This window comes from Cellulomonas sp. EB106-03-03-XG116 (assembly GCF_058792015.1).
The window spans coordinates 1-57671 of sequence record NZ_JBYTEP010000022.1; the positions used below are offsets into that span (position 1 = coordinate 1).

Annotated in this window: 49 protein-coding genes (1 of these 49 running past the window's edge); 32 read left to right on the plus strand and 17 right to left on the minus strand. The window is 75.1% G+C overall.

Features of this window, described 5'->3' with window-relative positions; all coding sequences use genetic code 11:
* Window positions 1-115 precede the first annotated feature (115 nt).
* Both AC3WUG_RS10145 and AC3WUG_RS10150 read right to left on the minus strand, forming a co-directional pair.
* Window positions 116-1087: a phosphotransferase family protein gene (locus AC3WUG_RS10145; RefSeq protein ID WP_492327535.1), complete on the minus strand. Its 972-nt coding sequence runs from the start codon at window positions 1085-1087 to the stop codon at window positions 116-118.
* Window positions 1088-1162: 75 nt separating this feature from the next.
* Window positions 1163-1981 (minus strand): hypothetical protein, encoded by an 819-nt coding sequence (locus tag AC3WUG_RS10150; RefSeq protein ID WP_492327536.1) that lies wholly within the window; start codon window positions 1979-1981, stop codon window positions 1163-1165.
* Window positions 1982-2156: 175 nt separating this feature from the next.
* On the opposite strand from AC3WUG_RS10150, the gene AC3WUG_RS10155 reads away from it, so the two are divergent.
* The 3 genes from AC3WUG_RS10155 (at window position 2157) to AC3WUG_RS10165 (ending at window position 4854) form a co-directional block, all read left to right on the plus strand.
* Window positions 2157-3374 (plus strand): amidohydrolase family protein, encoded by a 1218-nt coding sequence (locus tag AC3WUG_RS10155; RefSeq protein ID WP_492327537.1) that lies wholly within the window; start codon window positions 2157-2159, stop codon window positions 3372-3374.
* Between the two features lie 14 nt (window positions 3375-3388).
* Window positions 3389-3934 carry a GNAT family N-acetyltransferase gene (locus tag AC3WUG_RS10160; RefSeq protein WP_492327538.1) on the plus strand — a complete coding sequence of 182 codons (546 nt, stop codon included), beginning with the start codon at window positions 3389-3391 and terminating at the stop codon, window positions 3932-3934.
* Between the two features lie 65 nt (window positions 3935-3999).
* Complete coding sequence (locus AC3WUG_RS10165; protein ID WP_492327539.1) at window positions 4000-4854, plus strand: NAD-dependent epimerase/dehydratase family protein; 855 nt, start codon at window positions 4000-4002, stop codon at window positions 4852-4854.
* Window positions 4855-4980: 126 nt separating this feature from the next.
* Here AC3WUG_RS10165 and AC3WUG_RS10170 read toward each other — a convergent pair whose 3' ends face one another.
* A complete protein-coding gene (locus AC3WUG_RS10170; protein ID WP_492327540.1) occupies window positions 4981-6960 on the minus strand; it encodes a M48 family metalloprotease in 1980 nt (659 codons plus the stop codon).
* A gap of 94 nt (window positions 6961-7054) precedes the next feature.
* On the opposite strand from AC3WUG_RS10170, the gene AC3WUG_RS10175 reads away from it, so the two are divergent.
* The gene (locus AC3WUG_RS10175; protein WP_492327541.1) at window positions 7055-7537 is read left to right on the plus strand and encodes an NUDIX hydrolase; all 483 of its coding nucleotides are present in this window, start codon (window positions 7055-7057) and stop codon (window positions 7535-7537) included.
* 79 nt (window positions 7538-7616) lie between these two features.
* Here the strand turns inward: AC3WUG_RS10175 and AC3WUG_RS10180 are convergent, their stop codons facing one another.
* Entirely contained in the window at window positions 7617-8561 is a 945-nt protein-coding gene (locus tag AC3WUG_RS10180; protein WP_492327542.1) for a glycosyltransferase family 2 protein, read from the minus strand.
* An 82-nt stretch (window positions 8562-8643) separates the two neighbouring features.
* Window positions 8644-9681, minus strand: a complete 1038-nt coding sequence (locus tag AC3WUG_RS10185; protein WP_492327543.1) for a GGDEF domain-containing protein — start codon at window positions 9679-9681, stop codon at window positions 8644-8646.
* A gap of 69 nt (window positions 9682-9750) precedes the next feature.
* Between AC3WUG_RS10185 and AC3WUG_RS10190 the strand changes: the two genes are divergently transcribed.
* From AC3WUG_RS10190 to AC3WUG_RS10205, 4 genes are all read left to right on the plus strand, one after another.
* Window positions 9751-10755 (plus strand): DMT family transporter, encoded by a 1005-nt coding sequence (locus AC3WUG_RS10190; RefSeq protein WP_492327544.1) that lies wholly within the window; start codon window positions 9751-9753, stop codon window positions 10753-10755.
* On the plus strand, window positions 10715-11281 hold the full coding sequence (locus AC3WUG_RS10195) for a GNAT family N-acetyltransferase (RefSeq protein ID WP_492327581.1): 567 nt from the start codon (window positions 10715-10717) through the stop codon (window positions 11279-11281). The genes AC3WUG_RS10190 and AC3WUG_RS10195 overlap by 41 nt, the downstream gene beginning before the upstream one ends.
* A gap of 120 nt (window positions 11282-11401) precedes the next feature.
* A complete protein-coding gene (locus tag AC3WUG_RS10200; RefSeq protein WP_492327545.1) occupies window positions 11402-12040 on the plus strand; it encodes a CYTH domain-containing protein in 639 nt (212 codons plus the stop codon).
* Between the two features lie 115 nt (window positions 12041-12155).
* On the plus strand, window positions 12156-13067 hold the full coding sequence (locus AC3WUG_RS10205) for a VOC family protein (protein WP_492327546.1): 912 nt from the start codon (window positions 12156-12158) through the stop codon (window positions 13065-13067).
* Window positions 13068-13175: 108 nt separating this feature from the next.
* Here AC3WUG_RS10205 and AC3WUG_RS10210 read toward each other — a convergent pair whose 3' ends face one another.
* Window positions 13176-14231 carry a glutathione S-transferase family protein gene (locus AC3WUG_RS10210; protein WP_492327547.1) on the minus strand — a complete coding sequence of 352 codons (1056 nt, stop codon included), beginning with the start codon at window positions 14229-14231 and terminating at the stop codon, window positions 13176-13178.
* A gap of 127 nt (window positions 14232-14358) precedes the next feature.
* Here AC3WUG_RS10210 and AC3WUG_RS10215 point away from each other — a divergent pair, with 127 nt between their 5' ends.
* On the plus strand, window positions 14359-16188 hold the full coding sequence (locus tag AC3WUG_RS10215) for a hypothetical protein (protein WP_492327548.1): 1830 nt from the start codon (window positions 14359-14361) through the stop codon (window positions 16186-16188).
* Between the two features lie 37 nt (window positions 16189-16225).
* Here AC3WUG_RS10215 and AC3WUG_RS10220 read toward each other — a convergent pair whose 3' ends face one another.
* The 4 genes from AC3WUG_RS10220 to AC3WUG_RS10235 form a co-directional block, all read right to left on the minus strand.
* Complete coding sequence (locus AC3WUG_RS10220; RefSeq protein ID WP_492327549.1) at window positions 16226-17425, minus strand: hydroxymethylglutaryl-CoA synthase; 1200 nt, start codon at window positions 17423-17425, stop codon at window positions 16226-16228.
* A gap of 214 nt (window positions 17426-17639) precedes the next feature.
* The gene (locus AC3WUG_RS10225; protein ID WP_492327550.1) at window positions 17640-18167 is read right to left on the minus strand and encodes a hypothetical protein; all 528 of its coding nucleotides are present in this window, start codon (window positions 18165-18167) and stop codon (window positions 17640-17642) included.
* Between the two features lie 22 nt (window positions 18168-18189).
* A complete protein-coding gene (locus AC3WUG_RS10230) occupies window positions 18190-19236 on the minus strand; it encodes a hydroxymethylglutaryl-CoA reductase (RefSeq protein WP_492327551.1) in 1047 nt (348 codons plus the stop codon).
* Window positions 19237-19320: 84 nt separating this feature from the next.
* A complete protein-coding gene (locus tag AC3WUG_RS10235; protein WP_492327552.1) occupies window positions 19321-21681 on the minus strand; it encodes a protein kinase domain-containing protein in 2361 nt (786 codons plus the stop codon).
* A gap of 181 nt (window positions 21682-21862) precedes the next feature.
* On the opposite strand from AC3WUG_RS10235, the gene AC3WUG_RS10240 reads away from it, so the two are divergent.
* The 8 genes from AC3WUG_RS10240 to holA all read left to right on the plus strand — a co-directional run bounded on the left by AC3WUG_RS10240 (window position 21863) and on the right by holA (window position 32983).
* On the plus strand, window positions 21863-22639 hold the full coding sequence (locus tag AC3WUG_RS10240) for an LLM class F420-dependent oxidoreductase (RefSeq protein ID WP_492327553.1): 777 nt from the start codon (window positions 21863-21865) through the stop codon (window positions 22637-22639).
* Window positions 22640-22769: 130 nt separating this feature from the next.
* Window positions 22770-23504, plus strand: a complete 735-nt coding sequence (locus AC3WUG_RS10245) for a metal-dependent transcriptional regulator (protein ID WP_492327554.1) — start codon at window positions 22770-22772, stop codon at window positions 23502-23504.
* Window positions 23505-23660: 156 nt separating this feature from the next.
* Entirely contained in the window at window positions 23661-24893 is a 1233-nt protein-coding gene (locus tag AC3WUG_RS10250; protein ID WP_492327555.1) for an MFS transporter, read from the plus strand.
* A 52-nt stretch (window positions 24894-24945) separates the two neighbouring features.
* Window positions 24946-27909, plus strand: a complete 2964-nt coding sequence (gene leuS, locus AC3WUG_RS10255; RefSeq protein WP_492327556.1) for a leucine--tRNA ligase — start codon at window positions 24946-24948, stop codon at window positions 27907-27909.
* Window positions 27910-28088: 179 nt separating this feature from the next.
* Entirely contained in the window at window positions 28089-29114 is a 1026-nt protein-coding gene (locus AC3WUG_RS10260) for a DegV family protein (RefSeq protein ID WP_492327557.1), read from the plus strand.
* A gap of 155 nt (window positions 29115-29269) precedes the next feature.
* Window positions 29270-30172: a ComEA family DNA-binding protein gene (locus AC3WUG_RS10265; protein WP_492327558.1), complete on the plus strand. Its 903-nt coding sequence runs from the start codon at window positions 29270-29272 to the stop codon at window positions 30170-30172.
* A complete protein-coding gene (locus AC3WUG_RS10270) occupies window positions 30169-31941 on the plus strand; it encodes a ComEC/Rec2 family competence protein (protein WP_492327559.1) in 1773 nt (590 codons plus the stop codon). Before AC3WUG_RS10265 ends, AC3WUG_RS10270 begins: the two co-directional genes overlap by 4 nt.
* A 4-nt stretch (window positions 31942-31945) precedes the next feature.
* Window positions 31946-32983, plus strand: coding sequence for a DNA polymerase III subunit delta (gene holA / locus AC3WUG_RS10275; protein WP_492327560.1), 1038 nt, complete (start codon window positions 31946-31948; stop codon window positions 32981-32983).
* A 106-nt stretch (window positions 32984-33089) separates the two neighbouring features.
* Here holA and AC3WUG_RS10280 read toward each other — a convergent pair whose 3' ends face one another.
* Complete coding sequence (locus AC3WUG_RS10280) at window positions 33090-33842, minus strand: EAL domain-containing protein (RefSeq protein WP_492327561.1); 753 nt, start codon at window positions 33840-33842, stop codon at window positions 33090-33092.
* A 209-nt stretch (window positions 33843-34051) separates the two neighbouring features.
* Between AC3WUG_RS10280 and AC3WUG_RS10285 the strand changes: the two genes are divergently transcribed.
* Together AC3WUG_RS10285 and AC3WUG_RS10290 are read left to right on the plus strand one after the other, a co-directional pair.
* Window positions 34052-34189, plus strand: a complete 138-nt coding sequence (locus AC3WUG_RS10285; RefSeq protein ID WP_168217006.1) for a hypothetical protein — start codon at window positions 34052-34054, stop codon at window positions 34187-34189.
* 122 nt (window positions 34190-34311) lie between these two features.
* Window positions 34312-35643, plus strand: a complete 1332-nt coding sequence (locus tag AC3WUG_RS10290; protein WP_492327562.1) for a helix-turn-helix domain-containing protein — start codon at window positions 34312-34314, stop codon at window positions 35641-35643.
* Window positions 35644-35894: 251 nt separating this feature from the next.
* On the opposite strand, the gene rpsT is transcribed toward AC3WUG_RS10290, so the two are convergent.
* Entirely contained in the window at window positions 35895-36155 is a 261-nt protein-coding gene (gene rpsT / locus AC3WUG_RS10295) for a 30S ribosomal protein S20 (protein ID WP_492327563.1), read from the minus strand.
* Between the two features lie 771 nt (window positions 36156-36926).
* Here rpsT and AC3WUG_RS10300 point away from each other — a divergent pair.
* The gene (locus tag AC3WUG_RS10300) at window positions 36927-37268 is read left to right on the plus strand and encodes a hypothetical protein (protein ID WP_492327564.1); all 342 of its coding nucleotides are present in this window, start codon (window positions 36927-36929) and stop codon (window positions 37266-37268) included.
* Between the two features lie 125 nt (window positions 37269-37393).
* On the opposite strand, the gene AC3WUG_RS10305 is transcribed toward AC3WUG_RS10300, so the two are convergent.
* A complete protein-coding gene (locus AC3WUG_RS10305) occupies window positions 37394-38254 on the minus strand; it encodes a maleylpyruvate isomerase N-terminal domain-containing protein (protein WP_492327565.1) in 861 nt (286 codons plus the stop codon).
* A 43-nt stretch (window positions 38255-38297) separates the two neighbouring features.
* Here AC3WUG_RS10305 and lepA point away from each other — a divergent pair, with 43 nt between their 5' ends.
* Together lepA and hemW are read left to right on the plus strand one after the other, a co-directional pair.
* Window positions 38298-40178 (plus strand): translation elongation factor 4, encoded by a 1881-nt coding sequence (gene lepA / locus AC3WUG_RS10310; RefSeq protein WP_492327566.1) that lies wholly within the window; start codon window positions 38298-38300, stop codon window positions 40176-40178.
* On the plus strand, window positions 40175-41419 hold the full coding sequence (gene hemW, locus AC3WUG_RS10315) for a radical SAM family heme chaperone HemW (RefSeq protein ID WP_492327567.1): 1245 nt from the start codon (window positions 40175-40177) through the stop codon (window positions 41417-41419). The genes lepA and hemW overlap by 4 nt, the downstream gene beginning before the upstream one ends.
* A gap of 90 nt (window positions 41420-41509) precedes the next feature.
* Here hemW and AC3WUG_RS10320 read toward each other — a convergent pair whose 3' ends face one another.
* Complete coding sequence (locus AC3WUG_RS10320) at window positions 41510-41959, minus strand: DUF4870 domain-containing protein (RefSeq protein WP_492327568.1); 450 nt, start codon at window positions 41957-41959, stop codon at window positions 41510-41512.
* Between the two features lie 161 nt (window positions 41960-42120).
* Between AC3WUG_RS10320 and AC3WUG_RS10325 the strand changes: the two genes are divergently transcribed.
* On the plus strand, window positions 42121-43089 hold the full coding sequence (locus tag AC3WUG_RS10325; protein WP_492327569.1) for a hypothetical protein: 969 nt from the start codon (window positions 42121-42123) through the stop codon (window positions 43087-43089).
* 19 nt (window positions 43090-43108) lie between these two features.
* Here the strand turns inward: AC3WUG_RS10325 and AC3WUG_RS10330 are convergent, their stop codons facing one another.
* Window positions 43109-43960: a DUF3097 domain-containing protein gene (locus AC3WUG_RS10330; RefSeq protein WP_431837812.1), complete on the minus strand. Its 852-nt coding sequence runs from the start codon at window positions 43958-43960 to the stop codon at window positions 43109-43111.
* A 49-nt stretch (window positions 43961-44009) separates the two neighbouring features.
* On the opposite strand from AC3WUG_RS10330, the gene AC3WUG_RS10335 reads away from it, so the two are divergent.
* The 7 genes from AC3WUG_RS10335 (at window position 44010) to AC3WUG_RS10365 (ending at window position 52908) form a co-directional block, all read left to right on the plus strand.
* Complete coding sequence (locus AC3WUG_RS10335; protein ID WP_492327570.1) at window positions 44010-45512, plus strand: MFS transporter; 1503 nt, start codon at window positions 44010-44012, stop codon at window positions 45510-45512.
* A gap of 55 nt (window positions 45513-45567) precedes the next feature.
* Entirely contained in the window at window positions 45568-46599 is a 1032-nt protein-coding gene (hrcA, locus tag AC3WUG_RS10340) for a heat-inducible transcriptional repressor HrcA (protein ID WP_492327571.1), read from the plus strand.
* A gap of 94 nt (window positions 46600-46693) precedes the next feature.
* The gene (gene dnaJ / locus AC3WUG_RS10345) at window positions 46694-47827 is read left to right on the plus strand and encodes a molecular chaperone DnaJ (protein ID WP_492327572.1); all 1134 of its coding nucleotides are present in this window, start codon (window positions 46694-46696) and stop codon (window positions 47825-47827) included.
* Window positions 47828-47829: 2 nt separating this feature from the next.
* Window positions 47830-48597, plus strand: a complete 768-nt coding sequence (locus AC3WUG_RS10350) for a 16S rRNA (uracil(1498)-N(3))-methyltransferase (RefSeq protein ID WP_492327573.1) — start codon at window positions 47830-47832, stop codon at window positions 48595-48597.
* 105 nt (window positions 48598-48702) lie between these two features.
* Window positions 48703-51363 carry a sodium-translocating pyrophosphatase gene (locus AC3WUG_RS10355; protein ID WP_492327574.1) on the plus strand — a complete coding sequence of 887 codons (2661 nt, stop codon included), beginning with the start codon at window positions 48703-48705 and terminating at the stop codon, window positions 51361-51363.
* Window positions 51360-52436 (plus strand): glycosyltransferase family 1 protein, encoded by a 1077-nt coding sequence (locus AC3WUG_RS10360; protein WP_492327575.1) that lies wholly within the window; start codon window positions 51360-51362, stop codon window positions 52434-52436. The genes AC3WUG_RS10355 and AC3WUG_RS10360 overlap by 4 nt, the downstream gene beginning before the upstream one ends.
* 115 nt (window positions 52437-52551) lie before the next feature.
* Window positions 52552-52908: a hypothetical protein gene (locus AC3WUG_RS10365; RefSeq protein ID WP_492327576.1), complete on the plus strand. Its 357-nt coding sequence runs from the start codon at window positions 52552-52554 to the stop codon at window positions 52906-52908.
* Window positions 52909-53024: 116 nt separating this feature from the next.
* Here the strand turns inward: AC3WUG_RS10365 and pgi are convergent, their stop codons facing one another.
* Together pgi and AC3WUG_RS10375 are read right to left on the minus strand one after the other, a co-directional pair.
* Entirely contained in the window at window positions 53025-54707 is a 1683-nt protein-coding gene (gene pgi / locus AC3WUG_RS10370; RefSeq protein WP_492327577.1) for a glucose-6-phosphate isomerase, read from the minus strand.
* An 88-nt stretch (window positions 54708-54795) separates the two neighbouring features.
* On the minus strand, window positions 54796-55842 hold the full coding sequence (locus AC3WUG_RS10375; protein WP_492327578.1) for an LLM class flavin-dependent oxidoreductase: 1047 nt from the start codon (window positions 55840-55842) through the stop codon (window positions 54796-54798).
* 153 nt (window positions 55843-55995) lie between these two features.
* Here AC3WUG_RS10375 and AC3WUG_RS10380 point away from each other — a divergent pair, with 153 nt between their 5' ends.
* Entirely contained in the window at window positions 55996-57183 is a 1188-nt protein-coding gene (locus AC3WUG_RS10380) for an ROK family transcriptional regulator (RefSeq protein WP_492327579.1), read from the plus strand.
* Between the two features lie 103 nt (window positions 57184-57286).
* Window positions 57287-57671 carry the 5' end (the start) of an extracellular solute-binding protein gene (locus AC3WUG_RS10385; protein ID WP_492327580.1) on the plus strand. The gene runs 911 nt beyond the window's last position, so only the first 385 of its 1296 coding nucleotides appear in the window; the start codon lies at window positions 57287-57289; its stop codon lies beyond the right edge, outside the window.

The following is a 57671-nucleotide window of genomic DNA, read 5'->3' on the forward strand; positions in this document are numbered from 1 at the left end:
TGTCGTCGTCCCATCCACCGACGGTCCCGTGCCCCGCGCTGGTCGGCAACCGCTGGACCGGCCGGGGGGACGCACCGGGGGGGGGGGGGGGGGGCCCCCCCCCCCCCCCGCCCCGTCACACCCCGAGCTCGTCCAGCGCCCGGGCCAGCGAGCGGCGGTTCGCCGCGTCGTAGCCCGCGACCCAGTCGCCCTGGTACCCCCGGATCGGGGCCTCGATCGTCATCACCAGGCCGAGCCACATCCGGGCGAGCAGCAGCCGGGCGGCGGCGCCGGACGAGGTCACGTCCCGGTCGCCGACCAGGGCGGCGGGCAGCCCGTCCCACATCGGGTCGGCCCCGACGAGGTCCAGCAGCGGGTCGCCCCACAGCGCGCGCTCCGGGTCGATCACGCCGAGCAGCGCCCCGGTCGCGGGGTCGACGAACAGGTTGCCGGGCCAGAGGTCGGTGTGCACGAGCCGCGGCACGGTCACCTCGTCGAGCGCCCCGGCGTGCGCGGCGAGCGCCGCGCGCACCCGGTCGGCCGGGATGCCGGGGACGGCGCCGCGCTCGGCGTCCGCGAGCAGCGCCCCGACCACCGCGGTGAACGCCGCGCGCCAGGTCGTCGCCTGGAGCAGCGGCTGGTGCGGGTAGCCGAACCGCTCGCCGGTCACCGTGCCGATCCGGCCCAGGAGCGCCCCGAGGTCGGCCTGGGCGCGCGCGGCCCGCGGGTCCTCCGCCGGGGCACCGAAGCCGGCGGCCGCCCACGGGACGCCCTCGAGGTGCGCGGCGACGACGACGTCGCCCGGCACGACCTCGCGGCTGAAGTCGGTGTGCAGCAGGGCGGGCATGAGCAGGTCGGGACGGTCGGCCGCGAGCGCGTACACCGCGGCCTCGGTGCGGATCAGGTCGCGCTCGTGGGTGAGCAGGCCGGGGGAGTCCGCGGGCGCCGTCTTCACGACGACCCGCCCGCCGCCGGCGAGCCCGACGCGGTAGGTGGTGGCGAACTGGCCGCCCTCGAGGTGCTCCGCCGTCGCGAGCGTGCCCACCGGTGCCACGAGGGCGCGCAGGGCGTCGGCGGTCAGGGTCCGGGGCGTGGCGTCGTCGGGCACGGGAGGCAGCGTAGAGGGTGTGCGGGGCCCCGGGCCGGGACCCGGGGCCGTCGCCCGGCGCCGGGGCCCCGGTCGTCAGCCGCCGAGCCCGGCGCGGTCGACCTTGCGGTGGAACCGCATGCCCGCGATCCCGCCCAGCACCGCGCCCGCGAGACTGACCACGGCGACGACCAGCAGCGCGACGACGCCGCCGGTGGTCAGGTCGCCCTCGCCGACCGGGATGCGCGGGAAGCTGTCCAGCCGCCCGAGCACGTCGTACTGGTCGCCGGCCACGAGGGCCGCGACGGCGACGACGATCGCGATGACGACCGCCCACAGCCAGACCGCGAGCCCCTGCTTGGCGCCGTCGAACCGCGCCATCCGGCCCGCGACGTACCCGCCGCAGTAGTACGCCACGAACAGGACGACCGCGAGCACCACGGCGCCGACGACCCCGATGGTGGTGGGGTCGGACGCCGCCTGGTCCGCGGCCTCGCCCACGGAGGTGTCGTTGGCCACGCCCACCGCGGCGCCCGCCGCCGCGGCGACGGCGGTGAGCAGCACGGCCGTGCCGGTGGCGGTCAGCCAGCCGAAGAACGCCGAGCCGACCTTGATGCCGCCGTACTCCTCCTTCTCGCGCGCGACCACGGCCCGGCGGTCGTGGGCCCGGGCCTCGGCGAGGGCGGGCGCGTCCGCGGCGCGGTCGCCGTCCGGGGCCGCGGCGACGTGGGCGCCCTCGCCGTGGTGGGCGGGCGCGCGGTCGGCGGGGTGGTCGGCGGGAGGTGCGACCGGGTGGTCCGCGGCGTTGTCGGCGCGGCTGTCGACGGGGCGGTCGGCGGGGCGGTCGGCCGGGCGGTCCGGGGGAGGGGCGACCGGGCGGTCGGGCGTCGTGCGGGGGTCCTCGGAGGTGCTCATGGGGGGTGCTCCTCGTCTCGGCGTCGCCCGGCGGTCGCGGGTCGACGGTGCTGGCCGGGCCGGCGCGGAGCCGCACCGGTCCCGGTGCGGGCAAGGTAGGTCGGTCCGGGGGCGGGCGCGACCGCAGCGGACCGGCGCGGTCGGGGCGACGGCGCGGCGGTGGCACGATGGCGCGGTGGCACACGACGACGCGACGCTGATCATCCGGGACGTGCGGCCGTGGGGCGGTGAGCCGTCGGACGTGGGGATCGCGGGGGACCGGATCGCCTGGGTCCGGCCGTCCGGCGCCGTCGAGGCGGCCCCGGGCGCCGAGGTCGTCGAGGGGCGCGGGCTGCTCGCGCTGCCCGGCCTGGTGAACACGCACGCGCACGCCGACAAGAGCTGGTGGGGCCTGCCCTGGCAGTCGTACGGCGGCGAGGGCGGCACCCAGGGCCGGATCGCCCACGAGCGCGCCCGCCGCGACGAGCTCGGCATCCCGAGCGCCCCCGTCGCCGAGCGCGTGCTGCGCGAGTACCTGCGGACCGGCACGACCCGCGTCCGGACGCACGTGGACGTCGACCTGGGCGTGGGCCTGCGCGGCATCGAGGCGGTCCGCGAGGCGGCCGCGGCGCTGGACGGCGCGGTCGAGCTGACGGTCGTGGCGTTCCCGCAGGACGGCGTGCTGCGGCGCCCGGGCGTCCTGGAGCTGCTGGACCGGGCTGCCGCCGCGGGGGCGGAGCACGTCGGCGGCCTGGACCCGGCGCTGATCGACCGCGACCCGGTGGGGCAGCTCGACGGGCTGTTCCGGATCGCCGCGGAGCACGGCTGCGGGCTCGACATCCACCTGCACGAGCCCGGCGACCTCGGCGCGTTCGAGATCGAGCTGATCCTCGACCGCGTCGAGCGGGACGGGATCGCGCCGGGGAAGGTCAACGTCGCGCACGGGTTCGCGGTCGTGGACGTCGACCCGGCGCGGCGCCGCGACCTGCTGGACCGCATGGGCGCGCTGGGCGTGACGATGACGACGGTCGCGCCGGTGCGGATGCGCCAGCTGCCGCTCGCCGAGCTGGACGCGGCCGGCGTGCGGTTCGGGTTCGGCACCGACGGCATCCGCGACCTGTGGAGCCCGTACGGCGACGGCGACCTGCTCGGCATCGCCTGGCAGTACGCGCGCGCCGGCGGCGTGGTGCGCGACGAGGACCTGGTCCGGGTGGTCGGGATCGCGACGCGCGACGGCGCCGCGTTCGTCACGGACGAGGTGCACGACCTGGTGCCCGGGGCCCGCGCGGACGTGGTGCTGCTCGACGCGGAGAACCCGATGGACGCCCTGGTGCGGCGGGTGCCGCGCGCGGCGGTCGTCGCGGGCGGCCGGGTGGTCGACCTGGCGGCGCTCGCGGCCCGCCCGTGGGAGTGACGGCAGGCGGCCCGGTGGACCCGACGACCGCGGAGCTGCGCCCCTGGACCCCGGCCGACGCGGGCGCGCTGCGCGCCGCCGTGGCCGCCGACCCCGACCTCGTGCGGCAGACCGGCGGCGCCGACCTGGCGACGGACGCCGCCGCGGCCGAGCACATCCGCCACCACCTGGCGCCGCGCGGGCCGCGGTCGTACGCGTTCGCGGTGGCGGTGGACGGGCTCGTCGTGGGCAACGTCGGGATCGGCGCGGTCGACGACGTGCACGGGACGGCGTGGCTGTCGTACTGGCTGGCGGCGGGGGCCCGCGGCCGGGGGCTCGCGACCGCGGCGCTGGTCGGCGCGTCCGCGTGGGCGGTGCGCGAGCTCGGGACGTTCCGGCTCGAGCTCGGGCACCGCGTCAACAACCCCGCGTCCTGCCGGGTCGCGACGCGCGCCGGGTACCCCGCGGAGGGCGTCGAGCGGGCGAAGCTCCGGTACGGGGACGAGCGGTTCGACGTGGAGACGCACGCGCGGCTGGCGACGGACCCGGCGCCGGGGGTCGTCGGGCTGCCGGTGCGGTGACCGGCGCGCGCCGCGGGCACGGCCCCGCGGTGGACGGCGCGGCCGGGCCGGGCGAGGATGCCGCCATGACCGAGACCGTCGCCGTGACCGGCGCGCTGGGCAAGGTGGGCCGCGCGGTGGTGCAGGACCTGCTCGCGCACGGGTACCGGGTGCAGGCGTCCGACGCCCAGGGCCCCTTCGGGGAGCGCGCCGGGCTGGGGGTGGACGTGCTCCGCGCCGAGCTCACCGACTACGGGCAGGCCGTCGAGGCGCTCGCGGGCTGCTCCGCGGTGGTGCACCTGGCCAACATCCCGCAGCCGGGCATGGAGTCGCCGCCCGACACCTTCAACCGCAACATGGCCGCCAACGCCAACGTGTTCCTCGCCGCCCAGCGGCTCGGGCTGCGCAAGGTCGCGTGGGCGTCGAGCGAGACGACGCTCGGCCTGCCGTTCGACGTGCCGCCGCGGTACGCCCCGGTCGACGAGGCGCACTTCCCGCACCCGACGACGACCTACGCGCTGTCGAAGGTGCTGAGCGAGGACCTCGCCGCGCAGGTCTCCGAGTGGTCCGGCATCCCGTTCGTCGGGCTCCGGCTGTCGAACGTGTTCCCCGCCGAGGCGTACGCGGCGGTGCCGTCGTACCAGGACGACCCGGCGAAGCGCCGGTGGAACCTCTGGGGGTACATCGACGCGCGGGACGCGGCGACCGCCTTCCGGCTGGCGCTCGAGGTGGAGACGACCGGCTCGCAGAACGTCATCATCGCCGCGGCCGACACGATCATGGACACCCCGTCCGCCGACCTGCTGGCCGCCGAGTTCCCGGGCGTGCCCGTGCGCAGGGAGCTCGGGACGCACGAGACGCTGCTGGCGATCGACGGGGCGCGGGCGCTGCTCGGCTTCGAGCCGCAGCACTCCTGGCGCGACGAGGTCCCGCGGGGCTGACCGGGGCGGCCTCGCGGGCCGTCGCGGCAGCGGCGACGTCGGCCGCTTCGGTGGTTCACGCCGAGTTCGGTGCCCGCAGGGACCGAACTCGGCCGGGAGCACCGAACGGGCGGGCGTGCCGCGGGGTCAGGCGCGGGCCGGGGTCGTCGCGCGGGCGCGGCGGAGGGCCAGGACCGCCGCGGCGAGCACGGCCTCGGAGTTGTCCGCGAGCTTGTCCGCGCCGTACCGGCCCTTGAGCCGCACGGTGCCGCCGCGCTTCAGCACGAGCGTCGCCCGCAGCGGGACCTTGCCCCGGACCTTCGCCGTCGCGACCTCCTCGAACGGCAGGTAGCGGTACCGGGCGGCGAGCTCGCCGACGGACGCGCCCTCGACGAGCGCGGCGAGCCGCTTGCGGCCCGAGCCCCGGCGCGGCGCCGGGACCAGGACCAGCCCCTCGTCGAGCACCAGCACGTCGTGCCGGGCGCCGTCGACGGACACCGACGCGACGCCGGCGAGCAGCGAGGCCCCGAGCGCGTCGGCCTGCGCGGACTCCTGGCCCGCGCGATCCACGTCGACGCGGAGCGCCGCGAGGTGCCGGCGCGCGTCGGCGACGGTGGCCGGGTCGGCGGCGAGCACCGCGAGCGGGCGCGGGTCGATCGGCTCGCCGGCCGGGTCGACCAGGCGCGGGCCGCCGGCCCAGGGCTGCTCCCAACGGGCGATGCCGGCCTGCACGGCGGCGGAGCGCACGACGACCTCGAGCGCGTCCACCAGCGAGCCGGCGTCGTCGGCGACCGGGTCGGTCCCGGGGGCGGGCTGCGCGGCGGCGGCCGAGCCGACCGGGCCGGGGGCGGCGGGCGAGCCGACGGGGCCCGGGGCGGCCTGCGGACCGACCGGGCCCGGCGCGGCCGGCGCCAGGCCGAGCTCGAGCGCCAGCTCCGGGCCGCGCCCCTGCGCGACGAGGCCGAGGACCGTCGCGAGCGTCGCGCGCGGCAGCCCCGCGAGCCGCGCCGCCGCCCGGTACACGCCGTCGGCGACGCGCTGCCGGTTCCGCGTCGTGGCCGCCGCGCCGAGCGCGGGCCAGTCGAGCCGCGTCCGGTCCTCGAACCGCAGCGAGCCCTCGGCGACCATCGCGGCCGCGTCCGGGAAGCCCGGGACCAGCAGGGTGGCGCGGCGGGTGTCCCGCGCGCGGTGCGCGTCGGGCATCCGGTCCATCGCGGCGATCCGGGCGGCGTGCGAGGGGTGGCTGTCCCACCGGGACTGCGTCGCGTCCGGGTCCTGGCGGCGCAGGTCCGCGAGCTCGTCGGTCCGGGCGCGCAGCAGCGCGTCGAAGCCGCCGAAGAACGCCGGCGCGGCGGGGGCGAGCCCGACCTCGAACGCGGGTGCGACGTAGACCCCGGTGTAGTGCGACCAGGCGGCCGAGACGACCCCGACCTCGCGCAGCGCCTGCTGGGCGACGGCCCGCCCGGCGACCGCGACGCTGATCTCGTCGGCCTCGAGCTCCTGGCGGCGGCTGACGGCGGCCGACACCAGCATGTACAGCCAGGCGTAGCCCACCAGCAGCCACCCGACGATCGAGCCGGTCGTGGCCTGCACCGTCGCCATCACCACGGCGCGCCCGCGGTAGGCGAGCGGGCCGAGCCGGGTGTGGTTCCGCGAGTAGTGGCCGAGCTCGTGGGCGAGCACCGAGCGCAGCATCGCGACGTCGAGCCCCTGCAGCAGCGGCACGCCGAGGTACATCCGGCGCCGGCCGCCGACGAGGCCGAGCAGCCGGGCCTCCTCGGACACCGCGGCGTTCACCTCAGGCACGAGGCGGATCTCGTCCGGGGCGCGGGTGTGCGCCGCGGCGGCGAGCTCGCGCACGACGGTCCACAGCTCGGGCGCGGACTGCGGCGGCACCTCGACGCCGTGCGGCGGGGCGGCCTCGGCGCGGGCGACCTTCCACAGCGCGGAGACGATCCCGAAGGCGAGCAGCAGGGCGAAGACCGCGAGGTACGTCGCGCCGCGGACGTGGTCGGTGCTGAAGGCGAGGACGCTGAGCCAGCCCAGGAGCACGGCGAGGCCGACCGCCACGACGTAGAAGCCGGCGAGCATGACCAGGGACAGCGCGGCGCGCAGAGAGGTGACCATCGGCGCCGGACGCTAGCACCGGCCCCTTCCCGCGCGCCCGGTGAGATCGCCGCGTCCACCCAGGTGGCGGCCCCGGGCGCCTAGCATCGGGGGCGTGCCGACCCCCGACTTCGTCCTCGACCTCCGCGCCCGCATCGGGCACGACCTGCTCTGGCTGCCCGGGGTGAGCGCCGTCGTGGTGCGCCCCGGCGGCGACGGCCGCGACGAGGTGCTGCTGGTCCGCCGGGCCGACGACGGCGCCTGGACGCCGGTCACCGGGATCATCGACCCGGGCGAGGAGCCGGCCGTCGCGGGTGCCCGCGAGGTGCTCGAGGAGACCGAGGTGGTGGCGGTGGCCGAGCGGCTGACCTGGGTGCACACCCTGCCGCCGATGCAGTACGCCAACGGCGACCGGTCCCAGTACCTCGACCTGACGTTCCGGTTCCGCTGGGTGTCGGGCGAGCCGGGGCCGGGCGACGGCGAGAACACCGAGGCGCGGTGGTTCCCGGTGGACGCGATGCCGGCGATGTCGCAGGAGATGGCGGCGCGGATCGCGTCCGCGCTGGCGCCGGAGGGTCCGACCCGCTTCGTGGTCTGACGCCCGGGCTCCTGGTCGCCACCTGATCCGCCCGCTGCCACCCGAGCGATCGGGCGGCAGCGCGAGGATCGGGCGGGTATCAGGCCGGGACGCGGCGGCGGGTCGCGCGGCGCAGGGCCAGCAGCTCGCGGTGGAACGCGACCCGGCGGCGCAGGCGCAGCAGCTCCTCGTCGACGGCGCCCGTGCGCGCGAGCGCGCCGCGCAGCCGCCGACCGGTCAGCAGCGCCCACGTCGCCACCAGCTTCGCCGCCGACTCCGCCGCGGCCGGGCGCGTCCCCAGCAGGTGGTGCGCCAGGTAGGCCTCGCCACGCCCGCGCCCGGTGGCCTGCCGCGCGAGCCGCGCCGGGTCGAGCCGCGCGGGCTCGGGGTGGTGCTCGACGGTCGCGCCGGCGACGGCGCCCTGCCGGAAGCCCGCGGCGAGCACGTCGAGCCGGAACACGGTGTCCTCGGCGCCGGGGTAGCGCGCGGTGCCCAGCGACTCGTCGAACGGGACCGCGTCGAGCACCGCGCGGGTGGTGCCGATGCTGGCGGCGGCGAACTCCCGGCCGACGGCGGGCGGCTCGGGCACGACGGCGAAGTACGCGGACGCCAGCGCGGGGCTCAGCCAGGGCCGGTCGAGGTGCGGCGCGAGGGCGACGGCCCCGCCGACCAGGTCGGCCTCCCCGCGGCGCAGCGGCTCGGCCATCCGCCGGACCCAGTGCGGCGGGACGTGCACGTCGTCGTCGGTGAACAGCACGACCGGCGCGGCGGCCGCGGCCACCCCCGCGTTCCGCGCGCGGGCGATGCCGGGGCGCGGCTCGGCGACCACGCGCAGCCGGGGGTCGCGGCGGGCGGCGTCGGCGAGCAGGTCCGGGGTCGCGTCGGTCGAGCCGTTGTCCACGACGACGACCTCCGCCGGCAGGTCGGTCCGCGCGGCCTCGTCGAGCGCCGCCCCCAGGTGCTCCAGCGTCGGGCGCAGCCGGCCGGCGCCGTCGCGGGTGCAGACGACGACGGTCACCTCGGGCGTGCCGGATCCGGCCCCCATGCGCGCTCCGCTCGGTCCGTGCCTCGGGCGGTCGGCCCCCACCCCGGTGCAGTATGCGACCGGCGGGGCCGTCGGGGGAAGGTCAGCGGCCCTGGCGGGGGAGCGGGTCGGGGTGCGGTCCCGGGCGCGCGTCGGGGTGCGCGCCGGGGTGCGCGCCCGGCGCCGGCGTCGCGGGCGGACGCCCGACGTGCCGGTCCCGCTTGGCCCCGTACAGCGCCACGTCGGCGCGGGCGAGCAGGTCGCGCACCGTGTCGTCGGGACGGGCGTCGGCGATCCCCGCGCTCCACGGCGTCGCGCAGCGGGTGCGCGCGTCGGCGACCCAGCGCCGCGCCGCCGCGGCGTCGAGGCCCGGCAGCACGACCACGAACTCGTCGCCCCCGACCCGGCCGACCACCGCGCGGCCGGCCGCCGGACCGCGCCAGGAGGCGACGAGCTCCACCAGCACGTCGTCGCCCGCGAGGTGCCCGCGGGTGTCGTTCACGGCCTTGAAGTCGTCGACGTCGGCCGACACGACGGCCAGCGGCACGCCCGCCCGGCGGGCCTCGCGCAGCCGGGTCTCCAGGCGCTCCAGCAGGGCCGCCCGGGTCAGCGCCCCCGTGAGGTCGTCGGTGGTCGCGTGCCGGCGGAGCCAGTGCGTGACGTTCCCGAGCAGCGACGTGCTGGCGACCGTCATGATGACGACGACCAGCCAGGTCAGCGCGTGGAACGGCGCGGGCGCCAGCACCATCCCGACGGTCACGGCCGCGATCGCCTCGGCGACCAGCAGCGCGGCGACCCGGGTGCGGAACGCGTACGCGGCGTACTGAGCGGCCGACATCACGCCGATGGACAGCACGACCAGGCCCTCGGCGGTCCGGCAGGACGTGAGCAGCAGGCCCGCGCCGAGCAGGGCCACCGCGAGCGCGCCGGGCATCGTCCAGCGGCGCGCCGGCACCACCAGCACGCCGACCGCCAGCGCACCGAGCAGCCCGGCCGCGGCGAACCACAGGCCCACCGGCGACTGCGGGCTCAGCGGGAACAGCCCGCCGCCGAGGACCAGCACGGCCATGAGCCCCAGGGCGCAGGCCAGGTGGCCCCGGGTCGCGTAGAGCCGGGGTGCCCGCGCGTCGGACCTGCCCATGCCGAGGGTGTCGGCACGCGCACCCCCGGAGATGACCGGGCGCGCGGGTGAGCCGCGTATCCTCCGCGGGTGCTTCTCCCCGCCCGCACCGGACCCGTGCTCGCCCTCGTCGGGGCCACGCTGTTCTGGGCCGGGAACTACGTGCTGGGCGCGGTCGCCGTGCGGGAGATGACGCCGGTGAGCCTGACCGCGCTGCGCTGGGCGCTCGCGGCCGTGCCGCTCGCCGTGATCGCGCAGGTCGTGGAGCGGCCGGACTGGCGCGCGGTGCTGCGGACCTGGCCGCGGCAGGTCGTCCTCGCGCTGCTCGGCATGGTCGGGTACGCGCTGTTCGTCTACACCGCCCTGCAGCACACCTCGTCGGTGAACGCGTCGCTGGTCAACGCGCTCAACCCGGCGCTGATCGCGCTGCTCGGCGCCGTGGTGGTGCGCCGGGCGCCGTCGCGGCGCGCCGTGGCCGGGATGCTGGTCGGGCTGGTCGGCGTGCTGGTGGTGCTCACCGGCGGCCCGCTCGGCGCGCTGACCTCGCTGGAGCTCAACGTCGGCGACCTGCTCATGGTCGGGGCGATCGTGGTGTGGAGCGTGTACACGATCGGCGGGCGCGGGCTGGCGGGGGTGCCGCCCATCGCGTCGACCGCCGTGCAGGCCGCGATCGCCGCCGTCGTGATGGCCCCGTTCGCCGCGACCGGGCACGTGCACTGGCCGTCGGGGCGGGACGCGACCGTCGCGCTGGTCGTCATCGCGGTGCTGCCGTCGGTGGGGTCGTACCTGCTCTGGAACCTCGCGCTGCGCCGGGTCCCGCCCGCCGAGGCCGGGTCGTACCTCAACCTGATCACGGTGTTCACGGTGCTGATCAGCGCGGCCACGGGGTACGCGCTCGGCGCGGCGCAGGTCGTCGGCGGGGTGCTGGTGCTCGGCGGGGTGCTGCTGGTCCGGGAGCGCGCGCCGCGGGCCGCGTCTCCCACCGCGTCGGACCCGGCCGGTAGGGTCGCTGGCCATGCGGGTGAGACCGTTCGCCACGTGCGACCTGCCGGGGATGTACCGCGTGTGCCTGCTGACGGGCGACGCGGGGACTGACGCCACGCCCGTGTACCGGGACCCCGACCTGCTCGGGCACGTGTACGCGGGCCCGTACCCGGTCGCGGACCCGTCGCTGACCTGGGTGGTCACCGACGACGACGGCGTCGTCGGCTACGTCGTCGGCACGGCCGACTCCCAGGCCTTCGCGCGCTGGCAGGAGGAGGCGTGGTGGCCGGCCCTGCGGGAGCGGTACCCGCGGAGACCCGAGGTCGCCGGCTACCGGGACCACGAGCTGCTCGGCACCGTCCACGACGGCGCCCGGTACGACCCCGCGGTCACCGACCGGTTCCCGGCGCACCTGCACATCGACCTGCTGCCGCGCGCCCAGGGCCGCGGCCTCGGGCGGACGCTGATCGAGACGCTGGCCGGGGCGCTGCGCGAGCGCGGCGTGCGCGGGCTGCACCTCGGGGTGGCCGAGCAGAACGCCGGCGCGATCGCGTTCTACGACCGTGTGGGCTTCCGCCAGGTCGAGGCGCACGCGTGGGGTCGGACGCTCGGGATGGACCTCGGCGCGGCGGCCTGACGCCACCCCGCGCGCCGCGTCCGCGCCCGGTTCCGCCGCCCGGGCGGGCGGGTCGCGTACCGTGACCCGCAGCGGACCAGCGGCGGGACCCCCGCCGGGTGCCGGCGCGAGGAGGGCGTGGTGAGCGACACCGGGTACGGCGACTTCGAGTTCGAGCGCCGGTTCTTCGTGCGGACGCCGCCCATGGAGCTGCTGTCCGAGCCCGACCCGGTGCTCATCGTGCAGTCGTACTTCCTCGCCCAGGACGGCTACGCGCTCCGGCTCCGGGTGCAGGCCTCCGGCCTGCGGCTGCCGCTCGGCCCCGACGCCGACCCGCTGGACGTGCTCGAGGAGGTCGGCGACCGGTTCGACTTCTGCGCCGTCACGCTCAAGGGCCCGATGAACGTCGGCACCCGGTACGAGGCGGAGCGGGAGATCGACGTCCTCGTCGGCACCGAGATGATCCGCCGCGGCGGCCACCGGATCGTGAAGAACCGGTACTCCGTGTGGCTGGGTGCGGACGGCTGGGTGGTGGACGTCTTCGGCGGCCCGAACGCCCCGCTCGTGATCGCCGAGTGCGAGCGCTCGGGCCCGGTGACCGACCTGCAGATCCCGGCGTTCTGCGAGTCCGAGGTCACCGACGACGCCCGGTTCGCGAACGACGGCCTGGCGCGGGTGCCGTACCGCGGCTGGGCGGGGGACTACGAGGCGGAGCTGCGCGAGCGCGGGCCGCGGTTCCTCACCGACTTCGGCCGCAACGACCTGCAGCGCCGGGGCTGACGCCGGGCTGACGGCGCGCGCCCCGCGCGACCGGCGCCCGGTCGTGCGGCTCCGGCGCGCCCGGACGCCGACGTGTGTCTCGACAACCGTTGAAGCCTCAACTATTGTTCTGCGCATGACCACCGCCGACCCCCGCCCCGCCCTCGACCGCCTCGCCGCCGACACCGCCATGGGCCCCGTGACCCTGCTGGTCGGCGACCTCGACCTGCAGCTGCGGTACTACCGCGACGTGCTCGGCCTGCAGGTCGTCGAGCGCCCGGACGAGCGCATCGAGGGCGCCGGCCGCCCCGACGTCGTCGTCCTCGGGCGGGGGACCCAGCCGCTGATGGTGCTCCGGCACACGCCCGACCTGCCGCCGACCAGCCGCGGCCAGGCCGGCCTGTTCCACACCGCGATCCTGTTCGACACGCAGGAGGCGCTGGCCGCGACGCTCGCGTCCGTCGCCGCGCGGGCGCCGCGCACCTACGTCGGCAGCGCCGACCACCTGGTGTCCGAGGCGTTCTACCTGACCGACCCGGAGGGCAACGGCGTCGAGCTGTACTGGGACCGCTCGCGCGACCTGTGGGGCTACGACGAGAACGGCCGGGTCCTCATGGACTCGCTGCGGCTCGACCCGAACGAGTTCATCCAGGGCCACGTCACCGACGCCGCGCTGGCCGCCCCGGCCGGGAAGCCGGTCGTCGGGCACGTGCACCTGCAGGTCGGCGACGTCGCCGGGGCGCGCGCGTTCTACGTCGACGCCCTGGGCTTCGACGTGATGGCCGAGTGGCACGGCGCGCTGTTCGTCTCCGCGGGCGGGTACCACCACCACATGGCGATGAACACGTGGAACTCCGCCGGCGCCGGCCCGCGGGCGAGCAGCCTGGGCCTGGGCGAGGTCACCCTGGTGGTGCCCGGGACCGACGACGTGGGCGCGCTGCGCGAGCGCCTCGCGGCGCACGGTGTCGCGGTGCGCGACGACGGCGCGACGGTGACGTTCGACGACCCGTGGCGCAACGTGGTCCGGGTGCGCCCGGTCGCGGCGTAGGCGCGGCCCGGCGTTCAGCCGAGGTCGAGCGTTTCCGTCGAGGTCGAGGGTTTCCGGCGGGCCCGGCGGGCGAAACCCTCGACCTCGCGCGGCGCGGCGGCGCCGGGGTCAGCCCGCCATCGACTCCGCGGTGTGGGCCGGGTCCACCTGCTCGCCCGACCGAACCGGGCCCGGCGGGGTGCCGTCGCCGAACGGGCGGCCGCCCAGCGACCCCCGGCCGTGCTCGGTCAGCCAGCCGCGCAGGTCCGGGCCGGCGGGGACGATCTGCGTCGGGTTGATGTCCTCGTGGACCACGTAGTAGTGCCGCTTGATGTGGTCGAAGTCGATCGTGTCGCCGAACCCCGGGGTCTGGAACAGGTCCCGCGCGTACGCCCAGAGCACCGGCATCTCGGTCAGCTTCGAGCGGTTGCACTTGAAGTGCCCGTGGTAGACCGCGTCGAACCGGACCAGCGTGGTGAACAGCCTGACGTCGGCCTCGGTGATGGTGTCGCCGACCAGGTACCGCTGGGTCGACAGCCGCTCCGACAGCCAGTCCAGGCGCGAGAACAGCCGGCGGTATGCGCGCTCGTACGCCTCCTGCGACCCGGCGAACCCGCAGCGGTACACGCCGTTGTTCACATCGGTGAACACCCTCCGCGCGACCTGGTCGATCTCGTCCCGCAGGTGCTCGGGGTACAGGTCGGGCGCGCCCGCGCGGTGGTACGCCGTCCACTCGGTCGACAGGTCGAGGGTCAGCTGCGCGTAGTCGTTCGTGACGACCGCCCCCGACGGCACGTCCACGATCGCCGGGACCGTGATGCCCTTCGGGTAGTCCGGGAACCGCCGGAAGTACGCGTCCTGGATCCGCGGGATGCCGAGCACCGGGTCCACGCCGCCCGGGTCCAGGTCGAAGGTCCAGGAGCGGGCGTCGTGCGTCGGGCCGCAGACGCCCATCGAGATCGCGTCCTCGAGGCCGAGCAGCCGGCGCACGATGATGGCCCGGTTCGCCCACGGGCACGCCCGCGACACCACGAGCCGGTACCGGCCGGGCTCGACCGGGTAGCCGTCCCGGCCGTCGGCGGTGATCCGCGTGGTGATGTAGCTCTGGTCGCGGACGAACTCCTCGCCGCTGGTGACGTACGCACCGGCGGTGCTGAACTCCTGCTGCGTGGGCTCGGGGGTCATGCCCCGATCATCCCCGACCCGGCGCGCCCGCGCCGCCCCGCGGGCCGTCGGGCGGCGGCGGCCTCGCCGGGCGTCGGTGGGCCTGCCTACAGTGGCGGGGTCCCCGTGTCCCCGGCCCCGGAGAGCTGTGCCTGCCGCACCCGCCCGCCCGACCCGTCCGCACCGGCCCCGGCCGTTCCGCGCCTGGCGCCCCGTCGCCGCGCTCGCCGCCCTCGGCCTGCTCGCCGCCTGCACCGGCGGGGGGACCGACGGCGCCACCCCCGACCCGACGCCGTCGGCCGTGACGCTGCGGTCGGCCGTGGCGCTGCCGGACGCCCCGACCACGGTCGTCCCCGACGGGACCGCGGCCGGGACGGCGCTCGCGGTGAGCGCCGCGCTGTTCGCCGAGGCGCCCGTGGCGGTGCTGGTCGCGGACGAGGCCCCGGCGGTAGTCGCCCCCGCCGCCACCGCGGCCGTCGCGCTCGGCTCGCCGGTGCTCGTCGCCGGCGCGGGCGTGGCCGACGAGCTCGACCGCCTCGGCACCACGGACGTGGTCGTGGTCGACGACGACGCGGACGGGCGCGCCGCGCTGGCCGCCGACCTCCCGGACGGGCTGCGGACCTACGGCGTCGACGCCGGGGACCCCGCGCTGGCCGACCTCGGGCTGGCCACGGGGGAGGAGCAGGAGGTGGACGCCGCCGGTCTCGTGGCGGCCGTCGCGCGGCTCGCCGGACCGGAGCCGGCGCTGCTGCGGGGCGCCGCGCGACCCGACGACGGCGCCGCCCCGACGGCGTCGCCCGACCCCGGGCCGACCGACGCGGGGCCCACGACGGACCGCGCCGCGTCCGACGCCGCCGACGCCGCCACGCCGGAGCAGGACGCCGTGCTCGGCCTGCCCACCACGACGATCGAGCCGCCCGCGGCCGCCGACGCCGCCGCCCTGCTCGTGGACACGCACGCCGCGCCCCCGGGCACCGCCGTCGCCGCCGCGACCGCCCGGGCCGCGGGCCTGCCGGTCGTCGACGTCCCGGGCGCGGACCCGCGCGCCACCTCCGCCGCCGTCCAGGCGCTCACCGGCGTGGACACCGTGGTCGCGGTCGGGTCGTCGTTCGGCGACGCCGCCCGCCTCGGTCCCCGCGTCGCCAGCGCCTCGACGGGCGTCGAGCTGCCGGGCGGTGGCCAGCTGGTGTTCCCGGACCCCGCGTCCGCGCCCGGCGTGGACGGCAAGCGCTACGTCGCGCTGTACGGCACGCCCGGCACCGCCGCGCTCGGCGTGCTGGGGGAGCAGGACGTCCCGGCGACCATCGCCCGCGCCGAGCAGACCGCCGCCCCGTACCGGTCGCTCACCTCCGACACCGTGGTGCCGACGCTCGAGGTCATCGCGACCATCGCGTCGGCCGCGCCGGAGCCGGACGGCTCGTACTCGCGCGCGCGGTCGGTCGACGAGCTGCGGCCGATCGTCGAGGCCGCGCAGGCTGCGGGGCAGGCGGTCGTCATCGACCTGCAGCCGGGCCGCACCGACTTCCTCACGCAGGCGCAGCAGTACGCCGAGCTGCTGGCGTACCCGCACGTCGGCCTCGCGCTCGACCCCGAGTGGCGGCTCGCGCCCGACCAGGTGCACCTGCGCCAGATCGGGTCCGTGGGCATCGACGAGGTCAACGCCACCGCCGACTGGCTCGCGACCTACACCCGCGACCGGCAGCTGCCGCAGAAGATGTTCCTGCTGCACCAGTTCTCGCTCCGGATGATCACCGACCGCGAGCGGCTGCACACCGGGCACGACGAGCTGGCCATGATCATCCACGCCGACGGCCAGGGGTCGCAGCCCGCGAAGGCCGGCACCTGGGCGACGCTGCACCAGGGCGCGCCGGACGTGCACTGGGGCTGGAAGAACTTCTACGACGAGGACACGCCGATGCTGGACCCGGCGCAGACCTACGCGGTGCAGCCGGTCCCGGACCTGGTGACGTACCAGTAGGCGCGGGCGCCGCCCCGGACGGGGCGGCGTCGCGTCGTCAGGCGACCGCGGTCGCCGCGGCCTCCGTGCGCTCGTACAGCCGCTGGTGCCCCGTGATCGCCGCGAGCCGGAACGGGCCGCGGGTCAGGCGCTCGACGTCGTGGTCCCCGCCGTCGACCGGGTTCACCGGGGCGACGATCCGCAGGTACTCGGCGTGCGACACCTCGTCGCGCTCGTCGAGCAGCCGGCGGTGCGCGGCGGCGCGCAGGTGCGCGCGGTAGCCGGGCTGGACCACGCCGGTGAAGAGCTCGCCGACGGCGCCGGAGCCGTAGGAGAAGAACCCGATGCGCGAGCCGCCCAGGTCGTCCGCCGCGTGGTCGAGCAGCGACGCCAGGCCGATGTACATCGACGCGGTGTAGGAGTTCCCGATCTCGCGGTTGTACCGGAGCGTGTCGGCGATCTGCGCGTCCATCACCTCGGCGTCGCGCGGGGCGCCGGCCAGGCGGGTCAGGTGCGCGTGCGCCTTCACCGCCATCTTGGTGAACGGCTGGTGGTAGACGAACGCGTCGATCTCGCCGAACTCGGCGCCGCCCTGGGCGCGGAAGTCCTGCCACGCGCCGGTCAGGGAGTCGGTGTACGCGCGGAGCGACAGCCGGCCGTCGACGACCGCGGTGGTCCGGTAGTTCGGGCGCCAGAAGTCCATGACGTCGGTCGTGTGCAGGCCCGAGACCGGCTCGATCGCGACCAGGCGCGGGTTCGCGGTGACCAGCATCGCGACGGCGCCGCAGCCCTGGGTCGGCTCGCCGGAGGACCCCACGTCGTAGCGGGCCACGTCGGAGCAGATGACGAGCACCTTCTGCTCCGGGTTCCGGGCCACGAGAGCCAGCGCCATCTGCAGCGCGGAGGTGCCGGAGTAGCAGGCCTGCTTGAGCTCCACGACGCGCGCGGCGGGGTTCAGGCCGAGCAGGTGGTGCACGTAGACGCCGGCGGACTTCGACTGGTCGATGCCGCTCTCGGTCGCGAGCAGGACGGTGCGGATCGCGGCCCGCTCCTCGTCGGGGAGGCCCTCCACGAGGGGGAGCGCGGCCGCGGCGGCCAGCGTCACGACGTCCTCGTCGGGGGCGCACACGCTCATCCGGTCCTGGCCGAGGCCCACCGTGTACTTCGCCGGCTCGACGCCGTGCACGGGCGCCAGGTTCGCCAGGTCGAGGTACCGGCCCGCGGTCGCGAAGGCCAGGTCGTCGATGCCGAGCTGCATGTCGGGGTGGGATCCTCTCCGGCTGGACGTCGTCCGCGGGCGGGTGACCCGGCGTCCGGCGGGCCCCTGACGCGGCCCGCCGTCGTCGGCGGTCACGCTGGGCCCGGACGACTGTAGCCCTGCGTGCGAGCACCGACCAGCGAGCGCCGGGACTCTTCACCTGCTCCACACGGAACGCGTGGGGTGCCCGGATTCTTCCGGTTCGTGAACATGGTCACATGGCGGGCGGTGCGAGGCGCGGCATCCCGCTGATGACGCGCGCGGGGGCGGCTCCCGCGGGGCCGCGGCGGACGACGACGAGCGCGTGACCGTCGCGCCGCGCCGCACGGGCCGTGAGGTCACCCATCCGGGCCAGCGCGCCGGGGACGCGCGAGCCGTCGGCCACCAGCGCGTCGGGGACGTGCTCGACGGTGTCCGGGAGCGCGGCGTCGTCCCTCGCGAAGCCCTCGCGGGACCAGTCGCCGAGCGTCGCCCGCGCGTGGCTCAGCCAGGCCCGCAGGGCCGCGACGGCGCGGGCGGGGTCGTCGGCGGGGTCGTCCGCGTCGAGCACCGCCGACTCGACGACGAGGTCGGGCAGCGACTCGGGCCCGGGGTCGGCGGCCCACCGCGACAGCACGCCGGTCGGGGCGTCGGCCGTGCCGGTGCGGGTGACCTCGAGGCAGTGCAGCGGCTCGTCGTCCAGCACGGGGGTGTACGCGAGCCGGGCCCAGGGGGCGCCCTCGTCGTCGGTGCTGCTGGTCATCGCCGGCCTCCCGCCGTCCGGGTCAGCCCTTCGCCGGCGCGCCGCGCTCCAGCGTGAGGTGCGCGGCCATCAGCTCGCCCGGGTTGGTCTGCGCCGCCATCAGCGACAGCTCGCCGCACAGCACCGTCGCCGCGCACAGCACCGCGAGCCGGCGGGCGTTGTCGCCGGGCTCGCGCTCCTCGCGGCAGCCGAGCCGGACCAGGTTCTCCTCGACGAAGTCGAGCCCCTTGCCGTTGCCGACCGTGCCGACGATCAGGTTCGGCAGCGTGCAGGAGAAGTACAGGTCGCCGTCGCGGACCTCGGCGTGGGTCAGGCCCTGGGAGCCCTCGACGATGTTCGCCGCGTCCTGGCCCGTCGCCAGGTAGAACGCCAGCAGCATGTTGGCGTAGTGCGCATTCGCCGACCGCAGGCCGCCCGCGAGCATCGTGCCGATCAGGTTCTTGCGGATGTTCAGCTGGACGACCGCCTCGGGCGTCGTGTGCAGGAACCGCTCGACGTGCCGGCGGGGGAGCACGATCTCGGTGACGACGTTCTTGCCGCGCCCGAGGATGCCGTTGACCGCCGTCGCCTTCTTGTCGGAGCAGAAGTTGCCGGAGATCGAGCCGTACCGGACGCCCGGGACGGTCGCGAGGACGTGGTCCATCAGCTTGTCGGCCGCGTTGGTCACCATGTTGTGGCCCGACGCGTCGCCGGTGGTCAGCTCGAACCGCACGAACAGCAGGTTCGCGGCGATCTGGACGTGCAGGTCGATGAGCCGCGCGAACCGGCTGCTCGTCGCGACGACGGCCGCCAGCTCCTCGCGCCGGGACGACAGGTGCTGCCAGGCGGCGAGCGCGGCCTCGGCGTCGTCGGCCTCCAGGAGCACGGAGCGGGACATCCGCTCGTCGACCAGCGTGGCCTTGATCCCGCCCTCGACCATCGTCGAGAGCCGGGCGCCGCGGCGGACCGACGGCCACAGCGGCGACTCGTAGGTCGCGAGCGGCACCTCGGTCTCGCCGGACATCACGTTGCCGCTGATCCGCAGGGGTCCGACCCAGCGCAGGGGGATCGGCGCGACGGCGTCGAGCACTGTGTACCTCCGATGTCCGGCGCCCGGACGGCGCGCCAAGACTCTAGGCCTAGGTGGCGCGGAGTTCACAAGCAGCTCGTGCTGTCATCCGAACTGAAAGTTGCCGACGGTGTCATCCAGTGCTGCAGATACCGACTCGAACCGTGCCCAGATTCCTTTCGTTGACACTGAAGCCCGGATGTAGACAGACTTGGACGAGGTGTCCTTTTCTGACACTTTCCACCCGCCGGATTTCAAACGCGCCAGCGATCGTTGCACCCGTTCGGGCATGAATTTTACGAGGCTCGACCGATCCTCGACGCCCGTCGCGTCCCAGCGCAGGAGGAGCTCGACCTTATCGCTGTCGATCTTGCCGCGAACCTCGACACGAATCCCGCTCATGCTAACGTACTCGATCGTCTCGTGGTCTTCGTCCCATCGCGAACCGCGGATCCTTGCACAGCGCGCGACGATTTCATCCGCGACCAGATCCGCATCTTCGATGGACTCGGGCGCCGCCTGCGCGATGGACAGGCGCTCCAGTTCCGCGCCAATGCGGTCGACTGGCCAGCGTGCGGGCTGCGCTTCGCGCGTGGCGCCACGGATGATGCGCGCAACACGGGTAGGTAGCGAAGTCCAGGCTGCGCCTCGCGGAATAGTAACGGCTCGCAAAATCCTATCTTCGAAGTCCTCGAATCGCTCCGCATGCATTTCTGGCTCCTGGCCAGAGCAAAGAAATAGCAGGGTCATCCCGATGCCAAATGAGTCAACCGCGGCGTTCCGCGTGGACACTTTCAACGTGGGGTTGAGTTGCTCCGGTGCTAGGTAGCCAAGGGAACTCCCTGCGGCAAGAACGGACCGCTGCCGTGCGCCGTCAAAGGTTGAAAGATCGAAGTCGAGGACGACGACCTCCCAATCCTCGCGCCTTCCCCATCCGCCTCTGAGCATGATATTAGCCGGCCGGACATCTCTATGAAGTACACGTTCGGGCAGCGAGTGCGCGCGTGAGATGATCGAGACGAGCGAGCTACCGACCCAGAGGATGTCAGCCCAGTCATCGAGTAGTTGGGAGTCCTTCGCAATTCCGAGGTCCGGGCCTTCTACCCATTCCATTGCCACGAAAGCCGGTATCTCAGAGGCGTCGTGAAAGGTAACCATCCCGGGAACGCCACGCTCGCCCAAGATGCGCATCGCGTGCACTCCGCGCCGGAACGACTTCATGAGTTCGGCATTGGTCCGATTCTCGGCCAGGAGAACCTTGATTGCGATTTGGCTCCCGTCAGGAGTGAGTGCGCGATACACTTGTCCAAACGCGCCGCTCTTTACCGCCTCGATCAGCGTGTTTCCCATTAGTTTGTGATCGCGGCTGTTCGTGTACCAGGCGCCGTGAATCGCCTGGTCGTACTCGATCACGAACTCGTCGTAGAGCCTGTCGGCTCCATCCATGGCAAGAAGCTGCTTTGCACGCGAGTTCAACGCGTAGCGAACGTCTTCGAGTGGTTGTGTCATGAGTTCAGCCACGGGAGGGAGCGCGGTGGCGGGGACCGCGGTGTCGGAGATAACGTGAGGGGCAGTTGGTTCCGGAGCGATCGCTCTCCCCAAATCTTGCAAGATGTCGTCGACAATCTTGTGACCGTGGGTGCTGTCGTAGGGCAGTGTGCGGATCCCTACTCTCTCCGCCCAAGTTCGAACTTTCGGGTCTGTGCGGTCGGTGATCCAGTAGTGCGTCTGCCCCAGGATGTCGTCGGAGGTTAGCGTGGCAAGCGGGCCGCCGATTGCGACGTCTTCCGCGCTGATACCGATAAAGAGAACGGTAAAAGAAGTGAACAGCGCTCGCATAAATTCCCTGTAACTGCTGGTGTGCAGGCGGGCGAGTTCGGTTTGTGTGAAAACCCACGTCCCCGGGTCGTCGGTGTTGCCGTGAAGGTTTATCAAGAACGGGTGCCCGCTGTACAGAACGCGTCGCAGCCTGGGTGCGGATGCCCCCGTCATCGATTTGAGTTCGCGTCCAGGGAACGCCTTGGAAAACCCCATAGACGCAAATGGGTCGAGATTGGGTGTAACGACTCCGGCTATGGGGCCTCTCCACAGCGCGGAGTACGTCGCAGGGGCTTCGGCGCCATCAGGCAGGGCGAGCGCGGTGGAGATCGTGGCCGTGTAGGTGGCGTCACCGAGCTCCTGCTTCAGCAACTGGAATGCGGCCCAAGGTGAAAGGTTTCCCGAGGCGGCGTCCGCGATGGCCGACAGGCGGTCAGACTCGGCTCTGGTTCCGGCCTGGGAGGCGAGGATCCTCACCTCGGCAACCAGTCGACCGCGGAGTGCGTTCCAAGTCGGGAGGCCAGCGGGTGCGCTGAGGCCCGCTCCGACAACCGCGACGAGTGGTGGTGTGCCGACCCCTGCTGTCTTCCGCAAGTCCTGGTATGCGGGGAGGACTTCCATCTGCTTAAGCGAGATCGGTGTCGGCACGTTGTCTACCCTCGAGTCGGGATCCGGCGATGGGACTTTAGGGAGGTTTCGGCCGCCGTGGAGGTGCTTCCGGCCTTCTTCACCCTGCTGGCCCAGTGGGGGTGTCTGAGCCGCCGTGCTGGACCCTGCGCAACCCATCGCTCGTTCTCTGTGCCCGCCCGCGCGGACGTACGGTCTCCTCATGACGCGACCGCTCCGCATCGGAGTCCAGATCCAGCCCCAGCACGCCGACTACGCGCAGATCCGGGACGCGGTGCGCCGCGCCGAGGACCTCGGCGTGGACGTGATCTTCAACTGGGACCACTTCTTCCCGCTCTACGGCGACCCGGACGGCAAGCACTTCGAGTGCTGGACCATGCTCGGCGCCTGGGCCGAGCAGACCAGCCGGGTGCAGATCGGCGCCCTGGTGACCTGCAACTCGTACCGGAACCCCGAGCTGCTGGCCGACATGGCCCGCACCGTCGACCACATCAGCGGCGGCCGCCTGATCCTGGGCGTCGGCGCCGGCTGGTTCGAGAAGGACTACGACCAGTTCGGCTACGAGTTCGGCACCCCGGGCACCCGGATCGCCGAGCTGGCGTCGGCGCTGCCGCGGATCAAGGCCCGCCTCGCCGCCGGCAACCCGGCGCCGACCCGCGACATCCCGATCCTCATCGGCGGCGGCGGCGAGCGGAAGACGCTCCGGGTCGTCGCCGAGCACGCCGACGTGTGGCACTCGTTCGGGGACCTGGACACGCTGACCCGCAAGAGCGCGATCCTCGACGAGCACGGCGAGGCCGTCGGCCGGGACACCGCGGCGCTGGTCGAGCGCAGCGTCGGGGTCAGCGCGCCGCCGGCCGAGGTGGCGGCGCCGCTGGTCGAGGCGGGCGTGACGCTGTTCACCGTCGGCGTCGGCGGCCCGGACTACGACCTGTCCCTGGTCGAGCAGTGGGTGGCCTGGCGCGACGCCCAGGGCTGACGGCGGCCGCCGAGGTCGTCGGTCCCGCCCGAGGTCGTCGGTTCCGCACCCCCTGCGGTGGACGAGACCGACGACCTGGGCGGGCGCGACTCGCGTGGGGTGGTCGGCGCGGGGCCCTAACCTTGTCCGCGTGAGCGAGACCAGCGACCTGACCCCCGTGGCCCAGGACTACCTCAAGGTGGTCTGGACCGCGCGCGAGTGGTCGTCGGCCCCCGTGACCACCAAGATGCTCGCCGGGCGGCTGGGCGTCGGCGCCTCGACCGTGTCGGAGACGGTGCGGCGGCTCGCCGACCAGGGCCTCGTGGAGCACGCGCCGTACGCCGCGATCACGCTCACCGAGGAGGGCGTCCGGCACGCGGTGCAGGTGGTCCGCCGGCACCGGCTGATCGAGACGTTCCTGGTCAGCGAGCTCGGCTACGCCTGGGACGAGGTGCACGACGAGGCGGAGGTGCTGGAGCACGCCGTGTCGGACCTCATGGTCGAGCGGATCGACGCCCGACTCGGCCACCCGACGCGCGACCCGCACGGCGACCCGATCCCCGCGCCCGACGGCACCGTGCCGACGCCCGCCGCGGACATGCTCTGGGAGCTCACCTCGGGGTCGGGCCGGATCGCCCGGATCTCCGACGCCGACCCCGGCCTGCTGCGCTACCTCGCCTCGGTGGGCGTGGTGCTGGACGCCCGGGTCGAGGTCGTCGAGCGCCGCGACTTCGCCGGGATGATCGCGGTGCGGGTGCTGCCTGTCGCCGGCGGGTCGGTCGCGGACGCGGCGGCCGAGGCCGTGGGCGCCGCCGCCGAGGCGCGACCGGTCGAGCTCGGCGAGGTCGCCGCGCGGGCGATCTGGGTGCTGCTCGACACCCCCTGACGCGCGCGGTCGCCACCCGGGACGGACCCGACCGGCCGGTAGGCTGGCGGCACCGGACTCCTCGCCGACGCGGTCTGCCGGGACGGGCCGCCGCACCCGGCGCTCTTGCCGCCGGGTTCCACGCGGTCCACCGACGACGACCGCGGGGAGCCGCACATGCACACGAGCACGCCGGGCACCGGGCCCGCCGTCGACACCGACGTGGTCCTGGACCCGAGCCTGGTCCGCCGCCGCGCGCGGCTGCCGCTGCTGGCGCTCGCGCTCGGCGGGTTCTCGATCGGCACCACCGAGTTCGCGACGATGGGCCTGCTGCCGCTCATCGCGGAGAACCTCGACGCCACGATCCCCGAGGCCGGCCACGCGATCACCGCGTACGCGCTCGGCGTGGTCGTCGGCGCCCCGCTGCTGACGACGATCGCCGCCCGGATGGACCGCCGGAAGCTGCTCCTGCTGCTCATGGCCGCGTTCACCGTCGGGAACGTGCTGTCGGCGCTCGCGCCGTCGCTCGGCTGGCTGGTGGCGGCGCGGTTCGTCGCGGGCCTGCCGCACGGCGCGTTCTTCGGCGTCGGCGCCGTGATGGGCGCGCACGTCGCCGGGCCCGGCCGCCGCGGTCAGGCGGTCGCCACGATGATGGCCGGCCTGACGATCGCCAACGTCGTCGGCGTGCCGCTGTCGACGGTGCTGGGGCAGGTGTTCGGCTGGCGGGTCGCGTTCGTCGCCGTGGGCGTCCTCGGCGCGCTGACGCTGCTGGCGCTGCTCCGGTTCCTGCCGGGGCTGCCGGTGCGGGACGGCGCGACGGTGCGGGCGGAGCTCGGCGCACTGCGCAACGGCCGGCTCTGGGTGGCGTGCGCGGCGGGCTCGATCGGGTTCGGCGGCATGTTCGCCGTGTACTCCTACGTCTCGCCCCTGCTGACCGAGGTCACCGGGCTGGCCGAGGCCTCGGTGCCGATCGTGCTCGCGCTGTTCGGCGTCGGCATGACGATCGGCACCCTGCTCGGCGGGCGGCTGGCCGACCGGTCGGTGGCGCGGACGGTGCTGCTCGGCTTCGCGTCGACGATCGTCGCGCTCGTGCTGATCGCGGTCCTCGCGCAGTGGGTGGTCCCCGGCGTGCTGGCGATCGTGCTGCTGGGCGTCACGACGCAGGTGCTCGGGCTGTCGCTGCAGGCGTGGCTCATGGACCTGTCGCCGTCCGCGCCGTCGCTCGGCGCCGCGCTGTGCCACTCCGCGCTGAACGCCGGGAACGCGTTCGGGGCCTGGGTCGGGGGGCTCGTGATCGCGGGCGGGCTCGGCTACGTCGCGCCGGCCTGGGTCGGGGCGGGGCTGACCGTGATCGGCCTCGTCATCTCGGGGGTCGTGCTGGGCGGGGCAGCGCGGCGGCGCACCGCCTGACGCGCTCCGGCGCCGGTCCGACGGCGGCTCCGCGCGTCGATAGACTTCCCCGGTGACGTCGCCCGCCAGCACCCAGCCCGATCCCGCCTCCGCCCCGGCCACCGCCGGCGGCCAGCACGTGCCGTTCCGGTACACCGCCGAGCTCGCCCAGCAGATCGAGCTCCGGTGGCAGGACGAGTGGGTCGAGCGCGGCACGTTCTTCGCGGCGAACCCGGCCGGCAGCGCGCTGACCGACGGCGACGGCGCGCCGGCCCCCGCGGGCGCCCGGCCGTTCTTCGTGATGGACATGTTCCCGTACCCCTCGGGCGCGGGCCTGCACGTCGGGCACCCGCTGGGCTACATCGCGACCGACGTCGTCGCGCGGTTCCGCCGGATGCAGGGCGACAACGTGCTGCACGCCCTGGGATACGACGCGTTCGGCCTGCCCGCCGAGCAGTACGCCGTGCAGACGGGCCAGCACCCGCGCGCCACCACCGAGGCGAACATCGAGATCATGGCGCGGCAGCTGCGCCGGCTCGGCGTCGGGCACGACCCGCGCCGGTCGTTCGCGACGATCGACCCGGGCTACGTGCGCTGGACGCAGTGGATCTTCCTGCAGATCTTCGAGTCCTGGTACGACGAGGACGCGGTGCGCCCCGACGGCGGCACGGGCGCGGCCCGGCCGGTGTCGACGCTGGTCGAGGCGTACGAGTCCGGCGCGCGCGAGGTCCCGGAGGGCATCGACGGGGTGCCTGCGGGCGCGGCGTGGTCCGACCTGGACGCCGTGCAGCGCCGCCGCGTCGTCGACGCCCAGCGCCTGGCCTACGTCTCCGAGACGCCGGTCAACTGGTGCCCGGGCCTGGGGACCGTGCTGGCCAACGAGGAGGTCACCTCCGACGGCCGGTCCGAGCGCGGCAACTTCCCGGTGTTCCAGCGCACGCTGCGGCAGTGGAACATGCGGATCACCGCGTACGCGGACCGCCTGGCCGACGACCTGTCGCTCATCGACTGGCCGGAGAAGGTCACCGCGATGCAGCGGAACTGGATCGGCCGCTCCGAGGGCGCGCACGTCGACTTCGAGGTCACCGACGCCGACGAGCCGCTGACCGTCTTCACCACCCGCCCCGACACGCTGTTCGGCGCGACCTACGTCGTGCTGGCGCCGGAGCACCCGCTGGTCGACGCGATCGTCGCCGACTCCGAGCCGGCGTGGGACGAGGACGTGCCGGAGGCGTGGCGCGGGGGTGCGGCGAGCCCGGCCGAGGCCGTCGCCGCCTACCGCCGCGAGGCCGCCGCCAAGACCGCCGTCGAGCGGCAGGCCGACGCCGGCCGCAAGACCGGCGTGTTCACCGGCGGCTACGCCCTCAACCCGGTGAACGGCGCCCAGCTGCCCGTGTTCATCGCCGACTACGTCCTCATGGGCTACGGCACCGGCGCGATCATGGCCGTGCCCGGCGGCGACACCCGCGACTTCGCGTTCGCCGAGGCGTTCGGGCTGCCCGTCGTGCACACCGTGCAGCCGCCCGAGGGCCACGAGGGCGCCTGGACCGGCGACGGCGCGATCATCAACTCGTCGAACGACGAGATCAGCCTGGACGGCCTGTCCGTCGCGGACGCCAAGACGCGGATCGTCGACTGGCTGGCCGAGCGCGGCGCCGGCTCGCGCACCACGACCTACCGGCTGCGCGACTGGCTGTTCAGCCGCCAGCGCTACTGGGGCGAGCCGTTCCCGATCGTCTACGACGAGAACGACCTGCCGATCGCCATCCCCGAGCAGTCGCTGCCCGTCGACCTGCCGGACGTGCCGGACTACGCCCCGCGCACCTTCGACCCCGACGACGCCGACTCCTCGCCCGAGGCGCCGCTGAGCCGCAACGACGACTGGGTGCACGTGACGCTCGACCTGGGCGACGGCCCGAAGGTCTACCGCCGCGACACCAACACCATGCCGAACTGGGCCGGGTCGTGCTGGTACTACCTGCACTACCTGGACCCGACCCACGCGACCGACCAGGTCGTCGACCCCGCGCTCGAGCAGTACTGGATGGGCCCGGGCCACAACCCCGGCGACACCCACGGCGCGGGCGGCGTCGACCTGTACGTCGGCGGCGTCGAGCACGCCGTGCTGCACCTGCTGTACGCCCGGTTCTGGCACAAGGTGCTCTACGACCTGGGCCACGTCAGCAGCCGCGAGCCGTTCTACAAGCTGTTCAACCAGGGCTACATCCAGGCGTACGCCTACACCGACGTGCGCGGCGTGTACGTCCCCGCCGCCGAGGTGGTCGAGGACGAGTCGGTGGAGTCCGGCTTCACCTGGAACGGCGAGGAGGTGTTCCGCGAGTACGGCAAGATCGGCAAGTCGCTGAAGAACGCCGTCTCCCCGGACGAGATGTACGCCGAGTACGGCGCGGACACCCTGCGCGTCTACGAGATGTCGATGGGCCCGCTCGACCTGTCCCGCCCGTGGGAGACCCGGGCCGTCGTCGGCGCCCAGCGGTTCCTGCAGCGCGTGTGGCGCAACGTCGTCTCCGAGGAGACCGGCGAGGTCACCGTGGTGGATGACGAGCCAACGGTCGAGACGCTGCGCGTCCTGCACCGCACCATCGCCGAGGTCGGCGAGGACATGCAGGGCATGCGGATCAACACCGCGATCGCCAAGCTGATCGTCCTCAACAACCACCTGACGTCGCTGCCCGCGGTGCCGCGGTCCGTCGCCGAGCAGCTCGTGCTGATGACCGCGCCCGTCGCGCCGCACCTGGCCGAGGAGCTGTGGTCCCGGCTGGGCCACGAGCGGTCGCTCGCGCACGAGCCGTTCCCGGCCGTCGACCCGCAGTACCTGGTGCAGGACTCCGTGACCTGCGTGTTCCAGGTGCAGGGCAAGGTCCGCGGGCGCGCCGAGGTCGCACCCGACGCCGACGAGGCCACGCTGCGCGAGCTCGCGCTGGCCGACCCGGGCGTCCAGCGGGCGATGGCCGGGCGCGACGTGCGCACGGTGATCGTGCGGGCGCCGAAGCTCGTCAACGTGGTGCCGGCCTGACGGTGCCGGCGGGCGTCGGCGCGTCGTCGGCCGGGCGCAGGGCGGGCGAGCCTCGGTCGACCGGCCACGGGGCGGGCGGTGCTCCGTCGGCCGCGCGCGGCGCGGGCGAGCCCCCGTCGACCGCGCGCGGCGCGGGGGCGGGGGGCGGTGCCGCGTGCGACGGTCTGCGGATCGCGGTCGTGCCGCCCGCGTGGGCCGAGCGCGTCGCGCGCCGGCTGCGGCGGGGGTCGCGCGCGGCCGACCCCGCGCCGGCGACGCCCCCGCCGCCGCGCGTCGTCGTGGTGACCGACTCGACGTCCTGCCTCACCGCGGCCGACGCCGCGGCGTGGGGGATCGACGTCGTCCCGCTCGACGTCGCCGCCGACGGCGAGCGGTTCCGGGACGGCTTCGACCTCACCCCGGACGGCCTCGTCGCCGCGCTCGAGTCCGGCCGCCGGGTCACCACGTCGCAGCCGCCGCCCGCCGCGTTCGCCGCCGCCTACGAGGCCGCCGCCGCGCGCGGCGCTGCCGAGGTCGTCTCGGTGCACCTGTCCGGCGAGCTGTCCGGGACCGTGCGCGCCGCCGGGCTCGCCGCGCAGCTCGCCCCGCTGCCGGTGCACGTCGTCGACTCGCGGAGCGCGGGGCTCGGGCTCGGGTTCGCGGCGCTGGCCGCCGCGGAGGCCGCGCGCGGCACGGTCTGGGGACCGGCCGACGGCGCCTCCGTGGCCGGGACCGCCGAGCAGGTCGGGCGGTCGACCGCCGCGTGGTTCGTCGTGGACTCGCTCGACCACCTGCGGCGGGGCGGGCGGCTGTCCGCCGCGGCCGCCGCCTTCGGGACCGTGCTCGGGCTGCGCCCCGTGCTGACGCTGCGGGACGGGCGGATCGAGGTCGCCGAGCGCGTGCGGACCCGGCGCGCGGCGCGGGACCGGCTGCACGCGCTGGCCGTCGGGGAGGTGGCGCGGCGGGTGTCGGTAGGGACGGGCGGGGCGGGCGCCGCTGCTGCGGCGGGGGCCGCCGGGAGCGCGACCGGGGACCTCTCGGAAGCGACGGACCGCGCCGTGCGGGTCGGGGTGCAGCACCTCGGGCGGCCCGAGGCGGCCGAGGAGGTCGCCGCGCGGCTGCGCGCGGCCCTCGGGGTGGACGAGGTCCTGGTGCGCGAGGTGGGCGCCGTGCTGGGCGGCCACCTCGGCGTCGGGGCGCTGGCGGTGACCGTCACCGAGCGGTGAGCGGCGCCGGGAGCGACCCTGGGACGTCGCGGACGGGGACCGTGACCCGGCGCGAGGGGGCGTCGAGTCCTCCACAGGACCCGCGGTGGTGCGTCGTCCCCAGGTGGCGCCGGCTGTGCGCGCCCGCGGCAGGCGGACCGCCCTAGCGTCCCGGCATGACCTGGTACGACGGCGGTCCGGCGCCCGACCCGCGGCACGACGGCGCGCCCCGCGCTGCGCGGGACGCCGAGCCGGTGCGGGACGTGTCGCCCCGGGGGGTGCCGGAGGACCTCGCGACGGCGCACGGGCCGGCGGCCGTGGGGCGGGACCGGCTGCGTGCCGCGGCGCGCGCCGCCACGCCGGCCGTCCCGGTGGACGACATCGGGCTCGGGCCCACGGACGAGGAGGCCGAGCCCGGACCGGAGGAGAGGCTGGGGCTCGCGGGCCTCGTCCGGTGGCGGCTGGCGCCACGGACCGCCGCGATCGCGCTCGGTGCGCTGCTGCTGGTCGGCGGCGCCGTGGCGCTGCGGTCCTCGGCGCAGCCGTCCGCGGACCCGGTCGCAGTCGAGGAGCCCGCGGTCACGGCCACGGCGGCGGCGGTCGAGACCGCATCCGCACCCGGCGAGGAGGCGACGGTCTGGCTGCACGTCGTCGGGCAGGTGGTCTCCCCGGGAGTCGTGGCGCTGCCGGCGGGATCCCGCGTGGCGGACGCGGTCGCCGCGGCGGGGGGCGCGCTGCCCGACGCCGACCTCGCCGGGCTCAACCTGGCGGCCGTCGTCCAGGACGGCGCGCAGATCCGGGTGCCGGCGCCGGGGGAGGAGCCGGCCGTCGACGCCACCGGCACGGGCGACGACGCTGCGGCCGCGGGCGGTGCCGGAGGCGCGGGCGGCACCGTCGACGTCAACACCGCCGGGAGCGCCGAGCTCCAGGGGCTGCCCGGGATCGGACCGGTGCTCGCCGACCGCATCGTCGCGTGGCGCGAGGCCAACGGCCCGTTCGCGAGCGTGGACGCCCTGCTCGACGTGTCCGGGATCGGGCCCGCGGTGCTCGGCCAGATCCGGGAGCTGGTGCGGGTGTGAGCGCGGACGAGGCGGTCGACGTGCGGCTCGTCCCCGCGGCGCTGGCGGTGTGGGCCACGGCGGCGGTGGTCGTCACCGGGTCGCCCGGGGCGCTCGCGGCAGGCGCGGCGGTGGCCGGGATCGCGGCCGTGGTCGTGCTCGCCCGGGCGGCGCGGCGTGCGCCGGTCGCGCCCCCGCGGCGGATCCCGGTGCGGCTCGCCGGCCGGGCGCAGGCGGGGCTGGCGCTCGGGGCGGTCTCGGTCCTGCTGCTGACGACCGCGCTGCAGGTGCGGTCGCGGGAGGCCGGCGACGTGCGCGGGCTCGCGGAGGAGCGGGTGCGGGTGCGGGTCGTGGGGACCGTCCGCACGACGCCCCAGGCGCCCGGCGGCGCGAGCGGCACGCGGGTCGTGCGGTTCCTGCTGGCCGCGACGTCGGTGGAGGTCCTCGGCCCGGGCGGCGGTGTCCAGGGCGCGGCGGGAGGCGCGGGGCAGGGGCCGGTGGGTGCGGCGCACGGGGCGGGAGCCGCCCGGGCGACCGGTGCCGCGGTGGAGGTGTACGCGCCGGCCGCGGCCGCAGACCTCGCCTACGGCACGGAGGTGGCTGTCGAGGGGCGGCTGTCCCCGGTCCCGGACCCTGCGCGGCGTGCGGTCGCCCGTGTCGGCGCGGACGACGATCCGACGGTGCGCGCGCCCCCGCCGGCCCTGCTCCGGGCCGCCGACCGGCTGCGGACGGGCCTCGTGTCCACGGCGGCCGGGGTCCCGGGCGACGCCGGTCGGCTGCTGCCCGCCGTCGCGGTCGGCGACACCCGCGGCGTGGGCGACCTCGACGAGGCGATGCGGGTGTCCGGGCTCGCGCACATCACCGCGGTGTCCGGGGCTCACTTCTCGATCCTCGGGGCGGTGGTGCTGGCCGTGCTCACGCGCTGCGGGGTCCCGCGGCGGTGGCGCGGGCTGCCGCTCGTGGTGGTGCTCGGCGGGTTCGTCGCGGTGGTGCAGCCGGGGGCGAGCGTCGTGCGCGCGGCGGTGATGGGCGCCGTCGGGGTCCTCGGCCTCGTGGCGGGGCGGCCGTCGCGGTCGGTGCCCGCGCTGGCGGCCGCGGTGCTCGTGCTGCTCGTCGCCGACCCCTGGCTGGCCCGGGACGTCGGGTTCGTGCTGTCCGTGGTCGCGACCGCGGGCATCGCGTTGCTCGCCGGCCCGCTGGCGCGCCGCTGGTCGGCCCCGCGCGACGGGGCCGGCGGGGCGTCCGCGTCCGGCCGCGGCTCGCGCGTGCGGGACGGCCGCCGTCGGCGCACGCGAGACGCCCGCCGCCCGCGCACACGAGAGGCACGCCGCCCTCGCACGCGAGAGGCTCGCCGACGGCGCACGCGGGACGCCCGCCGCCCGCGCACCCGCGACGACCCCCGCCCCGCGGCGGGCCCGGTGGCCACCGCGCTCGCGGTGCCCGTCGCCGCCCAGGCCGCGTGCGCGCCCGTGCTGCTCGTGCTCACCCCGGCGGTGCCGGTCTACAGCGTGCTCGCCAACGTCGCCGCGGCCCCCGCCGTCGCCCCGGCCACCGTCGGCGGGCTGGTCGCGGCGGTCCTCGGTCCCTGGTGGCCCGCGGCTGCCGCGGGCTGCGTGCAGGTGGCCGGCGCGGCGTGCTGGTGGATCGCGGCGGTCGCCCGCACGACGGCGGGGCTGCCCGGCGCCCAGGTCGCCTGGGCCGCCGGCCCGCTCGGCCAGGTCCTCCTCGCCTGCGCGTGCGGGGCCGCGGTCGTCCTGGTGCTCCGGTGTCGGCGCGTCGTGGGACCCTAGGCGGGTGCCTGCCTCCACCTCCGCCGCGCGCCGACCCGCACGGGGCGGCGGCCGCGGGTCGTCCGCCCCCGCCGGCCTCGCCTGGGACGAGGTGGGGCTCGCCCCGGTCGTCCTGGTGACCGGGCCGGAGGAGCTGCTGGCGGAGCGGGCCGTGGACCGGCTGATCGGCCTCGCCCGGGAGCGGGACGCGCAGATCGAGGTCACGCGGGTCGACGGCGTCGCGTACGGGACGGGTGAGCTCATGCTCGCCACCAGCCCGTCGCTGTTCGCCGAGGACCGCGTCGTGGTGGTCGAGAACGTCGAGAAGGCGACCGACGACCTGATCCTCGAGGCGACCGCCTACGTCTCCGCGCCGCAGGAGGACGTGGTGCTCGTGCTCCGGCACGGCGGCGGCCAGCGCGGCAAGCGGCTGCTCGACGCCGTCCGGGCGGCGGGCCACCCCGTCGCCGTGTGCGAGACGATCAAGCGCGACGCGGACAAGGCCTCGTTCGTCACGCAGGAGCTGCGCCGCGCCGGCCGCCGGATGGAGGCCCGCGCGGTCCGCTCGCTCGTCGACGCGGTGGGCAGCGACCTGCGTGAGCTCGCCGCCGCGTGCTCCCAGCTCGTGGCGGACACCACGGGCGTGATCAGCGTCGAGGTGGTCGAGCGGTACTACGGCGGCCGGATCGAGGCGACCGGGTTCCGGGTGGCCGACGCCGCGGTGGACGGGAACGCGGGGGAGGCGGTCGCGCTGCTGCGGCACGCGTTCGCCACGGGCGTCGACCCGGTCCCGCTGGTCGCCGCGCTCGCGGCCCGGCTGCGGGTGCTCGCCAAGGTGTCGGCCGTGCGCGGCCGCGGGCCGGGCGCCGAGCGCGACCTCGGTCTGGCGCCCTGGCAGGTCGACCGGTCCCGCAAGGAGCTGTCCCGGTGGACCCCCGAGGCGCTGGCGGCGGCGATCACCGCCGTGGCGCAGGCGGACGCCGAGGTCAAGGGTGCGAGCCGCGACCCGCGGTTCGCCGTGGAGCGCGCGGTGCTGCGGATCGCAGCGGTCGTCCGCCGCTGACCGGCCCGCGGACCGACGCAGGCACCCGCCCGTGTGAGGCGCCGCCCGCGCCGAGGCGCGCGCGTCACCGCTCACGGCACCGTCGCCGCCGCGGGGTCGGCGCGGGTCAGATGTAGTGCTGCCCCAGCGTGTTCCCGGGCCGCAGCAGCGGCGCCGAGGACCGGTCGACCAGCAGGCTGCGCTCCAGCAGGTTGCCCTGGTAGAGGTCGAAGCCGAGCCGCCGGCCGGCCTTGAGCTCGGCGCTGGTCTCGACGAACTCGGCGACGAGCAGGGCGCCGTGCGACCGCGCCAGGTCGACGACCGGCTCGCCCTCGAGGTCGAGGTCCCGGGCGTCGATCTTGACGAAGTCGGCCTGGGGGAGGAGCGCGCGCTGGTCCTGCCGGGACACGAACCCGGCCATCGCGATCCGGAAGCCCTGCTCCCGGAGCCGGCGGACGCCCCGCAGGACGTCGCCGTCGATGCGGGTGGTGCCGGTGATCTCGACGACGAGGCGGTCCGGGCGGTTCGGCAGGTGCAGCTCACCGGTGAGGAACGCCCGCGGGCAGCGCGCGAACAGCCAGCGCCCGTGGCCGACCTCGTCGACGTCCGCACGCCCGAACGTGGCGCGGAGCACGGCGCTGGTGGCACGCTCGTGCTGCAGCTCGCTCCACGCGCCCGCGTCCGCCGAGGTGGCGCCGGGTGCCCGGAAGCCGAGCTCGTACCCGAAGGGGTGCAGGCGAGGAGAGAAGATCCCCTGCCGACCCACGACCACGCGCTCCGTCGCGACGTGCCGGTCCCACTCCCGGCGCAGCACGTCCGGGATCGCGGCGTCGATCTCGTCCGCGAGCCGCCGCTCCACGTCGCCCTGTCCCCTGGTCATGCCATCCATGACACCACAGTCAGCGCGATATGACACGGGTCCGGGCCCCCGACAGGGGGTGATATCGCGCGAACACGCGCCAAAGTGACGTCGGATTCACCCGATTGGGCGGAAGTACGGCAGAACCCCTCAGGAGGTGGTGCGAAGCGCCTCGCATCAGTCATGCTCGTCGTGACAGAGAGTCAACGTTCTGTGACAGGAGACCCCCCATGCGCACCTCGCTGAAGGCCATCGCCACCGCCGCTCTCGCCCTCACCCTCACGCTCGGCGCCTCGGGCGCTGCCAACGCCGCCGGCGGCTTCACCATCCAGAGCGGCGCGACGGGCTGCTGCCGGATCGTGGTCTGAGCCCGTTCGGCGCCTCGCGGCTGATGCAGCCGGCCACCGGGGCGCGGTGCGTGCCGTGCGCGGGGCGTGGCGGATGGGTGACAGGCTCGCCGTCACGAGGCGTCATAGGTACAGTGACACCCATGACGACCATTGCTGACCGCGTCCGCCAGGCGCGGTTGGCCGCTGGGCTCTCCCAGACGGCCCTCGCAGGAGACGCGCTCTCACCGAGCTACATCTCCCTGATCGAGTCCGGTCGGCGCGAGCCGACCGACGCGGCGCTCGGCGTCATCGCCGAGCGGCTCGGGTCCACGGTCGAGTATCTCAAGCACGGCGACGAGGGACCGGCCGAGGCGCGCGCCAAGCTCGCGCTCGACTACGCCCGCCTCGACCTGGTGTCGGGGGAGGCCTCGTCGGCCCGCGACCGGATCCTCGCCCTCGACCTCGAGCCGGTGACCCGGCAGGTCCGGGTCGACGCGCTGCTCGCGCTCGCGCAGGCGCACGAGATGCTCGGCGACCTCGAGTCCGCCGTCGGCGTCCTCGAGCCGCTGCTCACGCAGGCGCGCGCCGAGCAGCACCACCTCGACGCCGCGGCGGCGGCGACGGCCCTCGTCGCCTCCTACGTGGAGTCCGGCGACCTCGGCCGCTCGATCGAGGTCGGCGACCGCCAGTTGGTCGAGCTCGAGGAGGCCGGCCTCACCGGCACCGACGAGCACCTGCGGCTCGGCTCGACGACCCTCTGGGCCTACGTCGAGCGCGGCGACCTGCTGTACGCGACGCACCGGGCGTCCGAGCTGATCCGCCAGGCGGAGTCGCTCGGCACACCGCGCGGGCGCGGGTCGGTGTACTGGAACGCGGCGCTCGTCGCGGAGCAGCGGCACGACTACGCCCTGGCGAAGCGCTACACCGAGCGCGCGCTCGCCCTGCTGGGCGAGGGCGAGGTCAGCCGCGACATCCCGCGTCTGCGGCTCAACTACGCGTGGCTCCTGCTCCGCGGCGACCCCGCCGAGCCGGCGACGGCCCTCGAGCAGCTCGACCGCGCCGCTCCGGAGCTCCAGGTCTCCGGCTCCGAGGTGGAGATGGCGCGCCTCGACGTCGAGCGGTCCCGCGCGCACCTCATGCAGGGCGACCCGGTCGCGGCCGAGATGTACGGCCGCGCGGCGCTCGACCGGCTCGGCGACCAGCCCCGGCTCGACGGCGCCGCCGCGCAGCTCGCGATCGGCGACGCGCTGCACGCTCGCGGCGAGGTCGAGGCGGCGTCCCGGGCGTACCGCTGGGCGGCCGACATGCTCGGCATGATGTCCGCGTCGCGGCAGTCCGCCGCGGTGTGGCGCGAGCTCGGCGACCGGTTCCTGGGCCACGGCGACGTGACCGGCGCTGCCCAGGCGTTCGACCGCGCGCTGCGGGAGGCGGGCTTCCGGCCCGCCGTGCCCGCGGTGCTGTGGGAGGCGTGGAGCGCGGTGGCTCAGGACTGAGCGACCGCGTTCCCCACGGTCGGGCCTCGGCCCGACCGCACAGAGGGCGTCACCCCGCAGGGGGGGTGACGCCCTCGGCGCATCCCGGGCCACGGCCCGCCGCGCCGAGCGGGCAGTAGATGTCCCCTCGTCGGCCGATGTGGGGACATGTACTGCCCGCTCGGCGACAGCGGCACGGGCGTGCAGCAGAGGACGACGAAGGGCGCCACCCCGTGGAGAGGGTGGCGCCCTTCGTGAAGGCTACGGTCGCGTCAGAGCGCGTTGACCGACTTCGCCAGCGCCGACTTCTTGTTGGCGGCCTGGTTGGCGTGGATGACGCCCTTCGAGACGGCCTTGTCGAGCTTCTTCGACGCGGCGACCAGAGCGGTGCTCGCGGCGTCCTTGTCGCCACCGGCGACGGCCTCGCGCACGCGGCGCACGAACGTCTTGAGCTCGGACTTGACAGCCTTGTTGCGCAGGCGCGCCTTCTCGTTGGTGCGGATGCGCTTGATCTGGGACTTGATGTTGGCCACGGTGTGGACTCTCTTCGTGTGTTCGCCGGAGCGAGAGGAACAAGGTCGTAGAGGGCGCGTCCGGCGCCGGGACTGGGGCGTGGGGACACCCGCGGAGAGGAACCGGACTTGTGCCCGCCGACCCGGGCGGACACGCGACTGACAAGCCTACCAGGCGAGCGGCCGCCGGACGAAGCCCGGGCGCGTGATCCGCGCCTCCGAGGTCGGCGGCTCCCGCGCCTGGGGCGCGCGGGCCGAAAGCCCTCCTCGTCACCGCTCGTCCCACCCTAGGGTGCCGACCATGAGCAGCGACGCCGTGGCCGTGAACCGGCGCAGCTGGGACGCCGTGGTCCCCGCCCACCTCGCCGCCTACGGTGCCGACGCCTTCGTGGCCGAGGACGGCCGGATCACCTCGGTCGTCCGCGACGACCTCGCCGCGCTCGCGCCGCACCTGCCGGGCGGGTCGCCGGCCGGGCTCGACCTGGTGCACCTCCAGTGCCACATCGGGCTCGACACGCTGTCCTGGGCGCGGCTCGGGGCACGGGTGACGGGGATCGACCTGTCGGGCGCCTCGACGGCCGCGGCGCGGGAGCTCGCGGGGCAGGCCGGACTGACGGCGACCTCCTGGAGAGCGACGTCGCGCACGCCCTCGACGCCTGCACCGACCGGTTCGACGTCGTCTACACCGGGATCGGCGCGCTCTGCTGGCTGCCCGACCTCGACGCCTGGGCACGGACCGTCGCGGGGCTGCTCCGACCGGGTGGGACGTTGTACGTCCGCGAGGCGCACCCGGTGCTCTACGCCCTCGACACAGGGCGGACGGACGGCGCCCTCGTGCTGACGCAGCCGTACTTCGGCGGCGCGCCGCGGCACCACCGGCACGCGTCGACGTACGCCGGCGGAGCCGTGCCGGAGGACGCGCGGGACACCTACGAGTGGCAGCACGGGCTGGCCGAGGTCGTGCGGGCGCTGCTCGGTGCCGGGCTGCGGCTCGTCGAGATCGCGGAGCACCGGACGATCCCGTGGCGCGCGCTGCCGGGGATGGTGCCGACCGGCGACGGCAGCTGGGCGCTCCCGGAGGGCGGCGACCGCCTCCCGCTGACGTTCGCCCTGACGGCCACGAAGCCGGCCTGACGCCCGCGGCCGGCGGGCGAGGCGCGTGAGGTCGTCACTCGTCGGTGAGGTCGTCACTCGTTTCCGCCGACCTCACCGACGAGTGACGACCTCACCGGGTCGCGCCGGGCGCGCAAGCGGTGGCGTCAGGGGGTGAGCGGGGCCGCCAGGGCCGCGTCCAGGGCGGCGCGGTCGCCCCTGACCGTCAGCGCGGGGTCGTCCGCACGGGTGCGGCCCCAGAGGAGCAGGGCCAGCGTGCGGGCCGGGCCCGCGACGGTCACCGGCGCGCCGTCGGGCGCCGACGAGGCGGTCGCCTCGCCCGCCGCCTCGCCCGCCGCCCCGCCTGCCCTCCCTGGCCTCGCACCCGCCGGGCCCGGCTGCCCGTCCGCCGGCGCGCCCAGCAGCCACGACCGCCCCGCGTCCTCGGCGACCAGCCCCACGGGCCGGTCGAGCGCCGCCATCCGCCCCAGCCGCACCTGCCGCGGCGTCATCACCGTCACCACCTCGTCGACCGCGTCGGCCCACAGCACCGGGTCGGCCACGGGGTGCGGGGCGCCGGCGGCCGCGGCGAGGTCGTGCAGGTGCACCAGCGTCTCGTGCAGCTGCCGGCGGTGCCAGAACGCGGCCGGCCCGGGCCCGACGAGGGTGAACGCGGGCGCGTCCGGGCCGAGCGACCGGAGGGTGTCCTGCAGCACGTCGGCCTGCTCCCGGTAGAACGCCCGGAGCGCGTCGGGCTCGCGGGGCTCGACCGGGTCGGCGCCGTCGTCGTCCTCGCGCCGCGCCATCGCCGCGGCCCACCGGTGGACGCCGCCGAGGTGCAGGGAGAGGTCGGTCACGGTCCAGGGGGCGCACCCCGGCACCGGCGCGGCCGGGTCGGCCTCGGCGAGCAGGGCGGCGAAGGCGTCCTGCGCCGCGGCGAGGGCGTCGAGCAGGGTGGTCCCGGCGGCGAGGTCGGCGCCCGCGGCGGGGCGCGCACCGGCCGCGGCTCGGGTCTCGGGCGCGGGCATGGGACCATGGTGGCAGTCCGACCCTGCGAAACCGAGGGAGCACGTGTCCCCGATCCCGAGCGCCGAGCAGTCCCGGCGCATCACCCCCGCGGCGACCCCGCCCGAGCTGCTGCGCAACTTCTGCATCATCGCGCACATCGACCACGGCAAGTCGACGCTCGCCGACCGCATGCTGCAGCTCACCGGCGTGGTCGACTCGCGCGCCATGCGCGCGCAGTACCTCGACCGCATGGACATCGAGCGCGAGCGCGGGATCACGATCAAGTCCCAGGCCGTGCGCATGCCGTGGGCGATGGGGGACACCCCCTACGCGCTCAACATGATCGACACCCCGGGGCACGTCGACTTCACCTACGAGGTGTCCCGGTCGCTCGCCGCCTGCGAGGGCGCCGTGCTGCTGGTCGACGCCGCGCAGGGCATCGAGGCGCAGACGCTGGCCAACCTGTACCTGGCGATGGAGAACGACCTCCAGATCATCCCGGTGCTGAACAAGATCGACCTGCCGGCGGCGCAGCCCGAGAAGTACGCGGAGGAGCTCGCCAGCCTCATCGGCGGCGACCCGGCCGACTGCCTCAAGGTGTCCGGCAAGACGGGCGAGGGCGTCGAGGCGCTGCTCGACCGGATCGTCGAGCTGGTCCCGGCCCCGACCGGCGACCCCGACGCCCCGGCGCGCGCGATGATCTTCGACTCGGTCTACGACACCTACCGCGGCGTCGTGACCTACGTGCGGGTCAAGGACGGCAACCTCAACCCGCGCGAGCGGATCGCGATGATGTCGACGAAGGCCACGCACGAGCTGCTGGAGATCGGCGTGATCTCGCCCGAGCCCGTCCCGACCAAGGGCCTGGGCGTCGGCGAGGTCGGCTACCTCATCACCGGCGTGAAGGACGTCCGCCAGTCGAAGGTCGGCGACACCGTCACGAACGCGAGCAAGCCGGCCACCGAGGCGATCGGCGGCTACTCCGACCCGAAGCCGATGGTGTTCTCGGGCCTGTACCCGATCGACGGCTCGGACTACCCGGTGCTGCGCGACGCGCTCGACAAGCTCAAGCTCAACGACGCCGCGCTGAACTACGAGCCCGAGACCTCGGTCGCCCTGGGCTTCGGGTTCCGCGTCGGGTTCCTCGGCCTGCTGCACCTCGAGATCATCCGGGAGCGGCTGGAGCGCGAGTTCAACCTCGACCTCATCTCGACCGCGCCGAACGTGGTCTACGAGGTGACGATGGAGGACCGCACGGTCGTCACCGTCACCAACCCGAGCGAGTTCCCCGGCGGCAAGATCCGCGAGGTGCGCGAGCCGATCGTGAAGTCGACGATCCTCGCCCCGAGCGAGTTCATCGGCGCGATCATGGAGCTCTGCCAGGGCAAGCGCGGCGACCTGCTGGGCATGGACTACCTGTCCGAGGACCGCGTCGAGATGCGCTACACGCTGCCGCTCGCGGAGATCGTCTTCGACTTCTTCGACCAGCTGAAGTCCCGGACCCGCGGCTACGCGAGCCTGGACTACGAGCCCGTCGGCGAGCAGGTCGCGGACCTGGTGAAGGTCGACATCCTGCTGCAGGGCGAGCAGGTCGACGCGTTCAGCTCGATCGTGCACAAGGACAAGGCGTACTCGTACGGCGTGATGATGGCGTCCAAGCTCAAGGACCTGATCCCGCGCCAGCAGTTCGAGGTGCCGATCCAGGCGGCCGTCGGCTCCCGGGTCATCGCCCGCGAGACCATCCGCGCGATCCGCAAGGACGTCCTCGCCAAGTGCTACGGCGGCGACATCACCCGCAAGCGCAAGCTGCTGGAGAAGCAGAAGGAGGGCAAGAAGCGCATGAAGACCATCGGGCGGGTCGACGTGCCGCAGGAGGCCTTCATCGCCGCGCTGTCGTCCGACGCGGGCGGCGCCAAGGACGCCAAGGACGCGAAGAAGAAGTGAGCCCGGCGCTCCCGGAGGGTGACGCCGCTCCCGCGGACGGCGCCCTCCCGCCGGGCGTGCGGGACGGCGCGGGCGACCGCGGGTTCGGCGTGTACCTGCACGTGCCGTTCTGCACGGTGCGCTGCGGGTACTGCGACTTCAACACGTACACGGCGACCGAGCTCGGCGGCGGCGCCTCCCAGGTGGCCTACGCGGACACGGCGCTGGCCGAGATCGCGCTGGGCGCCCGGGTCACGGCCGCGGCCGGGTTGCCACCCAGGCCCGCGTCGACCGTGTTCGTCGGCGGCGGCACCCCCACGGTGCTGCCGGCGTCCGACCTGGTCCGGATGCTCGACGGCGTCCGCGGCGCCTGGGGGCTCGCGGACGACGCCGAGGTCACGACCGAGGCCAACCCCGACTCGGTGACCCCGGAGTCGCTGGCCGAGCTGGCGCGCGGCGGGTTCACGCGCGTGTCGTTCGGCATGCAGTCGGCGGTGCCGCACGTGCTCGCGACGCTGGAGCGCACGCACGACCCGCGCCGGATCCCCGACGTGGTGCGCTGGGCGCGGGGCGCCGGCCTGGCCGTGTCGCTCGACCTCATCTACGGCACGCCGGGGGAGTCGCTCGCCGACTGGCGGACCTCCCTGGAGACGGCGCTGGCCACCGGCGTCGACCACGTGTCGGCGTACGCGCTCGTCGTCGAGCAGGGCACGAAGATGGCGGTGCAGGTGCGCCGCGGCGAGCTCGCACTGCCCGACGAGGACGACCAGGCGGCGAAGTACGAGCTCGCCGACGACCTGCTCACCGAGGCCGGCCTGCACTGGTACGAGGTCAGCAACTGGGCGCGCACCCCCGCGGACGCGTGCCGGCACAACCTCGCGTACTGGCGCAACGACGACTGGTGGGGCGTCGGCCCCGGCGCGCACAGCCACGTCGGCGGCGTGCGGTGGTGGAACGTCAAGCACCCGCGGGCGTACGCGGCGCGGCTCGCCGCGGGGGAGAGCCCGGCTGCGGGGCGGGAGACCGTCGAGGACGCGTCGGCGCGGCTCGAGCGGGTGATGCTCGGGGTGCGGCTCGACGAGGGGCTGCCCGTCGAGGTGCTGAGCCCCGCCGGACGCGCCCGGGTCGCCGGGCTGGTGGCCGACGGGCTGGTCGACGCGCGCGCCGCGCTGGGCGCCGGGGGCCGGCCGGGCCGCCGGGTGCGGCTGACGCGCCGGGGCCGGCTGCTGGCCGACTCGGTCGTCCGCACCCTCGCGGACTGACCCCGCACAGACGAGTGGAGCGTCCTGCCGGGCACGCCGAGGCGTGTCGGGCAGGACGCTCCACTCGCGGGTGCGGCTAGCGCTCGGGCGTCACTTCACCAGGCGCAGGGTGACCGGGTAGCGGTACCACTGGCCCTTGTTGACGGCCACGGCGGCGAGGATCGCGAACACGAGGCTGGCGACCCACACCACGAGCGGCAGGAACGACAGGACGCCGAACGTGACCGCCGTCAGGATCCAGGACGCCACGTACGCGATCGTGACGGCGATCTGGAAGTTCAGCGCCTCCTTGGCCTGGTCGTCCAGGAACGGGCCGCGGCCCTTGAAGACGAGCCAGATCACGAGCGGCGCGAGGAACGAGAAGATGATCCCGCCCAGGTGCGCGAGCAGCGACCAGGTCTTCTCCTCGTCCGGGCGCAGCGGCTGCTGCGGCTGGGCCCCGTACGGCTGCTGCGGCTGGCCGCCGTACGGCTGCTGGGGCTGACCGCCGAACGGCGGCTGCTGCTGGCCGCCCGCGGGCGGCTGCTGGTCGTACGACATGAGTCTCCTCGTGGGTGGTGCGGGGCTACGGCGGTCGAAGCGTAGCGGTGTGACCGGGTCTTTCGTCCGCTTCGCCCCTGCGGTGGACTCCTTGACACCCGCGGGTCGCCTTCGGTTCGCTGGCCGGACGGGCGACGTACGGCCGACCAGGAGGGCACGCGATGACCGAGAACCCGGGCACCACCCCGCCGCGCGACGACGAGCCGCGCCCGCCGCAGGGGCCGCCGCCCGCCCCGCAGCAGCCGTACGGCGAGCAGCCGCCCGCCGGGCAGCCGCCGTACCCGCCCCAGCAGCCGTACGGCCAGCAGCCGCCCCCCGGCCAGCCGTACCCGCCCCAGCAGCCGTACGGCCAGCAGCCGCCCCCCGGCCAGCCGTACCCGCCGCAGCAGCCGTACCCGCAGCCCGGCTACGCCCAGCAGCCCTCCGGCGCCCCCGCGTACGGCGCCCCGACCGCCGGGACGAGCGTCGGCGACGCGTTCAGCTGGGGCTGGACCAAGTTCACCCAGCAGGTCGGCCCGTTCCTGCTGGGCGTCCTCGCCTACCTGGCGGTCATCGTGGTGGTCTCCGCGGTGCTGTTCGCGGTGGTCCTCGGCGGCACCGTCGCGAGCGTCGACCCGGACACCCAGGAGCTGCGCAACGGCGCGGGCGTCGGCCTCGTGCTCAGCTACCTCCTGGTGGCCGCGGTCGCGGTCCTGCTGTCCGCGTTCATGCAGGCCGGCGTGACCCGGGCGACGCTCGAGGTCGCCGACGGGCGCCGGATCGAGGTGGGCACGTTCTTCCGGTTCGACGACTTCGGCAAGGTCGTCGTGGCGGCGCTGCTCGTCGGGCTGAGCACGGCGGTCGGCACGCTGCTGTTCGTGATCCCGGGCCTGGTGTTCGCGTTCCTCGCGCAGTTCACGCTGTTCTTCGTGATCGACAAGCGCCTGGCGCCGGTGGACGCGATCCGGGCGAGCTTCACGCTGGTGAGCCGGAACCTCGGCACCGTCCTGCTGCTGTTCCTCGCGGTCTACGCGGCGAACCTGGTCGGGTCGGCGCTGTGCGGCATCGGCCAGCTGGTGTCGTTCCCGGTCGGCCTGCTGGCGACTACCTGGATGTACCGCCGGCTGCAGGACGAGCCCGTCGCCCCCTGAGCCCGAAGCCGGGGGCGCCTCAGGGCGCCGTCACGAAGTCGATCAGCTCCTCGACCCGCCCGAGCAGCGACGGCTCCAGGTCGGCGTAGGACCGCACGGAGCGCAGGATCCGCTGCCAGGCGCGGGCGACGTCGGCCTGCTCGTCGGCGGGCCAGCCGAGCTCGCGCAGGATGCCGCGCTTCCACTCGGTGCCGCGCTCGATCGTCGGCCAGGCGGTCAGCCCGACGCGCGCGGGCTTCACGGCCTGCCACACGTCGACGTAGGGGTGGCCGAGCACGAGCAGCGTCCCGGCGGGCACCGTGCGCGCGGCCTCGTCGGCGATCCGCTGCTCCTTCGACCCGGGCACCAGGTGGTCGACGAGCACGCCCACCTTCTTGCCCGGCCCGGGGCGGAAGTCGCGCAGCGCGTCGACGAGGTTGTCGACGCCGTCGAGCAGCTCGACGACCACGCCCTCGGCGCGCAGGTCGTCGCCCCAGACCTTCTCGACGAGCTCGGCGTCGTGCTTGCCCTCGACCCAGATCCGGCTGCCGATCGCGACGCGCGCGCGCTGGTCGGCCGCTGCGAGGGACCCGGACGCGGTGCGCTTCGGGCCGGTCGGCGCGGTCGGCCGCGGCGGCACCAGCTCGACCGGCTTGCCGTCGACCCAGAACCCCGGCCCGAGCCGGAACGTCCGCGTGCGCCCGCGGCGGTCCTCCAGGACGACCACGTGCTCGCCGCCCGACTTCTCGACCCGGACGACCGCGCCGACCCAGCCGGTCGTGACCTCCTCGACGACCAGGCCGCGCTCGGCGGGGGTGGGGGTCGAGGTGGGCCGGCGGTGCGCGCTCGGGGAGCCCGCGGACAGGACGTCGGTTCCGTAGCGGTCGGTCACCCGCGGCAGCCTAGGTGCCGACCGCTCGCCCGCGTGGTACGACACGACGGTGACGTCGAGCCCCGCGCAGCACCCCGACCGCCCCGGCACCGCGACCCGGTCGGAGCCGGACCCGCACCGGTGGCGCGCGCTGGGCGTGTGCCTGGCGATCGGGTTCATCACGATGCTCGACGTCTCCATCGTCAACGTCGCGCTGCCGTCGATCGAGCGCAGCCTGGACGCCGGCGCCAGCCAGCTCCAGCTCATCGTCGCGGGGTACACGCTCGCGTTCGGCCTGGTCCTGGTGCCCGCGGGCCGGCTGGGCGACGCGCGCGGCCGCCGCGGGCTGTTCCTGCTCGGCCTGACCGGGTTCGCCCTCACCAGCCTGGGCGCAGGGCTGGCCCCGTCCGACGAGCTGCTGGCCGTCGCCCGGCTGCTCCAGGGGATGAGCGCGGGCCTGCTGAACCCGCAGGTGGTCGGGACGATCCAGCAGCTGTTCACCGGGTACGAGCGCGGGAAGGCGTTCGGCTACTTCGGCGCGACCATCGGGGTGTCGACGGCGCTGGGCCCGCTGCTCGGCGGCCTGATCATCCAGGCGTTCGGCGCCGAGGAGGGCTGGCGCTGGGTGTTCTTCGTGAACGTCCCGGTGATCGCGGTGGTGCTGCCGCTCGCGGTGCGGTTCCTGCCCCGCGGCGTGGCCGGCCGGCCGTCCGGCACCCTCGGCCCGCGCGGCCGGCCCCGGCTGGACGGCGTCGGCCTCACCGGCGTCGCGCTCACCGCCGCGACGGTCATGGTGCCGTTCGTCACGACGACGGGGGAGGGCGGCGACGACCCGGCCCGCTGGTGGTGGCTCGCCGTCGCGGCCGTGCTCGGGGTGGCGACCGTGCTGTGGGAGCGCCGGTACCAGCGGCGCACGGGCGCCGCCGTGCTGGACCCGCGGGTGCTCGGCGAGCCGTCGTTCCGGAACGGGGCGCTGCTCGGGATCGCGTACTTCGGCGGGTTCACCTCGGTGTTCCTGGTGGCGACGCTGTACCTGCAGCAGGTGGCCGGGTTCACGCCGCTGCAGGCCGGGCTGGTCAACATGCCGTTCGCGATCGCCTCCGCCGTGTCCGCCCAGCGCTCGGGCCGGCTGGTGGCGAGCCGCGGGCGCGCGCTCGTGGTGATCGGCCTGGTGCTCGTGGTCGCCGGCCTCGTGGGCACCGACCTGGCGATCCGGCTCGTCGAGCCGCCGGCCGTCGGCTTCGTCATGGCGGCGACCCAGATGGTCGCGGGCGCCGGCAGCGGCCTGGTGATCGCCCCGAACCAGACGCTCACGCTCGCGCGGGTGCCGGTCGAGCGGGCCGGGGTCGCGGGCAGCATGCTCCAGGTCGGCCAGCGGGTCGGGTCGGCGCTCGGCGTCGCGGTCGCCCTGTCCACCTACTACTCCGCCCTGGCCTCGGGCGTCGACGGCAGCGTGGCGGCCGGGCGGGCGCTGCTGCTCACCGTGTCGCTCGTCGCCGTCGCGCTCGTCGTCGGGGTGCTGGACCTCCGGGCGCGGCGCCGGGACGCGGCGACCGCGCCGGCGGACGCGTAGAATTGGCACTCGGTCAGAACGAGTGCCAGGACGAGCGCCGGCCGGGGAGGTGGCGATGAGCGAGGACCGCAGGCTGGACGTGCTGCGGGCGATCGTGGAGGACTACGTCGCCACCCGCGAGCCCGTCGGCTCCCGCGCCCTGGTCGAGCGGCACTCCCTGGGGGTGTCGCCCGCGACGATCCGCAACGACATGGCGGCCCTCGAGGACGCCGGTCTCATCGTGCAGCCGCACACCTCGGCCGGCCGGGTGCCGACCGACAAGGGCTACCGGCTGTTCGTCGACCGCCTGGCGACGATCAAGCCGCTGTCCGCGCCGGAGCGCCGCGCGATCGAGACGTTCCTCGAGGACGCGGCCGACCTGGACGACGTCGTCGACCGCTCGGTGCGGCTGCTCGCGCAGCTGACGCACCAGGTCGCCGTCGTGCAGTACCCGTCGCTGCGCCGGACCGCGCTGCGGCACGTCGAGCTGGTCCCGGTCGGCGACCGGCACCTGCTGGTGGTCATCATCACCGACCACGGCCGCGTCGAGCAGCGCACCATCGAGGTGCCGGACCCGCTCGACGCCGGGACCGTGGCGCGGCTGCGGATCCGGCTCAACACGGCGGCCGCGGGCCGGCGGCTGGCCGAGCTCGGCACGGCGCTGTCCGACCTGGCCGACGACTTCGCCGCCGCGGACGGCCCGCTCGTGCGCGGCGTCGTCGCGGTGGTCGAGGACACGCTGGCGCAGGAGAGCGAGGAGCGCGTCGTCCTGGCGGGCACCGCGAACCTGGTGCGCGGCGGTGGCGCGGACTTCGCGCACACCATCAGCCCCGTCCTGGAGGCGCTGGAGGAGCAGGTCGTCCTGCTGCGCCTGCTGGGCGAGATGGCCGAGGACGAGGCCGCGGTCTCCGTCCGCATCGGCCGCGAGACCCAGCACGAGGGTCTGCTGGAGACGAGCTTCGTGACCACCGGCTACGGCGGCCCGGACGGCGGCGGGACCGCGGTCGCGCGGATCGGCTCCGTCGGGCCGCTCCGCATGGACTACCCCGGGACCATCGCGTCGGTGCGCGCCGTCGCCCGGTACCTGTCCCGGATCCTCGCCGGATGACCGGCCGCCGGGCACCGACGCGGTCCCGCGCACGTTCGACATGAGCAACCGACCCGCGCCCGCGCGCGGCCCCCACACGCACAGGAAGTGACGAGTGAGCGACTACTACGAGGTGCTGGGCGTCGAGCGTGACGCCACGCCCGAGCAGATCAAGAAGGCCTACCGGCGCCTCGCGCGCGAGCTGCACCCCGACGTGGCGGGGGCGGACGCGGGCTCCGAGGACCGGTTCAAGGACGTGTCGCGGGCGTACGAGGTGCTGTCGAACCCCGAGAAGCGGCGCATGTACGACCTGGGCGCCGACCCGTCGGCCCCCGGCGGCGGCATGGGCGGCCAGGGCGGCTTCGGCTTCCAGGACATCTTCGAGACGTTCTTCGGCGCCGCCGCCGGCGCGGGCGCGCAGCGCGGCCCCATCCCGCGCGCCCGCCGCGGCCAGGACGCGCTGCTGCGCCTCGACATCGACCTCGCCGAGGCGACGTTCGGCACGCACCGCGAGGTCCCGGTCGAGACGGCCGTGGTCTGCCCGACCTGCGACGGCACCTGCTGCCGCCCGGGCACCTCGCCGCGCACCTGCGACGTCTGCGGCGGCCGCGGGTCGGTGCAGCGGGTCGCGCGGTCGTTCCTCGGCCAGGTGATGACCTCGCAGCCGTGCGCCGCGTGCCACGGCTTCGGCACCGTCATCCCCGAGCCCTGCACCGAGTGCGCCGGCGAGGGCCGGGTCCGCTCGCGCCGCACGCTCGAGGTCGACGTCCCGGCGGGCGTCGACACCGGCACCCGGATCAAGCTCACCGCGCAGGGCGAGGTCGGCCCCGCCGGCGGCCCCGCGGGTGACATCTACCTCGAGGTGCGCGAGCGCAAGCACGACACGTTCGTCCGCGAGGGCGACGACCTGCACTGCACGCTCGAGGTCCCGATGACCGCGGCCGCGCTCGGCACCGTGCTCACGCTCGACACCCTCGACGGCCCGCAGGAGGTCGACCTGCGCCCGGGCACCCAGCCCGCGCAGATCGTCACGCTGCGCGGCCTCGGCGTCGGCCACCTGCACGCGGGCGGCCGCGGCGACCTGCACGTGCACGTCGACGTCCACGTCCCGACGTCGCTCGACGACGAGCAGGCCGAGCTGCTGCGCAAGCTCGCCGGCCTGCGCGGCGAGGAGCGCCCCGAGGCGCGGCTGTCGGCCTCCGGCGGCGGCGTGTTCGCGAAGCTCCGCGACAAGCTCGCCGGGCGCTGAGTGTGACCGCACCCGTCTTCCTGGCCGAGCCGGGCGACCTCGACGCGCTCGCGGCCGGGAGCACCTACCTGCTCGCGGGCGCCGAGGGGCGGCACGCGGGCGTCGTGCAGCGCAAGACCGCGGGGGAGCGGGTCGACGTCGTCGACGGCGCCGGCACCCGGCTGGTCGGCGAGGTCGAGGCGGCCGGGCCCGAGGGCGTGCACCTGCGCGTCCGCGAGGTCGTCGTCGAGCCGGTGCCGGCGCCGCGGCTGGTGCTGGTCCAGGCGCTCGCGAAGGGCGACCGGGACGAGATGGCGATCGAGGCGGCCACCGAGGTCGGCGCCGACGGCGTCGTGCCCTGGCAGGCCGAGCGGTCGATCGTGGTGTGGCGCGGCGACCGGGCGGCCAAGAGCCGGGCCCGGTGGCTCGGCACGGTCCGCACCGCCGCCAAGCAGGCCCGCCGGGCGCACGTGCCCGCGGTCGACCTGGCGTTGGCGACCGCGGCGCTCGTCCGCCGGGCGCGCGAGGTGGTCGCGGCGGGCGGCGCGGTGCTCGTGCTGCACGAGGAGGCGACGACCCCGCTCGCCGCGGCGGCGCTGCCCGGGCCGGGGGCGGAGGCCGACGTGCTCGTCGTCGTCGGGCCCGAGGGCGGCATCGCGGAGCGGGAGCTCGCGGAGCTGGTCGACGCCGGGGCGCAGCCGGTGCTGCTGGGGCCGCACGTGCTGCGGACGTCCACGGCCGGGCCGGTGGCGCTCGCGCTGCTCGCGCAGCGGCTGGGGCGCTGGGGCTGACGCCGGTGGGTAGCGCCCGCCTGGGCCGTACGTCTCATCCGGGCGGGTCGCGCCGGTCCTAGCGTCGAGGGTGACAGCGAAGGCGCTCTCACCAGGGACCCGACCGTGAACACTGACGTCCGGACCGGCACCACCTCCTCGCGCGCACCGGCGGCTCCCGCCGACCGGCCCCCGGCCGGCCGACGGCGACGGTGGCCCGTGCCCGCCGCAGCGGCCGCCGTCCTCGGGACCGCGCTCGCCGGGTGCGCGCCCGGCTCCGCCTCCGCCGAGGGCGGCGTGCACGGCGGCGAGGCGAGCCTCGTGCTGCCGGACCTCGGCGCCGTGACGGTCCTCGGGTCCGTGTCGGGGCGGCTCCTGCTCGGCCTCGGGCTCGTCGTGTGCGTGCTCGGCCTCGCGTTCGGCGTCGCCACCTACGTGCAGCTGCGCCGGCTCCCCGTGCACGCGGCGATGCGGGAGATCTCCGAGCTCATCTACTCGACCTGCCGGACGTACCTGACCCGCCAGGGCCGGTTCCTGCTCCTGCTGTGGGTGTTCATCGCCGCGGTGATCGTCCTGTACTACCGGGCGCTCGTCGGCTTCGGGTGGGGCCGGGTCGCGACGATCATCGCGTTCAGCCTGCTCGGCATGGCCGGGTCGTACGCCGTCGCCTGGTTCGGCATCCGGGTCAACACGCTCGCGAACTCCCGGACCGCGTTCGCGTCGCTGGCGGGCAGGCCGCTGCCGGTGCACCGGATCCCGATGCAGTCCGGCATGTCGATCGGCATGGTGCTGATCAGCCTCGAGCTGCTGATGATGCTGGTCATCCTGCTGTTCCTCCCGGCCGACGTGGCGGGCGCGTGCTTCATCGGGTTCGCGGTCGGCGAGTCGCTGGGCGCGTCGGCGCTGCGGATCGCGGGCGGCATCTTCACGAAGATCGCCGACATCGGCTCGGACCTCATGAAGATCGTGTTCAAGATCAAGGAGGACGACGCCCGGAACCCCGGCGTGATCGCCGACTGCACCGGCGACAACGCGGGCGACTCGGTGGGCCCGAGCGCCGACGGCTTCGAGACCTACGGCGTCACCGGCGTCGCGCTCGTGACGTTCGTGCTGCTCGCCGTCGACGACCCGCTCATGCAGGCGACGCTGCTGGTCTGGCTGTTCGTGGTCCGGGCGGTCATGGTCATCGCCTCGGCGGTGTCGTACCTCGCGAACGACGCGTGGACCCGCCGCCGGTACGCCGCCGCCGAGCGGATGGACTTCGAGAAGCCCCTGACGTCCCTGGTCTGGCTCACCTCGGTCGTGAGCATCGCGCTGACCTACCTGACCACCTGGGCGGTCCTCGGGCACCTGGACGGCGTCGGCGGGCTGTGGTGGAAGGTCGCGGCGATCATCTCCTGCGGCACGCTCGCCGGGGCGCTCATCCCCGAGCTGGTCAAGGTGTTCACCTCCACCAACAGCCGGCACGTGCGCGAAGTCGTCACGTCCTCGCGCGAGGGCGGGCCGTCGCTCAACATCCTGTCCGGGCTGGTGGCCGGCAACATCTCGGCCTACTGGCTCGGCATGACGGTCGTCGCCCTGATGGGCGGCGCGTTCCTCATCAGCGAGCAGGGGCTCGACCAGGTCATGCTCGCCCCCGCGGTGTTCGCGTTCGGGCTCGTGGCGTTCGGGTTCCTCGGCATGGGTCCCGTGACGATCGCGGTCGACTCGTACGGCCCGGTCACCGACAACGCGCAGAGCGTCTACGAGCTGTCCCTCGTCGAGGAGCTGCCCGGCGCGGCCGAGCAGATCGAGGCCGAGCACGGGTTCGCCCCGCGGTGGGAGCCGGCCAAGCGGATGCTCGAGGAGAACGACGGCGCGGGCAACACCTTCAAGGCCACCGCGAAGCCGGTGCTCATCGGCACCGCGGTCGTCGGGGCCACCACGATGATCTTCTCCATCATCATGGCCCTCACCGAGGGCCTCACCACGGGCCTGGACAACCTGTCGCTGCTGCACCCGCCGTTCCTGCTCGGCCTGGTCACCGGCGGCGCGATGATCTTCTGGTTCACCGGCGCGTCCATCCAGGCCGTGACCACCGGCGCGTACCGCGCGGTCGAGTTCATCAAGGCGAACATCCACCTCGACGGCAGCGAGCGGGCGAGCGAGGCGGACTCCCGCCGGGTCGTGGAGATCTGCACCCAGTACGCCCAGAAGGGCATGCTGACGATGTTCCTCGCGATCTTCTTCGCCACCCTCGCGTTCGCGTTCGTCGAGCCGTTCTTCTTCATCGGCTACCTGGTGTCGATCGCGGTGTTCGGGCTGTACCAGGCGATCTTCATGGCCAACGCCGGCGGCGCCTGGGACAACGCGAAGAAGATCGTCGAGGTCGACCTGCACGCCAAGGGGACCGCGCTGCACGACGCGACGATCGTCGGCGACACCGTGGGCGACCCGTACAAGGACACCTCGTCCGTGGCGCTGAACCCCGTCATCAAGTTCACGACGCTGTTCGGGCTGCTGGCCGTCGAGCTCGCGGTGAGCCTGACCGGCGACGGGCGCGGGACGCTCGTGCACGTCCTGGCCGGCGTGTTCTTCGTGACGTCCGCCGTGTTCGTCTACCGGTCGTTCTACGGGATGCGGATCGGCGGGTCGCCCGCGGGGGAGGAGCAGCCCGCCGGGCCCGAGCCCGAGGAGCCGGCCGAGCCCGGGGTGCCGGCGGGCGGCGTGCTGCCGCGCCAGGGCGGCGCGGGCGCCGGCGAGGGTTCCGACGGCGCCGGCGCGCTCGTCGACGCCGAGGGGCGGTGAGCGGCGTGCGCGTCGCGATCAAGCACGACGACGTCCTGGTCGACGCCGACGGCCGGGTCGCCGGCCACGACGCGGCCGCCACCCTCGTCCGCCGGCTGCTGCGGGTGTTCCCCGGCTCCGTCCTGATCGGGCCGGGACCGCGGCGGTGCGACGGGTTCGACCTGCTCCCGCTGGAGTTCGTCGACGGCGACGGGACCGTCGTCCTCACCATGGACGTGCTCGACTCGGTGCAGGTGTGGCAGACCCTGCGCGCGGGCGGGTGCGCGGACCCGCGGGTGATGAACTTCGTCTGGTGGGACGCCACCCGGTACCCGCACCCCGTCGAGCAGGCCGCGCTCGCGCTGTCCTGCGCGCTGTTCCCGACGTTCGCCAACTCCGCGCGCACCGCCTCCGAGATCCGGGAGCTCGTCGCCCGGCTCACGGTCCCCGCGCTGGGGGAGCGCGCCCGCACCGGGTGGGTCAACCTCGGGTTCCGGGTCGACCACGTCCGGCCGCGGCACGAGCCGGACGTCCCGGTGGTGCTGTACCCGGCGATCTACGTCTCCGAGCGCAAGCAGCCGCGGCTGTTCCTCGAGGTCGTCGACCGCGTGCAGCGCCGCACCCCGATCCGCGTCGAGGCCCGGCTGCACGAGTCGCACCTGGTCTCCGAGACCGCCATGCGGATGTCCGAGCGGCCGTGGTGCTGGGTCGGCCCGCTCACCGCGACCCGCGACTCCTACTGGGAGGCGCTCGGCCGCACCACGGCGTTCCTCGCGACCGCCACCGAGGAGTCGTACGGGCTGGAGTACGTCGAGGCGCTCGCGGCCGGCGCCGTCGGGGTGTTCCCGGACCTGCCGTGGGCGCGGGCGCTGCTGCCCGCCGGCTACCCGTACCTGTACCGCACGCCGGACGAGGCCGCCGACCAGCTCGAGGTCGCGGTGACCCGGACCGCCGCCTGCCGGCGCGAGCTCGACGCGGTCGCCGGCGGCTCGTTCGTCCGGTGGCTGTCCGCCCACCACGACGACGACACCTTCGACCGCACCGTCGTCGCCCGGGTCCGGGACTGGTTCGGCGACGTGCCGGCGACCGGGTGAGCGGCGCCCGCGGCCGCTGACCAGGCCTCACCCGGAGGGTCTTGACCCGGTCCGCGATCAGCGGGACGCTGGCCTGCCGCACGCACCGCAGCGCTGATGAGCCGAGGGGGGTCTCATGGGACGGGTGGCCGTCGTGCTGGCCGGCGTGGCCGTGCTGGCGCTCCAGGTGTGGTTGACGCTCTACGCCCAGGTCGTGCTCGCCTACGAGGCCGCCGTCCTCGCCGCCCTGCTCGTCGGGGTCGCGCTGCGCGCCACCGTGCGCGGGCGCCGTCGTCGGCACCCCGCCGACGCGGCCCGGTGGCCGGACGCGGACGGGATCGCGGTGCCGCAGCCGACGGTGCTCGTCGGCGGCCCGGTGCTGCCGCCCGTCGACGCCGGCCTCGGGTCGGCTCCGGTCCCGACTCAGGTCGAGGACCGCGGCGACCCCCTGGACGACCTCCTGGGCCGCCGCCGCCCGCGCCCGGTCGCCTGAGCCCGCGTCGAGTGCCTACGCGACACGCCGAGTGCCTATCCAGGGGATAGGCACTCGACGTGTCCGATGGGCACTCGACGCAGCGGCGCCGCCGGGGGCGGGCGGCGGGGTGCGGGTCAGCCCTGGCGCAGGTCCAGGTAGCGCGCGATCAGGGAGCGGGTCGACGGGTCCTGGGCCGCCAGCGCGTCCGCGTCGCCCTCGACCGCCGGGGCGATCTCGAGCGCGAGCTTCTTGCCGAGCTCGACGCCCCACTGGTCGAACGAGTCGATGCCCCACACGACGCCCTCGACGAACGTGATGTGCTCGTACAGCGCGATGAGCTGGCCGAGCACGGACGGGGTCAGCGACGGGGCGAGGATCGACGTCGTCGGGCGGTTCCCGGGGAACACGCGGGCCGGGACGATCTCCTCGGCGGTGCCCTCGGCGCGGACCTCGTCGGCGGTCTTGCCGAACGCGAGCGCCTTGGTCTGCGCGAAGAAGTTCGCGAGGAACAGCCCGTGCACGTCGGTGTCGCCGTCCTTCAGCGGGTGCGCCGGGTTGGCGACCGCGATGAAGTCCGCCGGGATCAGCCGGGTGCCCTGGTGGATCAGCTGGTAGAACGCGTGCTGGCCGTTGGTGCCGGGCTCGCCCCAGAACACCTCGCCGGTCTCCGTCGTCACCGGCGTGCCGTCCCAGCGGACCGACTTGCCGTTCGACTCCATGGTGAGCTGCTGCAGGTACGCCGGGAACCGGTGCAGGTACTGGGCGTACGGCAGGACGGCGTGCGTGTGCGCGTCGAGGAAGTTGACGTACCAGACGTTGAGCAGGCCCATGAGGACCGGGACGTTCTGGTCGAACGGCGTGGTGCGGACGTGCTCGTCGACGGCGTGGAAGCCCTCGAGGAACTCGCCGAACGCGTCGGGGCCGATCGCGATGGCGAGCGAGGTGCCGATCGCCGAGTCGACCGAGTAGCGTCCGCCGACCCAGTCCCAGAACCCGAACGCGTTCTCCGGGTCGATGCCGAACGCCGCGACCTTGTCCAGCGCCGTCGACACCGCGACGAAGTGCTTGGCGACCGCGCCGGTGCGGGCCTCCTCGGTGTCCTCGATCGCGCCGGCGGCGACGAGCCCGCGCCACAGCCAGTCGCGGGCGAGCCGCGCGTTGGTCAGCGTCTCCAGCGTGCCGAACGTCTTGGACGCGACGACGAACAGCGTCGTCGTCGGGTCGAGGTCCTTGGTCTTCTCGGCGATGTCGGTCGGGTCGATGTTCGACACGAACCGCACCTCGAGGCCGTCCTGCACGTACGGCTTGAGGGCCTCGTACGCCATGACCGGGCCGAGGTCCGAGCCGCCGATGCCGATGTTCACGACGGTCGCGACGCGCTCGCCGGTGACGCCGGTCCACTCGCCGGAGCGCACCTTGTCGGCGAACGCGGCGACCTTCGCGAGCACCTCCTGCACGTCGGCGTCCACGTCCTGGCCGTCGACCACGAGGCCGGGCTCCGCGTCGGCCGGGCGGCGCAGCGCGGTGTGCAGCACGGCGCGGTCCTCGGTCACGTTGATGTGCTCGCCGGCGAACATCGCGTCGAGCCGGGCCTTGAGGCCGACCTGGTCCGCGAGGGCGACCAGCAGGGACAGGGTCTCGTCGGTGACGAGGTTCTTCGACAGGTCGACGGTGAGGTCGGCCAGCTGCCGGGTCAGGCGCGTCGCGCGCTCGGGGTCGGCGTCGAACCAGCCCCGCAGGTCGGGGAGGAACGCCTCCTCGTGCGCGGTCAGGGCGGTCCAGGCGCCGGTGGTGGTGGCGTCGACGGGTGCAGTCACGGCGTGTCCCTCTCGGAAGCAAGATCCAACAGGTCACACCGTATCGAGGCCGGGGCGGTGGGCGAGCGGGACGTGCGGCCCGCCCGGGTCAGCCCAGGGCCTCGCGCACCAGCGGGGCCACCTGGGTGCCCAGCAGCTCGATCGCCCGCAGGCTCTCCCGCTGCGGCACGCCGCTCAGGTCCATCTGGAAGATCTGCCGGTCGTGCCCGAGCGCGGCGTTCAGCGCGACGATGCGGTCCGCGACCTCGTGCGGCGAGCCGACGAAGTACGCCCCGCCCTTCGCGGCCTGGGACTCGAACGCGATCCGGTTCGGGATGGCGAACCCGCGCTCGGCGGCGATCCGGCGCATCGTGCTGAGCCAGTACGGGAAGAAGAACTCCCGCGCCTGCTTCGCGTCGTCGGCGACGAACCCCATGCCGGCGACCTCGACGCGCTGCGTGGCGGGGTCGTGGCCGGCCTCCGTGTGCGCGGCCCGGTAGAGCCGGACCAGCGGGGCGAAGTCCGCGGGCCGGCCGCCGATGATCGCGTAGGACACGGGGAGGCCGAGCCGGCCGGCGCGGTCCGAGGACGCCGGGTTGCCGCCGGTGGCGACCGCGATCCGCAGGTGCTCGCCGAGGCCCGGCTTGTCGAGCGGCCGCGGCAGGATCTCCGCGGCGTGCAGCGCGGGCCGGAACCGGCCGGACCAGGTGACCGGGTTGCCGCGGTCGATCCGGAGCAGCAGCCGGATCTTCTCGTCGAACAGCTCGTCGTAGTCGTCCAGCGAGGCGCCGAACAGCGGGTACGACTCGATGAACGACCCCCGCCCCGCGAGCAGCTCGACGCGGCCGCCGGACAGCAGGTCCATCGTCGCGAACTGCTGGTAGAGCCGGACGGGGTCCTCGGTGGACAGCACGGTCACGGCGCTGCCGACGCTGATCCGCGCGGTCTGGGCGAGCGCCGCCGCGATGACGGTCGCGGGGGAGGAGATGGCGTAGTCGGGGCGGTGGTGCTCGCCGATGCCGACGTGGTCCAGGCCGACCTCCTCGGCGAGGCGGACGCGCTCCAGCACGTCGCGCAGCCGCTGCGCGGGGGAGGTGACCGCGCCGGACACCGGGTCGGGGTGGATGTCGCCGAACGTGTACAGGCCGAGCTCCATGCCCGGTGCAGCGCGGGGGAGGGGCGGGGCATTCCCGGCCGCGGGCGGGGGCCGCCGCGCCGGATGTCGGCCCCGTGAACGCCCGGTCACGAAGTGGTCACGGTCACACGAACTCCTTGACGATGGATTAGTAAGGAAGGTCTACTAACAAACATGACGACGACGACGCCGTCCGCCACCTCGGGCCACCGGGGGGTCGGGCGCACACTCCGCCCGACGGGCAAGGTGCTCCCCGAGCACGCCCGGGCGCACAACCGGTCGCTCGTCCTGCAGCACCTGTTCCACCAGGGCCCGTCGTCCCGCGCCGACCTCGCGCGCAGCACCGGCCTGACCCGGGTCACGGTCTCCGACCTGGTGTCGGTGCTCATCTCCGAGGGCCTGGTCGCCGAGCTCGGCGTCCGGCCGGAGGGGAGGGTCGGCAAGCCGGCGACGCTCGTCGGGATGCGGACCGAGGAGTACCAGGTCGTGGCCGTCGACCTCGCGGACGACGCCAGCCTGCGCGGCGCGGTCATGACGCTCACCGGCGCGGTCGTCGCGCGGCGCACCGTCTCGCTCGACGGCCGGACCGGCGACGCCGCGGTCGCGGTGCTCGAGGACCTGTGCCGCGAGCTGCTCGCCGCCGCGGACCGGCCCGTCGTCGGCGTCGGCATCGGGTCGCCCGGCGTGATCGACGCCGCCGGGGTCGTCGTGCAGGCGCCCAACCGCGGCTGGTACGACCTGCCGCTGGCGGCGCTGCTCGCCGAGCGGCTGGGCGTGCCGGTGCAGGTCGCCAACGACGCGAACACCCACGCGCTGGGGGAGTACACCTACGGCGGCGCGTCCGGCTCCGGCCTCATGGTGGTCACCGTCGGCCAGGGCCTCGGCGCCGGGATCGTGCTGGACGGCGCCCTGGTGCGCGGCCGCGCGCACGCCGCCGGGGAGATCGGGCACGTCACCGTGGTCGACGACCGCGACGTGCGGGCCGGTGACCCCGAGCCCCGGCCGTGCGCGTGCGGGCGCGCCGGCTGCCTGGAGACGCTGCTCTCCCTGCCCGCGCTGCGCCGCGCCACCGCCGGCCGCAGCCCCGAGGAGTCCGACGCGGTGCTCGCGTCGGTCGGACGGAAGCTGGGCGTGGCCCTCGCTCCCGTCGTCAGTGCCCTCAACCTCGCCGAGGTCCTGCTCTCGGGTCCCCCGGAGCTGCTGGACGGAGCCCTCAGGGTCGAGGCGCTCGCCACGGTCCGGGCCCGGACCCTGCCCCTGCTGGGGCAGGACCTCGTGCTGCGGATGGGTTCGCTGGACGAGGACGGGGCGCTCTCCGGCGCCGCGGCCCTCGTGCTGTCCGGTCAGCTCGGGGTCACGTGACGACCCCGAGCCGACCGCTTGCAGTGCCGGTACCACCACCCCCGGCGGGGCTTGCAGGCCCCGCCTCGCATCAGGGAGGAACACCAACGTGAAGATCGTACGGATGGCAGCCGTCGGTGTGGCGGCGGCGCTCGTGCTGACCGCCTGCTCGTCGGGCGACGACGGCGGCTCGACCGGGTCCGACGGGACCCCCGAGGCCGCCGACATCACGCTGTGGCTCAACGGGGCGGACACCCCGGACGAGCTGCGCGACTACCTCAAGACGACCTTCGAGGAGGAGAACCCGGGGTCGACGCTCACCATCGAGGAGCAGGACTGGAACGACGTCGTCACCAAGCTGACGACGGCGCTCCCGGACGCCGAGAACACCCCGGACGTGGTCGAGATCGGCAACACCCAGTCGCCGACCTTCACCACGATCGGCGCGTTCCGCGACCTCACCCCGCTGTACGACGAGCTGGGCGGCGACGACCTGCTGCCGTCGTTCG

What these genes read in the sequence shown, in the direction of transcription:
- AC3WUG_RS10150 (WP_492327536.1), bottom strand. Translation starts at nt 1,981, where the DNA reads ATGAGCACCTCCGAGGACCCCCGCACGACGCCCGACCGCCCGGTCGCC.
- AC3WUG_RS10165 (WP_492327539.1), top strand. Translation starts at nt 4,000, where the DNA reads ATGACCGAGACCGTCGCCGTGACCGGCGCGCTGGGCAAGGTGGGCCGC.
- AC3WUG_RS10170 (WP_492327540.1), bottom strand. Translation starts at nt 6,960, where the DNA reads ATGGTCACCTCTCTGCGCGCCGCGCTGTCCCTGGTCATGCTCGCCGGC.
- AC3WUG_RS10180 (WP_492327542.1), bottom strand. Translation starts at nt 8,561, where the DNA reads ATGGGGGCCGGATCCGGCACGCCCGAGGTGACCGTCGTCGTCTGCACC.
- AC3WUG_RS10185 (WP_492327543.1), bottom strand. Translation starts at nt 9,681, where the DNA reads ATGGGCAGGTCCGACGCGCGGGCACCCCGGCTCTACGCGACCCGGGGC.
- AC3WUG_RS10195 (WP_492327581.1), top strand. Translation starts at nt 10,715, where the DNA reads ATGTACCGCGTGTGCCTGCTGACGGGCGACGCGGGGACTGACGCCACG.
- AC3WUG_RS10205 (WP_492327546.1), top strand. Translation starts at nt 12,156, where the DNA reads ATGACCACCGCCGACCCCCGCCCCGCCCTCGACCGCCTCGCCGCCGAC.
- AC3WUG_RS10210 (WP_492327547.1), bottom strand. Translation starts at nt 14,231, where the DNA reads ATGACCCCCGAGCCCACGCAGCAGGAGTTCAGCACCGCCGGTGCGTAC.
- AC3WUG_RS10220 (WP_492327549.1), bottom strand. Translation starts at nt 17,425, where the DNA reads ATGCAGCTCGGCATCGACGACCTGGCCTTCGCGACCGCGGGCCGGTAC.
- AC3WUG_RS10225 (WP_492327550.1), bottom strand. Translation starts at nt 18,167, where the DNA reads ATGACCAGCAGCACCGACGACGAGGGCGCCCCCTGGGCCCGGCTCGCG.
- AC3WUG_RS10240 (WP_492327553.1), top strand. Translation starts at nt 21,863, where the DNA reads ATGACGCGACCGCTCCGCATCGGAGTCCAGATCCAGCCCCAGCACGCC.
- AC3WUG_RS10250 (WP_492327555.1), top strand. Translation starts at nt 23,661, where the DNA reads ATGCACACGAGCACGCCGGGCACCGGGCCCGCCGTCGACACCGACGTG.
- AC3WUG_RS10265 (WP_492327558.1), top strand. Translation starts at nt 29,270, where the DNA reads ATGACCTGGTACGACGGCGGTCCGGCGCCCGACCCGCGGCACGACGGC.
- AC3WUG_RS10280 (WP_492327561.1), bottom strand. Translation starts at nt 33,842, where the DNA reads ATGACCAGGGGACAGGGCGACGTGGAGCGGCGGCTCGCGGACGAGATC.
- AC3WUG_RS10285 (WP_168217006.1), top strand. Translation starts at nt 34,052, where the DNA reads ATGCGCACCTCGCTGAAGGCCATCGCCACCGCCGCTCTCGCCCTCACC.
- AC3WUG_RS10290 (WP_492327562.1), top strand. Translation starts at nt 34,312, where the DNA reads ATGACGACCATTGCTGACCGCGTCCGCCAGGCGCGGTTGGCCGCTGGG.
- AC3WUG_RS10305 (WP_492327565.1), bottom strand. Translation starts at nt 38,254, where the DNA reads ATGCCCGCGCCCGAGACCCGAGCCGCGGCCGGTGCGCGCCCCGCCGCG.
- AC3WUG_RS10320 (WP_492327568.1), bottom strand. Translation starts at nt 41,959, where the DNA reads ATGTCGTACGACCAGCAGCCGCCCGCGGGCGGCCAGCAGCAGCCGCCG.
- AC3WUG_RS10325 (WP_492327569.1), top strand. Translation starts at nt 42,121, where the DNA reads ATGACCGAGAACCCGGGCACCACCCCGCCGCGCGACGACGAGCCGCGC.
- hrcA (WP_492327571.1), top strand. Translation starts at nt 45,568, where the DNA reads ATGAGCGAGGACCGCAGGCTGGACGTGCTGCGGGCGATCGTGGAGGAC.
- AC3WUG_RS10365 (WP_492327576.1), top strand. Translation starts at nt 52,552, where the DNA reads ATGGGACGGGTGGCCGTCGTGCTGGCCGGCGTGGCCGTGCTGGCGCTC.
- AC3WUG_RS10375 (WP_492327578.1), bottom strand. Translation starts at nt 55,842, where the DNA reads ATGGAGCTCGGCCTGTACACGTTCGGCGACATCCACCCCGACCCGGTG.
- AC3WUG_RS10380 (WP_492327579.1), top strand. Translation starts at nt 55,996, where the DNA reads ATGACGACGACGACGCCGTCCGCCACCTCGGGCCACCGGGGGGTCGGG.